Raw genomic sequence first — 57,671 nt, 5'->3', positions numbered from 1 at the left:
TTGATGGTTGTCCCGATTGGATGATCTTTTGACACTATGATATTACCGCCAAAAGAAATTTTTGTTTCATCGCCGGTAAATCCTTGCATAAAGTGGCATGAGTAACCTCCATAATCGGCCTGACTGGTAAAACTACTCATCATGCCGATGATAAATATACTCGCCAATAATAATTTTAAGCCCTTAACCATAATTCATTTCCATAATAGGTAAAAATATCAGACATATGATCAATAGTTGTTATTCACAGGTGGCATCCAGCATGTACAGACCTGATTCTGGTGTTGTTTCCGGGAGCTGATAATTAATCCGGCATTCCTGAGTATCTTTATAACCCCATTTCACCCATATCTGACCGGATTCAGGAATACCACTCATATAGGCCTGTCCATCATTACTGACAATAGTACTGCTGGGTTCATCTGACTCATTTTGCTGGACTAATGTGGCTGTAGCGCCAAATGGAACTTCTTTTCCTTTGTGAGAAAGATTCAGCAAAACGCGATAACCAATGCGGGTCTGGAAATCGGCCAGTGTCAGAGCACCTTGAGTGGGGACAATAGTTTGTGTGCTGATATCGATATCAACATTATCTCCCATTGAATAGGTATCCAAAGAGATACGATTTTTGCGATAACTGCTGGCATACGGAACAATCGCATAACCTCTCCGGTCAGTTGCAATCCCAGTCTGATTCTGGACTTTAATGCCTTTAGCGCCATTGGCTCGGACTAACACTAATGTATCCCCCAATGATTGAGAGAAAGTGATACCGTAGGGATGTGCGACGACTCCACCATTGAGGCTGTAATTTAACTGTTTGGATTGTCTGTTATAGTTATAACCCACGCCAACCTGACCATAAGCACCTTTATATTCTGTAGTAAGGTTTCCACCAATACCTGTGTTACGGTTATCGTAATTTTGCTGAATACTGTAAGCCAGATTGTTATCTTCCAGTGCTGTTCCACTTAAGCTGACCTGATGAGATGTTTCTCCTTTTTTATTACTAGTCAGGTTATAGCTGGCCCAGCTATTTTTCAGCCAGCGATCAAGAGGGATTTGTACGCTGAGCGATACAATCTGATCTTTATGATTCGTTCCGGGCAAACTACTATAGGAGTAATTCAGGGTGTAATTGACAGAATTGTAGCTATTACTGTAACCGGCACTGATATTCCTTTCATAGCCTTTCTGTGACCAGTAATCCTGCTGAAATGCAGATAAATAAACACCGCCTAAATCACCTAAAGATTGGTTAACATGCATTTGCAGTTTACTGCGTTTGTTGGTGTTGTAGCGATTCTTACTTGTAATATTAAATTCATTAACTTCTTTGAAATCATAGAAATCGTGGGTCGAATAACGATAACCGGCTATCGTTAAACTAGTGCCAGTCAGGGTAAGATCTTTTGCATATTGAAACCGATATGATTGCCCGGAAGCACGGGTATCTGAAGTTAATTCTGATTTGGCATGTGTTACATCAAAAGAAAATGACCCCCAATCATAGAGGCTGTAACCGGTTCCCAAAGCAACAGACTGGTAATTTTTTGAGAAAATTGTTCCACCGTATAGCGTGACATTATTGGAAAGCCCGTAACTGGCTGTACCCTGCACAAAATAAGGTGTTTTACTATGTTGAGCAGATGAACGGTATTTTCCGAATGCCAGAGAATGGCGCAGACTCTTTTCCCGCAACATAACCGGTACAGCCGAAAAAGGTTGTACAGAACGATGTTCCTTTCCGTCGGCTTCTTTGACGATAACTTCTAAATTGCCACTGGCAGTTGTGGGGTACAGATCATTGATAATAAAAGGGCCGGGAGGAACATAGGTTTCGTAGATAATGTAACCATTCTGCTTAATAGACACCTGAGCATTACTTTGCGCAATCCCCCGTATCGTTGGAGCAAAACCTCTCAGGCTATCAGGCAGCATATTATCATCTGAGACCAGCTGCATACCGCGAAACTGAAAACCGTCAAAAATAGGTGAGGGGGTATAACTATCACCCAAAGTCAATTGGCTTTTTAGAGAGTGAATATCACGTTGTAGATAAGTATTCAGGCTTTTCCATTGATTGCTCTGGCTACTGTAAGTGGCGTAATTTCGCAAACGCCAGGCATCCCAGTTGGCACCACTTCTGAGATTAAGAAAACTATTATTGCTTGAACCTGATTGACCATTCAGCCAATTAGTTGAACCACTATAACTATAATTAACTTGTAAGGAGGTCAATCCCTGCTGCCATAAATGAGGTGGCACATAATCTCTGACTTTGTTATGCAGGGAAGCTTGAGGAATACTGATATCCAGACGCTGCTTGTTAAAATCGAAAGAAGATGATGCAGAATCGATATACTGACTAAGATCGGTGATTACCGTTTCTGCTGATAACGCCGCTAAAGCTGGGAACAAACCGACATTGACTCCCATCTCTTTTAGCTGTTTTAGCGTAATTTTGGGAGATAACTTATTATTGACCAGAACGAACTCAACATTACCGGTATCTATTTTTTCTCTGTTTAGATAAGTATCGACCCAATAGCGACCCGGAGGTTGTTGATCGTCCTGCATAAAGATTGACAGATCAATATCTTCAGGAAAGCCGGAAAGTGTTTCCAGTGCATTGATATTGAAATAGTCATCTCCGTAAACCTTATCGGAAAGCAAAAGCCATATTGTTGCCAATATACATAAGAGTGCTTTCATTGGTTTGAAAAATAACACCAAATTATCAGAAATATTGTATTGAAGACAATGGCGGCTGTTATCCATAATCATTTTCTAGTCCTGATAGATTGTATGAAAATTATACTCAAAAAATATGCTTTTCTTCTGGTGTTATTCCGCCAAAATCATTAATGGTTTTCCAAGAAACATACTTGATATTTTTAATAGGAATATCCCAACTATGCTGACCAAAAGGAGGGAGCATACCGGCTGTCTGGATCTCATGGTTTTTTGAAGCATTTCCAATGCCAAGATAAGCAAAAGAAACATAGTATGGTGTAGGGTTCTCGGCTGTCAGCTTGTTGCCTTCAACCTTGAATTTCAGTGCCTTATAGGCGATAGAAGCATCTTCTGCCAGTTGGGCAGGGCGGTAAAATATTTTAAAGCGTGATCTTACAGTGATTTGTAACTGATTTTCTTCAGATTTTACGGTTGCTGGAATAGATTTAACATTTAGCCAGAATAAGGATTCTCTGTCAGTGGGTAAATTATCTCCGGTTTTTATAATCCGTAATACGGTCTCATTTCCGGCGGTTAATTTAAAAAGTGGGGGAGTAACAATAAACGGTGTCTTAGTCTCATCATTCTCTCCCTGAACCCAGGATTGAATAAGATAAGAAATATCTGTTTCCGGATTATTGATAGAGATGGATGCCTCTTTTCTGTCGCCGTTATAAACAACACGAGTGCCACCGATAACGACACCGGCAAAAGAAGTATTAATGCTGAATGTGCAGATGATAATAAAAATCAAAATACGAAAATATTTCAAAATAGGCACTCCAATAATATTATTTATTATGGTTATATATTAATTAATGTAATTGGTTTGCTATTACCATTCACTGGTTATAGTGAATGGTAATAGTTATTAATTAGATACTCTTGTTCTATATATTATTAGTTATAATCGATGGTGAAGTTAGCTATTGCATTACCAGTACCCGGAGTCACTGTCGCTTTAGTTGCAACATACCTAGCAACAAACTCCAGCTCAGCACCATTATTTTTGATGTCTTTTTGAGAAGAGGATCTCGCCATGGGAATTGGAGTGTTACTATTCGGTTCATAAATGCCAATAGCAATACCATCAGCAGCTCCAGGGGCTGTATTTTCTAGCGCTAAAAGATTTTTATTAATATTATCAGACTGTCCATCAAATTTAACACTAGCATGCTTATTAGCGTCTGGACACTTAGTAAGTTTAATACTGAAATGTGTTGCAGCTGCGGTACTACCGATTCCGTTAAATGAGGTAGTGCTAATTTCTCCCATATTTACGGTCTGATTTTTGGTATTTTGAGTAATTTCACATGAAGAAGAGATTATTTTTCCTTTAAATTTGATTTGTCCATCTTCGGCATGTGCCATAGGCATAAATACAGAAGAAATGAATAAGGATGAAATAATTAACTTGGTTTTCATTTTTAATATATCCCATCCCTGGTGTATGAATACAACAGGGATATAGCTGATTTAATTAACATTAAAGCCGTACAAATATAATACAGCAAATGAGTAGTCTAAGTTGATATCTGAAAGACGGTACAAGAAGATACCAAAGTTCTCTATCCGACAGATATTGCAAAGCATATAGTAGCGATCAATTACCAAAGATCAAAATAATAACTCGACAAAGCACAATATTCGAAACATTACTCTGCCAACTTTCTATTAATAGAATTGTAATTCAGAAAATAGAATATTTTTCAATCGTGAATGTATTTTTATTCTGTCTTATAAGATTAACTATTAATTTCGGGAAATCTCAGAAAATAAATATGAAGATAAAAGTGCTTATTTTTGTGGTTTTATATTTTTCCTATATATTTAACTAAATATTATTTATTTGTGACGCAAGTCCCAAAATTAGCATTAATGCCTGATATTTGACATTAGTCAGAGACTTAATCCATTTTTTTTCAAAAAACCAAGACTTAAAGCCAACTCAAGTTAACTAGCTGTTAATAATAACTGGTATGACATGATTTGTGTGATGAATACTTCAAAAAAGAGCACAACAAAGAAACTAAATAAATATTTATGTATAGATTATTTTATCCTCAATTAAAGACGTTATTAGTTACAACATACTTAAAAAGAAATCTAAAACAACACTCATCAATACCGAGTACAAAAAGCTTAATAACACTTTCTTACAAAAAATGGAGTAGGGGAAAACAGAAAGAGATATTTTAAGGATTGTAGGAGGGAGAGAACAACTTCTCTCCCTATCTTTAGCAAAGGGTCTAACTTAGAAAATACACTGTAAGTATTAGTGCATCAGTAACCATGTAGAAGGAATTGTAGTCAATAATAGAATAGCAATTGCAGATTTTTCTAATTTATTCAGTCTACTACTATCATCCATTTGCTTGCGTGCATATAGAAAAACAAGTAATCCTGGTGCATATAGGATGACTGAAAGCAGTAAATGCATTAAGCCAGAGGCATAAAGCAGCCATAAACCATACATGCAGGCACCTGTAGCAATAAATAGTAAGGCACGGTTACTGCGTTCAAAAGCAACTTTTGCTAAAAATGCACCGACTAAAAAGTAAGGTACAAGAACCATTTCTGATGCGATAGAAAGTAGGGTGTTGTAATCGCTTCCGCTTAACCAGATTAAAATCAGAGCAACCTGAACAGCGCCATTTGTGATCCACAATGAAGATGCTGGTGCTTTTTTATCATTTTGCTTGCTAAATATTTTAGGAAATGAGTTATGTAAAGAAGCAATGAAAGGGACTTCAGCCGCCATGATTGTCCAGCTTAGGTAAGCACCACAGACAGACACAATTAAACCGGCAACAATAATGAATTGGCCAGCCGAACCAATTAATCCTACCATCAGATTTGCCATAGAAGGATTACGTATTGCAGCCAATTCTGGTCTGGTAACCAGACCCAGAGAGAGTAGGGTAACCAGCACATAAACGCCTAACGCTGAAATCACAGCCAGTAGGGTTGCAATTCCAATATCTTTACGTCTTTTAGCTCTACCTGAAACAACAACCGCACCTTCAACTCCAATGAAAACCCAGAGAGTGATCAGCATGGTATTTTTGACTTGTTCCCAGACAGGAACTCCCATCTCAATACCAGTAAAATCGAATGTAAATACATCCATTTTAAAGGCAATGACGGCCAGAATGATGAATATCCCTAAAGGTAATAGTTTGGCCATTGTCGCTAATTTATTGACACCAGCAGCTGTTTGCACACCTCTGAGTACAAGCCAATGAACGAACCAAAGTAAAACAGATTCACCGATCAACGCTTGCCAGGTATTTCCGTCACCCAAAATCACAGAATGTTCTGTGTCAGTAAAAAAGCTTAATGCCGCAAAGACAATGACTAAGTAAGAAACATTAGCGATGATTGCGCAAAACCAATATCCCCATGCAGAGCAGAACCCGACTAACTCACCAAAACCTTCTCTGGCATAGGTAAAAATTCCGCCATCCAAATCAGGACGCAAACGAGATAATAAAAGTAAAGAAATGGCTAAAAAGAGAATGCCTATGCCTGTGATCCCCCAACCTATCATTAAGGCAGCGGGGCTTCCTGCGTTTGCCATATTTTGTGGCAAGCTGAATACGCCCGCTCCAACCATTGAACTGAAAACTAATGCGGTTAGAGAAGTAAGGCCTAATTTTTTTTCCAAAGATACGTTCCTAAAAGTCAGATAAAATCAACACGATTAGCCAGAACACTTATTCTGAATATCGAACACATATTGGACATTTATTGCATCCATGCGATGGAATGCAGAAATATTCAGTGGTTAAATCTAAAAACAGGGGGATTTTACGGAGTGAAAGGGCTGTATGCAATGGAAAATTATGCAAAAAAACACAAAATTTATGCATAAAAATCTTCATTTCCTAATGAAATAAACAAAAATAGTTTTCCGCCGTTTAATATTCATCGGATTGTCAGTCATATAGAAGTGATACGGTTAACAGAGGCAATTTTTAAGGTGACAGGGATATGTTTTCAAAAGCCAGATTAATGCTCATATAATAAACATTATTAATAAGATAGAATTTATTTTACGTTTAATAAACAAGTGATAAACATTTTGGGGAATTGTTTAACTAAAAGTCAGATAATGAATTTTATAGGTATTACAAAAAAGAGATATATATACAATGGATTTCAATATGCGTCTCGGCGACAAGGGAACTCATCCCGGGAGCATAGATAACCGTATATTGATAAAAACGGTGACTGGGCTGAGTGAGGGTAGCCAACAACGAGGCATCTGGAAAAACGGAATGTATATAACGTAATAACAGAAGAGGGAGAATAAAAGAAGTATACATCGTTAATGCATACTTCTTCGGTGAGGTTGTTATTTAAACAGGTCGGCGCTGATGGTAACGTTTCCACCATTAGACTGCCACTCACGGGTAACATGGTAATATTTTGCCCCTTTTTCTGCGGCACGCTTAGCAACCTGATAAGACACTTCAGGTGCAGTAGTGTAATAACCGGAGAAAGTAATAGAGTCAAAAGGTACCATTTGAGCGGCAGAGGCTTTATTCAGTTCTTCTATTTTTGTTCCGTTCGGTAAGGTTACAGTGTAACGCCCACCTTTTGATGACTGGGTTTCAAAAAAACGGCCCACGATATTGCTCGTTGATGTTGATGAAGCAATTCCCGGGATTTCTACTTTTTCAGCAGCTTCTCCACCTTGTTCTAAAGCCTGACGTCCTGCTTCAGAATCGGCCGGGATCACCGCTTTACTAGATTGAACCTGACGTTTTGGTGCATCTTCTTTATAGACATAAGCGGTGACAACTTGATTGCCCCCATTGTTTGGTGCAATATCACGGGCAATAAAGAAGGACGCAGCATTTTTCTTTTTGGCTGCTTTGGCGAGCGCTTCTTTCAGATCGGGGTCAGTCGGGAAATAACCGCTCACGGTTACTGTATCGAAAGGTTCCAGAATGATAGCTTCAGTTTTAGGCAGTTCTTTGATTCCCCGATAAATACGATATTGAGTCGTCTTATCTACTTTTTCTGCATCCTTATGATATAAATCAGCAACCACACGTAAATTACCGCTTCCATTAAAATCATCCAGACTTTGAATATAGAAACTATCAGCGCCTTTTTTATCAGCCTGACGGGAAACAGCATCTGCTGCTTCATAGATCGCATTAAAACGCCCGGTTACTGTAATTCGTTCAAAGGGTTTAATCTCAGCAGCTTTCTCTGGTGTTAATTCTTTCGCTGCATTTGCCGTGGTAATTGTCGTTAAGGAGAACATCGCTGTTGCGATGATCGAGGTTTTCAGCTTCATAAAAAATCCTTTCGCCTGCGCATTAAAATATTTATAACGTGCTGAACATTGTTCTTTATCACATAGATTGCAATTATTGCATGTAACAATGTTAATTGTCGCAAAAATTTATTCTATCTAAATAACTGCTTACCTATTTTTGGTAGATGCCGCTGATAATTTTAATAAAAATAGCGATTTATATAAAAATCATCATGGCTTACATTAAGGGTTGTTTTGCTTTCTACAAAAACCATTATCTACGATGTTGTATTTACTAAAGGATATTGTTTCACTTGTTATCATTTGATGCTTTGTTGATAAATCTCATTGATAGGTTTTACTAATAGTAGTAATAACAACAATCGAATCGTTAAATTAGCTTCAGCAGGTAATAATCAGCAATATTTCATTCTTAGAGAAGGAAACATTATGCATATTGGTGTACCAAAAGAACGATACCCCAATGAAGCTCGAGTTGCTGCCACACCGTCAACTGTAGAGCAATTACTGAAATTGGGATTTAATGTAGTCGTTGAGTCGGGAGCAGGGCATTTAGCCAGTTTTGATGACAATGCTTACCAAAAAGCAGGTGCTGTGATTGCAGAAAATCATGAAGTCTGGCAATCCGATATTATTTTTAAAATCAACGCGCCGGAAGAGAGCGAAATTACCTTAATGAAGGAAGGTGCTACGCTACTCAGTTTTATCTGGCCAGCACAAAACCCTCAACTAATGGATAAGTTATCAGAACGCAGTATTACCGTTCTGGCAATGGACTCAGTCCCGAGAATTTCCCGCGCTCAGTCACTGGATGCGTTAAGTTCAATGGCGAATATTGCTGGTTATCGTGCCATTGTTGAAGCTGCTCATGAGTTTGGTCGTTTTTTCACTGGCCAAATTACAGCTGCCGGTAAAGTGGCACCCGCTAAAGTTATGATCATTGGTGCCGGTGTTGCAGGTCTTGCCGCCATTGGAGCAGCCGGTAGTCTTGGTGCTGTGGTTCGTGCTTTCGATACTCGTCCTGAGGTTAAGGAACAAGTACAAAGCATGGGCGCTGAATTTCTTGAATTGAATTTTAAAGAAGAAGCCGGTAGCGGAGACGGTTATGCAAAAGTGATGTCAGAAGCCTTTATCAAGGCGGAGATGGAACTTTTTTCTGCTCAGGCAAAAGAAGTGGATATTATCGTTACAACCGCATTAATTCCGGGGAAACCAGCACCAAAACTGATTACCAAAGAAATGGTTGAATCGATGAAAGCAGGCAGCGTTATTGTCGATTTGGCCGCACAAAATGGCGGAAACTGTGAACTGACACAAGCCGATAAACTTGTTGTGACAGATAATGGTGTCAAAATCATTGGTTATACTGATTTACCCAGCCGTTTACCTACTCAGTCATCACAGCTGTACAGCACCAATCTCGTTAATCTGATGAAACTGCTGTGCAAAGAGAAAAACGGTGAGATTGTTATTGACTTCGACGATGTTGTTATCCGTGGCGTTACCGTTATTAAAGATGGTGAGATCACATGGCCAGCGCCGCCAATTCAGGTCTCAGCGCAACCTCCCAAACCTGAACCTGTCAGAAAAGAAGATAAACCGGTTGAAAAGCCTAAATCACCGTGGCTGAAATATGGATTACTGGCGCTGGTGATCGTTCTTTTTGGCTGGCTGGCCAATGTTGCGCCAAAAGAGTTTTTATCCCACTTTACCGTCTTTGCTCTGTCTTGCGTGGTTGGGTACTACGTTGTCTGGAATGTCAGTCATTCATTACATACTCCACTTATGTCAGTGACCAATGCTATCTCTGGGATCATTGTTGTCGGAGCGGTGTTACAAATAGGTGAAGGTGGTTGGGTCAGTTTCTTTTCTTTCATCGCAGTGCTGATTGCCAGTATCAATATCTTTGGTGGTTTTACTGTTACGCAACGTATGCTGAAAATGTTTCGGAAAGGGTAAGGGGTAACTTATGTCGAACGGAGTAGTCACTGCGGCATACATTGTTGCTGCTATCTTATTTATTTTCAGTCTTGCCGGGCTTTCACGTCATGAAAGCTCGAGACGAGGTAATATCTTTGGCATCATCGGGATGGCGATAGCTCTGATAGCGACTATCTTGGGGCCTGATACAGGGAAAGTGGGCTGGCTTATTCTGGCGATGATTATTGGTGCAGTTATTGGTATTCGTCTCGCTAAGAAAGTAGAGATGACCGAAATGCCGGAATTAGTTGCTATTTTACATAGCTTTGTTGGTCTGGCGGCTGTTCTGGTGGGTTTCAACAGTTTTATGGCTCATGATATTTTTGCTGAAGCCATTATGGAAAACATTCATCTGACAGAAGTTTTCCTTGGGATCTTTATTGGTGCAATAACCTTCACTGGTTCAGTTGTGGCATTTGGCAAATTACGCGGAAAAATTTCCTCAAAGCCGCTAATGCTGCCTCATCGCCATAAACTTAATCTGGCCGCGTTAGTTGTCTCTTTTGTACTGATGGTTATCTTTATCAAAACGGAGAGTGAAGGTTTACAAATTTTTGTCATGCTAGCCATGACTGCGATTGCTTTAGCATTTGGCTGGCATCTGGTCGCCTCTATTGGCGGGGCAGATATGCCGGTTGTGATTTCCATGCTGAACTCATATTCAGGCTGGGCCGCTGCTGCCGCTGGTTTTATGCTGAGTAATGATCTGTTGATAGTAACAGGTGCTTTAGTCGGCTCATCAGGGGCAATCCTTTCTTATATTATGTGTAAAGCGATGAACCGTTCCTTTATTAGCGTTATTGCTGGTGGTTTTGGTAGTGATGGCGTCTCAATGGGCGACGATCAGGAAATGGGGGAGTATCGCGAAACAACCGCAGAAGAGGTCGCTGAACTGTTGAGGAATTCCACTTCAGTCATTATTACACCGGGGTATGGTATGGCTGTCGCTCAGGCACAATATCCGGTACATGACATCACAGCAAAACTGAGAGAAAAAGGGATCAATGTTCGTTTTGGTATTCATCCAGTGGCAGGGCGCTTGCCGGGTCATATGAATGTATTATTGGCAGAAGCCAAAGTACCCTATGATATCGTTTTAGAAATGGACGAAATCAATGATGATTTTACTGAAACAGATACTGTTCTGGTTATTGGTGCCAATGACACAGTTAATCCGGCTGCACAGGAAGATCCAAACAGCCCGATTGCGGGAATGCCTGTATTGGAAGTCTGGAAAGCGCAAAATGCGATTGTTTTCAAGCGTTCGATGAATACCGGTTATGCTGGCGTACAAAATCCACTTTTCTTTAAAGAGAATACACAGATGTTATTTGGTGACGCAAAAGCAAGTGTTGATGCAATCTTACGCGCACTATAAACATAAATACCCATAAATTAAAAAAAGAGCCTTGAATGATCATTCAAGGCTCTTTTTTTAATTCCTAAAATGACTCTCTAATTATGCTCTGACTTTTAATTGATCATGTGAAGGCGAGAACCTTTTCTATTTATTAGGATAGTGTAATTTAATTATATTTTGTGGTGAAAAATTTCACCATAAAAATGGTTGTGGGTGAACCATGAAAAGTTCATGAATGTTATTGTATCAGGCCGGAAAAAAGAGCGAATAAGTAATTTTTATCACTAAAATATTCAGAATAAAATCTAAATTAACAAAGGGATGAGTAAATAACAATCAAAAACATCCTCATGGATGAGGTTTGTTTTCCATTTTTCATTATCATATTTGATATAGGTTTTATAATTGTTTATCTATTAAAAAATATTATGCTTTCATTTTGTTTTTGATAACCAAGTCAAACAATAAATTTGATGGATTTTAATGATGGTATGTTAAGATGAACATCAATCGATCCTTAATTATTAATTGAGTGCCATGAAAAAAATACAACAAAACAATCTAAACCTTAAAAACATAAAAGTAACAACCTCGCTCCATTTAAATCCGCAAGAAAAATAGCCTTATAATATTTGTTAAAGCTCATATTAAAAATATAAGGTCATTTATCCTTCTGAAAAAATAATTAAAACAAACTCATTTGATGGATTAATCTTTTATATAAAAAGATTAATAAAATATGTTTTAAATTATTTCATATAAAAGGTGACATATGAAGAATGCCGCTCAAATTGTGGATGAGGCTTTAAATCAAGGGATTACTCTGTTTGTGGCTGATAACCGATTACAATATGAAACCAGCCGAGATAATATCCCGGAGGAATTATTAAATGAGTGGAAATACTATAGGCAAGATTTGATCGATTTCCTGCAACAACTCAATGCAAAAGAAGAAACACAAACATATCAATTGCAGGATATTCAACGAAATCGCAATGCTGAGCATTATCCACTTTCATTTGCTCAGCAACGTTTGTGGTTTATCGATCAACTTACTGATGGCAGTCCTCAATACAACTGCCCCGGCTATCTGAGATTACGGGAAAAGCTCAATGTAAATGCCTTTAAGGCGGCGGTAAAAACATTACTCGAACGTCATGAAGCATTACGCACCTGCTTTAAGGTTATAGATAACGAACCACGGCAGGTTTTGGTGACTTCCTATGATTTACCTATCATTCAGCATGATTTGACGATGCTCTCTGAAAATGAGAAAGAACACCATATTCAACAACTCAGCAAAGAAGAGGATAACCAGGTTTTTAATCTTAGTGCTGATCTAATGTTACGTATTCAGCTAATAAAACGAGCTGAAAATGATTATGTCGTTCTCTATACCATTCACCATATTGCCTGTGATAGCTGGTCAATAGAAATCTTTATCCATGAACTTATCACATTATATAAGGCTTACTCTCAGGGAATGACCAACCCGTTACCAGAACTAAAAATCCAATATAGTGATTATGCTCAGTGGCAACGAAACTGGTTGCAAGGGGATATTCTGGAAAAACAACTGGATTACTGGAGTAACCAGTTATCAGGTATTTCTCCGTTGCACCGTTTTCCACTGGATAATCCACGGCCAGAACAACAGGGTTTCAAAGGGCTTCTTAAAGAACAACATATCTCAAAAGATCTGGCGCAGGAGATCAAAGCGTTATGTCACCAACATGAAGTCACATTATTTATGTTTCTGGAGACGGCTTTTGCTGTCTTACTGAGCCGTTACAGTAATGAAAAAGATATTCTGGTCGGAACGCCACTTGCAGGAAGAACTCATCATGACATTGAACCTCTGATTGGTTTTTTTGTTAACTCACTGGTAATCAGAACCGATTTATCCGGCCAGCCTACATTCAGTGAATTATTAAAGCGAAATAGCCGCACTATTATCGATGCTTATGAACATCAGGATCTGCCATTTCAAATGTTGGTAGAGAAAATCAGTCCGGGAAGGAATCTAAATTATAACCCTGTGTTCCAAATTGCGTTTACGCTGGAAAATACCCAGCGGGATAGGACATTGGTGCGGGATAATAATATTGAGACCGAAGAACGTCTACTTTTGAAAACCCGGTTTGATTTAGAAATTCATATTTATGAAGAAGAGGGTGGCGGGTTATCCCTTTTATGGGTTTATGACAGTAGTCTGTTTAACGATATTACGCTTGAAAGATTGCTTGCCAGTTATGAAACGCTGCTTACTAATATTGTCAGCGTGATGAAACCACGTACCGGCTCAGAACTGATATATAAAGAACCTTCCGTTCATGATATTCCACTGCTAGCTGAAGCTGAAATACATACTTTATCCCAATGGAATGGGAGACAGGAATATAATCAGAATAGTGGCTGTTTTCATGAGTTATTTGAGAAACAAGCTGCCCGATATCCTGAAAAAACCGCCGTTGCTTTTGGCAGTGATTCATTGAGTTATCAGGAACTGAACCAACAGGCTAACCAGCTGGCACACTATCTGATAGCACAAAAGATTAAACCAGAAACATTAGTTGCACTCTGTATTCCCCGTTCAATACGCGCATTAGTTGCACTGCTGGGCGTCATTAAAGCGGGTGGTGCATATGTACCGTTAGATCCTGGTTATCCGGTATCCCGTCTCCAATATATGCTGGAACACAGCGAAGCAGAATTCATTCTGACAGAAACGAGTCTGATAGAAAAACTCCCGATTAGTCAGCAGAAAGTTGTCTGTTTGGATGCCGAGGCAATACAGGCACAATTGCAGCAAATGCCTATCGACAATATTACTGAACGCCCATTCCCGCTGACGGAAAATAATCTGGCTTACGTTATTTATACATCCGGCTCTACCGGAAAACCGAAAGGCGTTATGTTGGAGCATAAAGGATGGGTCAATCTGGCACTGTCACAAGCGGAATTATTTGGTGTTGATACGCATAGCCGGGGATTACAGTTCGCGTCATGGAGCTTTGATGCCATGATCTTAGAAATATCTATGACACTGGCGTATGGCGCAACACTTTACTTAATTTCAGAAGCCCAGCAGCATTCTCCTGAATGTCTGGACGAAATCGTTGAAACACACCAAATCACCCATGCTGTATTACCTCCGGCTTTACTGCCTTACCTGAACTTTAACAAATGGTGTTCTGTTTCAACCTTGCTTTTAGCGGGAGAAGCTGTACCTCCACAACTCTCTGTTCACTGGTCACAGAATAGGAAGCTGTTTAACGTATATGGCCCGACAGAGTGTACAGCCATCGTGACTTCAAGCTTATTAACCGATGAAAAAATTACAATCGGGAAACCGTTGCCGAATATTCTTATGCGTATCCTTGATCCATCAGGTAATCAGGTGCCTATTGGTGTTGCGGGAGAATTATGTATTGGTGGTGCTCAACTGGCACGCGGCTATTTGAACGCACCTGAAATGGACGCAATTAAATTTATTCAATATTGCAATGAACAAACGGATGAATCCCAGCCTCAACGTTTATACCGAACGGGAGATTTAGTCCGTTGGTTATCTGATGGCAATATCGAATTTATCGGTCGGATTGACTCTCAGGTCAAGATAAGAGGATTCAGGATTGAGTTAGGAGAAATTGAAACCGCACTGAATGGACATGAAGCTTTAAGTAGTGCTGTAGTTATTACATATGGAGAAGACAAAGATAAAAGGTTGGTTGCCTATGTTTGCCCGACTATCAGCTGGCTGGAAGAAAGAGGCTTGCAATTTGATACCGAAGATATCTCCCAATACTCAGTGATTAAAGCTGAACTTTCAAAATTACTCGAATCTGCACTAAAAAAACAATTACCCGAATATATGGTTCCCAGCCTTTATATTCCTCTAGAACAAATGCCACTGACACTCAATAACAAAGTGGATAAAAAAGCGTTGCCAGCGCCGAATAGCAGTGATTTTCACCAACAAGTTTATGTCGCACCAAGAAATGAAATAGAGAAAAAAATTGGCCAATTATGGGAAGAAGTGCTGGGTATCAGTCAGCCCGGTATTCATGACAACTTTTTTATTCTGGGCGGTCATTCCCTCCAGGCAACTCGCCTTATCAGTTCAATACGCAATGAACTGGATATTGAAATACCACTAAGCAGTGTCTTTGAACATCCGACACTTGAGCGGTTATCACAGATCATCGAGATCCACCTTGTTAAAGAAAAGAGAAAACATTTCCAGACTGAGCAAGAAACAACACAAAAACTATTGGAAGGTCATATATGAAAAATGCAGCTAAGATTGTGAATGAAGCTTTAAATCAAGGGATTACTCTATTTGTTAGCGATAATAAACTAAAATATAAAACCAATCGCGATAGTATTCCTCCTGAATTATTTGAAGAATGGAAACAGCATAAACAAGAGCTCATTAATTTTCTGACTCAGCTTGAATCAGAAGAAGAATCGGATAATCACCGATTACAGGATATACCTCGTTATGAGCGTGCTGAACATTATCCACTTTCATTTGCTCAACAGCGTTTGTGGTTAATTGACCAGCTCACTGAAGGTAGCCCTCAGTATAACTGTTCTGGCGATTTCAGATTACGTGAATCAATCGATATTAAAGCCTTTGAAATGGCAGTAGGAGCATTGCTAAAACGCCATGAATCCTTGCGTACTCATTTTAAAATAATTGATAACGAACCACGTCAAGTGATTTCAGATTCTTATGATTTGCCCATTACACACTACGATCTGACCGGACTCTCACAAACCGAGCAAGAATATCGGGTTAAACAACTCGGTGAAAATGAATGGAAGCAACCTGTTAACCTCAGTACAGACCTGATGCTACGTCTTCGCTTACTAAAATTGGCAGAAGATGATTATATAATTCTCTATACGATCCACCATATTGCCTGTGATGGTTGGTCACTTGGGATCTTTCTTCATGAGATTCTCTCGCTATATCGGGCATATTGCCGGGGTGAAGAAAACCCTCTGCCACCATTAAATGTCCAATATACTGATTACGCTCGTTGGCAAAGAGAATGGCTGCAAGGCGATATACTGGAAAAACAACTTACTTATTGGCAAAACCAATTATCTGGTGCGACGTTAGTTCACCACTTTCCACTGGATAATCCTCGACCAGAAAAACAGAATCTTGAAGGATTTTTACATCCACAGCGTATTTCAAAGAGCTTGACTCAGGAAATCAGGGCACTGTGCGCAAAACAGGGCGTGACATTATTTATGTTTTTGGAAACGGCATTTGCCGTACTGTTGAGTCGCTACAGTAATGAGAAGGATATTCTGGTTGGCATGCCACTGGCCGGGCGCAGACACCGGGATACAGAGTCCCTGATTGGTTTTTTCGTCAATTCAATGGTAATCAGGACGGATTTATCTGGTCAGCTGACATTCAGTGAACTGTTAAAACAGAATAGCCGTACTATTCTGGATGCCTATGCAAATCAGGATCTGCCTTTTGAAATGCTGGTGGAAAAACTTAGCCCGGAACGAAACTTAAATCATAACCCTATTTTCCAGATTATGTTTGCTGTGCAGAATAACCAGCGCAATACAACACTGGATCAAGGCAGTGTGATTGAAGATGGTGAGCGCTCGCTTCTGACAACCCGATTTGATTTGGAAGTCCATATATATGAAGAAGAAAGTGAAGGTGAGCTATCAATTCAGTGGATCGCGGATACCAGCCTATTCAATATAGCTACCCTTGACAGACTACTAGCCAATTACGAAACGTTGTTGACTAACATTGTTAATGTGATGAAGCATCATACCGGTAACAGCGAACCATCAGTCCATGATATTCCATTACTGGCAGACTCTGAACGAAACACCTTACTTCATGAGTGGGGCGAGCCACAGGTTCCTTATCCAACCGGAAAATGTTTCCACGAACTCTTCGAAGAGCAGGTATCAATACACCCTGAAAAGAATGCATTGATCTTTGGTACTGATTCCCTGAGTTATCAGTCGTTAAATGAGCAGTCCAATCAATTAGCACACTACTTGATTCAGCAGGGTATTAAACCGGATACGTTAGTTGCGCTTTGTGTACCAAGATCATTACAGGCGGTTGTAGCACTGCTGGGGATTCTTAAAGCGGGTGGGGCTTATGTACCTTTAGACCCTAGCTATCCGAAAGCCCGTCTCCAATACATGTTAGAGCACAGTGAAGTTGAATTTATCCTGACTGAAACGCAAGAAGTAGAAAAACTGCCTATCACGCAGCAGAAAGTCATTTGTTTAGATACTGATACGATACAATTGCAATTACAACAAATGCCTAGGGTTAATATCACCGAGAATGAGCGGCCATATCCACTGACAGAAAATAATCTGGCTTATGTCATCTATACTTCTGGCTCAACCGGCAAACCGAAAGGCGTTATGCTGGAGCATAAAGGGTGGGTTAATCTGGCTTTCTCACAGGATGTTTTATTTGACGTTAACTCAAATATTCATGTATTGCAGTTCGCCTCCTGGAGTTTTGACGCCATGATTTTGGAAATGTCTATGACATTAGCCTATGGCTCAACACTGTATCTTATTTCTGAAACTCAGCGGCGTTCCCCTGAATTGTTGGATGAAATTGTTGAAAAACATCAGATAACCCATGCAGTCTTGCCACCTGCATTGCTTCCTCATCTTAATTTTGATAAATGGCATTCTGTTTCAACACTACTTCTGGCCGGTGAAGCGGTGCTACCGCAAATCGCTGTTCAATGGTCACAGAATAGACAATTGTTCAATGTGTATGGCCCGACAGAATGTACTTCTATCGTTACTACGGCTTTATTAACTGATGAACGCATTACTATTGGAAAACCTTTACCTAACGTAGTCATGCGTATTCTTGATCCAGAAGGTAATCTGGTTCCTATGGGAGTTATCGGAGAGTTGCATATCGGTGGTGTTCAATTGGCACGGGGTTATCGCAACTCACCGGAAATCACAGCAAAACAATTTATTCGCGATCCATTCAGCTCGCATTCAACGAATGAGCGGGAAAACAGACTGTATCGTACTGGCGATTTAGTTCGCTGGACACACGATGGTCAATTGGAATTTATCGGTCGCATTGACTCTCAGGTTAAAATTCGTAGTCATCGTATAGAGTTAGGTGAAATAGAATCTGTTTTGAGTAAGCATAACGCCTTAAGTAGTGCTGTTGTGATCGCTTATGGTCAGGATGAAGATAAAAAACTCATTGCATATGTTTGCCCAAGCACAGAGTGGTTAGGTGAAAAAGCCATTGAATTTAACGCACACAGTGTTAATAACTGGACAGAAATTTTTGATGAGCAATACCGTCAACCCATAATGGATAGTACCCAGAAAGAAGATATAAGTGAGGTAGTGACAGCAGAAAGTGATTTCGGTGGCTGGATGAACAGTTACACTGAACAGCCAATTGCCGTTGAACAAATGGAAGAATGGTTAGCTGACATAATGAAGCGGATTGACTCCCTGAATCCTCACCGTTTACTGGAAATTGGCTGTGGCAGTGGATTATTGTTGTACCGCTATGCTAAACAGTGTGAATCAGTAGTTGCTACCGATATATCGGCTGAGGTTTTAAATCGTCACCAGCATATCCTGCAACAGCGTGGCTGGTCACATGTGGAACTCAGAAGAGGGGATGCGCTCAATTCAGGAACACTACATGCGGGCGAATTTGATTCTGTCGTAATTAACTCCGTTGTCCAGTATTTCCCTAATGTTCAGTATCTGGAAAAAATGCTTGAGCAAATAATACCTGCATTGACATCAGGAGGAAAAATACTGCTGGGCGATATCCGCAACTTAGATCTCTTAACCGCCCACGCTACAGCAATAGAACAAAGTCGTCTCAATGGACAACGTATTCAGGTGGGTTCGCTGGCAAACCGTATCCAACGGCGTTTACAGCAGGAACCGGAATTTTTACTCAGCCCAACTTATTTTGCCCAATTGCCGGAACGTTACCCAGAAATCAGCCGGGTTGATATTCTGGTGAAGCGGGGTGTGGGTGACAATGAAATGATGCGTTATCGCTATGACGTCATATTACATAAAAGAGATGAAAATACAGGATCTCTCTGTGAACGTTCAATAACTTGGCACAATTTTGATTCTTTGGAAAACCTGAAAAACAGACTACAGGCAGGAACAGAAGAGACATTTGGTATTTCAGGTATTCCTAATGCCAGAGTTAAAGATGAGTTTGTGTTGGCAGAAGGGCTGCGCCACTGGTCGGCTAACCAGATAATCACACCTCCGGAAAATGCCAGCAGCTTTTCTCCACAAGCATTAAAACAGATTCAGGAACTCGAATCCTTACTGCAATATGCTGAACAATGCGGTTATCAGTGTGGCGTTACATGGTCACAACAGCAACCTGATTTACTGGATATTATTTTCAGCCGTGGCGAATTACCTCCTGTGCTGGCGCGTACTGACTACAATCAGGTACATCTGGCGAATTATCCGCAAATCTCTGCCATTAATGGCGAACTTTCAGAATTACTGGAATCGACCCTGAAACAGCAATTGCCAGAGTATATGGTTCCCAGCCTCTATATTCCTCTGGAACGAATGCCACTTTCGTTAAATAACAAAGTGGATAAAAAAGCGCTGCCAGTCCCAAATGAAGATGATTTACGCCGGCAAACCTATGTCGCTCCAAGAAGTGAAATAGAAATTAAAATCAGCCAGTTGTGGAGAAAATTACTTAACGTTAATCAAGTCGGCATTTATGACAATTTCTTCACTCTCGGAGGTCACTCACTTCAGGCAACTCGTTTTATTAGTTCGATACGCAACGATTTAGGAATAGAAGTACCATTAAGAAGTGTGTTTGAACATCCGACACTTGAGCAATTATCGCAAATTATCACTATTCATCTGCTCAAAGAAAAAAGAAAACATTTTCAGGCAGAGCAAGATTCATCTCAGGAATTTTTAAGAGGTGAAATATGATAGAAGCAGCGCAGATTGTGGATGAGGCGTTAGAGCAGGGGATTACTCTATTTGTTGTTAACAATAGGTTACAATATGAAACCAGTTGTGACAGCATTCCCACTGAATTGCTCAATAAGTGGAAACAACATAAACAAGAGTTGATTGATTTTCTTAATCAGCTTGATTCAGAAGAACAAACCAAAATACACCTTGTTCGGGATGAGATTCGCAACAATGATAAGCACGAAATATCTAATGGAAAAATGCCTATTTCTTATAGTCAGAAAATGTTTTGGTATTTTGTTGAAGAAAAATTATTGGAGGATTGTCTCCACGTACCAATTGCTCTACTAATGGAGGGAGAGCTGGATCACAGTGTTTTGGAAAAAAGTTTAAATACCATTTTAGAGCGACATGAAAGTTTACGTTTTAAATTTTATAAGGAAGATGAACAGATCTTCATACAGCCTGATAACAGCATGAAAATAAACCTTCAAGTTATCGAAGAGTTTTCAAAAGGAATGGCGAAGGAAAAAATTGGTATTGAAGTTAATAAACTTTGGCAAACTAAATTAAGAATGCCTTTTGATGTTTACAATGGTCCACTAATCAGGACATTCTTACTGCCTATATCAGAAAAAATAACGGTATTATTGATTGATCTCCATCATATTATTTCCGATGGATGGTCTGTCAATATCATTATGAATGAGTTTAAACAATTATATACAGCTTATTCACGTGGACAAAAAAATCCGTTAGCACCAATTGCCATGCAATACTCTGGTTATATTTATGATTCACAACAAAGTCATACTACTGAGGCAGTTAAAAAACAGATTGAATTTTGGCATAAACAATTTTCAGATGTTATTGCTGAACGCGAGTTTCCAATTTCCTTCAGCAAACATGTGGCGACAAAATATCGGTCTCATACCCGTTTAATTAAAATTCCCGATTCACTAAATAAAGTTGCTTTACAATATTGTGAAGATCATAATATTACGCCATATATGTTGTTTATGGCGTTGTTTCATACTTGTCTTTTTATGCATTACGGGGAGTCTAAACATATTACTTCTTCACCAAAAGCTGATCGTCCTCGCATAGAAATGTATCAAACAATAGGATTATTTTTGGATGACCTTATGGTCAAGTCGACCATAAGTAAAGAAATGAGTCTGCAAGAAATTATCAATCAGATCAGTCAATATACTTATAGTGCCATAGATAATTCAAGTGCCCACATTTCTTCTTTAATTGACTCTATAGGTGAAAAAATAATAGATAATATTTTTAATGTTGTGTTCAATTATATAGATATTAAAAATTTATATGATTTTATTGATATATCTAAGGATGGAAAATTATCATTGCCAAATCTTGATGTTGAATTGATAGAAGTTGAAGTGATTCCTTTTGAATCACTTGGGATGAATTTCTTATATGCACCTCAATATATCCAGTGTTGTCTATATTACAACCCGGAATTATATACAGAAGAGACGATTGATAGCCTGTCTACATATTATGAACGCCTGCTCAATGTCATCGTATCTGGTCAGGAAAAAGAGAGTATCAGTCAGTTTTATGGATAAAATCCTATCGTGAACGATGAGAGACAAGTGGCTTCAGGGATGAAGCCTATCATCGCGATGAAATCCGAATTCTGTTCGGTGTGTTGCCTTTCATTGAAATAATGTTATTTTCTACGACCTTTTAAAAAGTAAGACATTAGATTGGTGTGCAGATATGTATGAGGAACTTAGCCCAAAGGGGAAGGCAAAATATAATCAAATTCTTGATGCAGTTCAGGTCGTTATTTGCCGGGATGGTATTTATGAGTGTAACCATCGGGCGGTGGCATCAGAAGCAGGGGTTCCGCTTGGAACAACAACGTATTATTTTAAAACACTGGATGATATGTTAAGTGCGGCTCTAGGGAAATATTTTAATAATTTTAGTGAGTTGTCACATGGCTGGTTTCAACAGTCTCTATTTGAAGACCCGGCCGAAAATCTGACCGAGTTCATCTCATGGACATTCGCAGACTATTCTCGCTTAAAGTCAGAATATGAGCTTTACGTTGCGGCTATCTCCCGGCCATCTTTAAGGCCACTTGCCGTTAACTGGATGCAGGCAACAAAAGACATCATTTCTCAATACATCACTAACGATGAATCAAAAGCCAAAGCGCTCACCGCTGTTCTGGATGCTTTCTTCCTCCAGTCTCTATTAACCGGAGATATTAATTTCAGTAAAAAAGAGTACATCAGGCCATTTATCAGCAAAATTTTGTCAGATTGAGTACGTATCTGCTCAATAAATTTCAGGATACGCAGCGACGGGCAGGGAAGCAATAAATTCATCGGAAAGGCATTGACTCCACCAATAAAGTATCCTTCGTTTATAACGCTACTGTACGTGAGTTTTTATCTTCCACGGTGTTCAGCTCGGTTGTGTGTATAGTTGTACTTATGTACAATTATCGTTTTCGTGCAGCACAAGAGAAGATTAGATAAGGTTATGAGTAGATTTGAGCAAAATAAAATACCGGCATTTGCCCTGTTTTTGCTGGCATTAATGACTGCTTTTGATGTCATGGCAATTGATATGTACTTGCCGGCATTTAATGCAATAAAAGAAAGTTTAAATACAGATCTTGTTAAGGTAGAAACTTCATTATCCCTGTTTTTAGTCGGGTTAGCTATCGGGCAGGGGATGTTGGGGCCGGTGATTGATCACTATGGCCGAAGAACGCCTTTATTATTAGGTATTCTGATTTTTTCACTGGCATCTTTATTAACATCGACTACTGATGACATTGTGCTTTTCAATATAGGCAGGATTGTTCAAGGGTTATCAGGCGCTGTGACGTTAGTCGTCCCACGGGCAATCATATCTGATACATGCGATGCACATACTTCGGCACGGCTCTTTACTATTTTGATGCAAATCGTTGTTATAGGCCCAATAATTGCTCCACCATTGGGTAGTATCCTGCTTTCTGTTTTTGGTTGGAGAGCAATATTCCTGATGTTATTTGCTTTATCGTTTTTTACGCTTATTGCGGCATATCGTTTTATTCCGGAATCTTTGCCGAAAGAGAGCAGGCAAACAGGCAGTCTATCAAAGCAACTATATTCGTATATTAAAGTGACGAAAAATTCCTATTTTCTGATGAATGTATTGTCTTCAAGTTTTGTTATGGGGACATTGTTTGCTTATATAAATTCATCAGCATTTATTTTTCTGAATCACTTTGGGTTCACGCCTAAAGTATACAGTTATTTCTTTGCAGCCAATGCGGTTGGTATGGTCTTCTTTGGTTTCATCAATATGAAATTGCTGAAATTCTATAAAGCTGCTGTTGTACTGAAATGGTCTCTACTGGCGAACCTGTTTTTTGTCATGCTATTGTTGATTTCGGTAACGGCGGGGCTGACATCAATATATTTCGTCATCCCACTGCTATTTATGTCAGTCGCAACACTTAGCTTATTATTCGGTAATGGTATATCCGTTACGATGAACAGCGTTTCAGCGGCTGAAACAGGAACTGCATCTGCTGTTCTGGGTATGATTCAGTATCTGTTTGGTGGATGCGCCGGCTTATTAGTGGGTTTATTAAGCACTGGGACACTATCAGGGGTTGCCCTCACTATGTTCATTTGTTCTGCTGGCGCATTAGCCACATATCATATGGCAAAAGAACCGCAGGACGAAAATGATGCCTCAGAGGTTTTGGTGAAGTAATTTGCCAACGATAATGCTCTATTATCTCTAATAATAAGAGTTGGCTAATGTTTTATGCATAGCCAACTTTTAAAATATCGAGAAAGGTCATATTTACTACTTTAAACGAAATTGTGATTAATTATCAGAATTCAAAATATTAGATTTCAACACCATATTAACGAAATTATCCCGCAGGCAATCCTTAATCTCCGGAGCCCAAGCAATGCCTATCTGCCATCGAGTATGTATTCCTTCCAAAGCCACAAGTTTCACATCACTGGGCAAAATATGGCTAACACCCGCTGGCAGTAAAGCAACACCACTTCCGGCAGCAACCAGCGCCAGTAAAGTCTGAATATCGTCGGCCGCATATACAGTACTGGCGCAAAGTTTGTTCTCTCTGAGAAAATTGGTTATCTGTGCCGTCAGCCCTTGCCCTCGATGAGGAGAAATTTGAAGAAGTTGATATGTATCAAGTACCCTCTGAATATTTGTTGGGTCTACTTGAAGAGTATTAGTTACTGCAAGAACTAATCTTTCCTCCAACAATGGTTCGGCATTCAGTTTCTTCGGTACCGGTAAACGGACAAACCCAGCCTGAAGTTGTCCATTGAGTAACATCCTGTATTGTTCATCGGAAGAGATATCGTTCAAGGAAACTTCAATATCAGTAAAAAGTTTGCGAAAAGCAGTGACCTTAACTGGAGCAAGTTGAAATGCCGATACACCAAATCCCAAAACCAGTTTACCTACGTTTCCTTTCTCTACACGGCTCACAAACTCCCGGAAATCATCGTGTTGTTTTAGTAATTCACAAGCTCTGGAGAAAATTAACTGCCCGCTGTTCGTCAATCTGGCACCCTGACGGCCGCGTTTAAACAACGTCAGGCCGATAAGATGTTCCAGTGTTTGAATCTGCTTTGTCAGAGCTGGTTGTGTAAGGCAAAGCACTTCTGCTGCGGAGCGATATTGTCCTTGTCTGGCCAGAATGACGAACGCACGTAATAGTTTTATATCCATTCCAGTTAGTTATCAAATTCGGAAAAATTGTGATTATACAGTGCATTGTCATCTCTGATGAAATACTCGTCAATTTTTATCTGAGGAGATGTTTTGATGAAACAAAGTATTCAGGTCGCTACCGTTCAATTCTGTCATCGGGCTAATGATAAACAGTATAACTTATCGATTATGGAGGCGTTCATTCATCAAGCCGGGGAGCAGGGCATCAAAATACTGGCTTTTCCTGAAATGTGCATTACCGGTTATTGGCATATCCCTGATCTGACTGGGGAAGAAGTGACATCGCTGGCTGAGCGGATTGATAAAAGTCCATCTCTGGCGCGTATTATTTTACTGGCAAAACAGTATGAAATGGCGATTGGCGCAGGGCTTATTGAACGGGGAGAAGATAAAAAGATTTATAATGCGTACGCGGTATGTATGCCGGATGGTCAGATCCATGTTCATCGTAAGCTCCATGCTTTTGAACACCCAGATTTTGTTAGCGGAAATAACTTTACTGTATTTGATACGCCGTGGGGAGTCAGAGTAGGGATTCTTATCTGTTGGGATAATAATTTAGTTGAAAATGTACGTGCAACAGCGCTTCTTGGTGCCGAGATCCTGATGGCACCACACCAGACAGGAGGTACTAATTCTCGTAGCCCTTATGGAATGAAACCAATTCCGCTTTCTCTCTGGGAAAACAGGTACAACAATCCAGACGCTCTGGAGGCTGCATTTCGTGGTGAACATGGGCGCGGCTGGTTAATGCGCTGGTTGCCTGCACGAGCGCATGATAATGGCTTATTTATTTTGTTCAGTAATGGCGTTGGATTGGATAATGGAGAAATCCGTACAGGTAATGCGATGGTTATCGATCCTTATGGCCGTGTTATTAAAGAAACTACTTCTTTTGAAAATATCATGATAAGTGTCAGCCTTGATTTGGAATTGCTGACTATGTCCACAGGAAGGCGCTGGATACATGGGCGTAGGCCTGAGCTTTATCATATTTTGTCTGAGCATCAAGGTTATGAACGTGATGCACAGAACGCAAGATTTTCGACGGATATTCCTTGTTTGCAACAGGTTAATAGAAATAGGATTTAGAGTAACTCATGATTTTTAAATAGTGTTTTGTATTCTTCTTTAATTTCATGAGCAGAAAAATAATAGTCATTAAGCGTTTTCATATATGCCTGTGATAATAACTAAAAGGTATTCATATTCCTTCTATACTCACTGAATACCTATCTTCTTTCCAATCTCTTATTTATTGATTTAATTATATAAAATCACACAGCTATCACCGAGTTAACATTTTCATAACTATTTGGAATTTTCTCTATTTTTTTCCACTAAACTCTAATACGGATAATTATCTAAAAGCAAAAGCGTTTTAATTAGACACGGATTATAAGAACTGAATTGTATTTGTTTCCGTTTCGTGAATGTGATCTGCTCGACGGTGCGAAGCAGTAAGGGTTCTGGTGTGGAGGGTTGTGCTACGGAATTGAGGAATATCTGGAGCTGAAATACCTGTGTATCGATGTGAGCCATTGACCACCGTGAAACTAACCTACCCCGGTGGTCACACCAGCGGGAGATAAAGGAGGATGTATGTCTTCTGATAATACCAGTATTTCTTCGGTACTTGTCTCTGAAGAGGAGACACTTGCACCCGGTAAGTCACTGAGTTTTCTCGAAGGGGTAGCGATGATAGTCGGCACGAATATTGGTGCTGGTTTGTTGTCCATCGCTTACGCTTCAAGAAAAGCCGGCTTTTTGCCGCTGATGTTCTGGCTGGTGCTGGTGGGTGTACTGACCACCATTACTATGCTGTATGTTGCCGAATCTACTCTACGAACCCGCGCTCACTTACAACTTAGCGGGCTGGCAAGACGCTATGTCAGTGGTCTGGGTGCTTGGGTGATGTTTTTTTCAGTGTGTATCAACAGCGTTGGTGCGCTGACTGCCTATATGAGCGGCAGTGGAAAACTGTTGCAATCGCTGCTGGGTATCTCACCGACACTAGGTAGTCTACTGTTCTTCGTACCGGCTGCGGGAGTGCTGTATCTCGGACTGAAAGCAATTGGTCGTGGTGAAAAATTTATCAGTATTGGCATGTTGGTCATGCTATTAACGTTAGTAGTGGCAACGTTGCTGAAAGATACCACCCAGATGCGCTATCTGCTGGATGGTGACTGGCTTTTTATGGTGCCGTTATTCAATGTTGTGGTGTTTAGTTTTTCGGCACAGTACATCGTGCCGGAAATGGCGCGTGGCTTTGCCGATAAACCAGAACAACTACCGAAAGCGATTATTATTGGCATGGCGGTGATCTTTGTGTTGCTGGCGATGGTACCGATGTCTGTGATCGCACTTAACGGTTTAGATAATATCTCTGAGGTAGTGACGATTTCTTGGGGACAAGCGTTGGGAGAGTGGGCGTTCTTCTCTACTAACTTGTTTGCATTGTGTGCAATTTTAACTTCTTATTGGGGATTAGGTGGCAGTTTCCTGACGAATATCTTCGATAAGTTCCGACTGGGTAATGACGAACAACCATTACGTCGTTTCGGTGTACTGTTGTTGGTTGCTGTACCTCCGTTTGTGCTGGCTTACAGTGGACTCGTATCATTTGTTAATGCTCTGTATTTCGCCGGTGTATTCAGTGGCGTGATTCTGTCAATCATGCCGATATTGATCTTACGTGGTGCGCGGAAATACGGCGATCATACTCCATGCTGGCAATGCAGCTGGATTACGCATCCATTTCTACAAATCAGCATTGTGTTGTTGTATTTGGCTAGCGCAGTGTATGCCATTGTTTCATTGTTCGGTTATCTGCCAGCAGGCTGGTAATTCACCTTCTTTATCCTACCTCAAATTCCTTACAAAAAAGAGTTAGCTACCAGTAGCTAACTCCCCATCTCAAAAATAGATTGTCAAAACTAATAACGCAGAACTGTTCACCTTACGTTCACATCACCTTGCTGTTCAGATGAGACCACATAAATTCACTGATCATTGCATTCTGGAATGCCGTCTGCTTTTTATCGGCCGCAGCGCTGTGTCCTCCCTCGGTATTTTCATAAAAATATACCTGCTGGTAACCCATCTTTTGCATACGTGCTGCCATTTTACGGGCATGCGACGGATGGACTCTGTCGTCACTGGTTGCGGTGTAGAACAGTACGGGCGGGTAGGTTACCTGTTCCTTAATATTGTGATACGGCGAGAAAGTTTTGATATATGCCCATTGATCCGGCTGGCTCGGATCGCCGTATTCGGCAATCCATGAGGCACCCGCGGAAAGTTGGCTATAACGTTGCATGTCTAACAAAGGCACACCACAGACTATACAACCGAACAATTGCGGATACAGCGTCAGCATATTGCCGACCAATAAACCACCATTGCTACGGCCACGGGCTGCAAGATGTTTTGATGATGTGACTTTTCGTGCAATCAGATCTTGCGCTACCGCCGCGAAATCTTCATAGGCACGGTGGCGATTTTGCATGAGTGCAGCCTGATGCCAAGCCGGGCCATATTCACCACCACCACGGATATTGGCGACAACATAAACACCCCCACGCTCCAGCCAAGTTGGTCCTTCTGTGCCTATATAGTTTGGCAGTAGCGATATTTCAAAGCCCCCGTAACCGTTCAGCAGTGTCGGATTGCTGCCGTTCAGTTTCAGACCTTTAGCTGAGATCTGGAAATAGGGCACACGGGTTCCGTCTTTGGAGCGGGCGAAATGTTGGCTGACCTGATAGTTGTCAGCATCAAAATCCTTCGGTCCCTGTTTCAATAGTTCCGCTTCACTGCCGTCAAGGTTGCCTATATACAGCGAGGCCGGATGCAGGAAATTATTGATAGTCAGGAAGTAATCATTGGTTTCCTCATCAATACCGGTGGCGGAAATATTGCTCATGCTACCCGGATTGCCCAGAGGTTGCCGTTGCCAGCTATTACCCTGCGGCGTTAATACTTCAAGCCGGTTTACGACATTATCCATAATGCTGAGGATAAGGTGATCGCGCGTACTACTGTAGCCACTCAGCGCTGTCTGCTCATTGGGCGTGAAAAGCACCTGTAACTCACGCTTACCTGCCAAATAATCGTCGAAGTTCGCTGCCAGCAAAGCACCGGACGGATAGCGTTTCCCTCCCACATCCCAGTCTTTACTCGGTCTTATCAAAAGCCATTCACGGTGGCTATTAATTTCTGCGTCTTCAGGGATATCAATCCTGACTTTCTGATTCTGTTTTGTCAGTAAGAAATATTCACGACGATAAAAATCCAGACTACGGCCTACATAATCACGCTCAAAGCCGGGAGTGCGCTCACGATAGGCGAATACCGCCATATCTTCCGGCTTGGCTTCATACAGTGTTTCGGCTGCACTCAATGGTGTACCACGCTGCCAGCGTTTAGCGATTCGCGCATAGCCGGACTGAGTCATTGAACCGGGACCAAAATCAGTAGCGATAAACACGGTGTCTTTATCAATCCACGACACTCTGCTTTTGGCTACGGGGACATTGAATCCATTCTCAACGAATCGCTTATTCTCCAGATCAAATTCACGGATTTCGACAGCGTCTCCTCCGTCCGGTGACAGTTTCATCAGGCAATAGCGATATTCTGGTGCCAGAGGCTGTAAACCGTGGTAGAGCCAATCCGTACCTTCTGCCTTACCCAGTGCGTCAATATCTAGCACAGTTTCCCATGCCGGTTTGGTCTTACGGTACTCTTGCAGTGTGGTGCGCCGGAGCAGGCCGCGAGGGTTAGCCTGATCCTGCCAGAAATTATAGTAGTAATCGCCATGCTTATTGACCCACGGGATCCGAGTGTCTTTATTAAGGATATTCAGTACCTGCTGTTCTAACTTACGGAAGTTATCCCCCTGAGTATAACGCGCGATGGTGCGTTGGTTTTCCTGCTTTACCCACCGTTGCGCGGTCTCACCCTGTAGATCTTCCAGCCACAGAAATTCATCGCTGGTGACTGCTCCGTTGTCTGCGCCTATCGCCAGACGAATACTGCCGGGTAGTGCCGCCATTGCGAAGACTCCTCCTGCGGTTTGCGCACAGATTTTAATAAACTTACGTCGATTAGTAACTGGCAAAATCAAGCTCCTTCTAATAGTGAAAAATAAAATAAGCGTTATTTCCAACATATATTCCAGCGTAGGAAAATCAGGAAACATTTTCCTTACGTGAATAAATAGGGCTTTCAGGCAGCATTATATCTCTAATGTTAACGTTATTTTATTCTTATATTGATTTTTATAATGTTAAAACACTGAGGATTTCTAGATATCGTCGCCAGAACAGCGATTTATATTGTTTGTTTTTTCGCCTCGATGAGTCTTTGTTATATTCTGTCAAGTGATTATCTATATCATTTTTTATTATCATGACTGTATATTTTAGGTGTTAATATCAACAAGGGGTCATGTTCAAAATGTTTTTTATTAATATAAAATAATATACCGAGAATTATTTTATAATTGTGATCGTTTCATTTTGGCACTAAATTTACTCATGATTTAAATCATTGACTAAATTTGGTAATGACAAAATAGAATTTTGTTATTTTTTAACTATCTGATTTCAAATGAAATAGTTTATTTTTGATATTAATTATAAATGTGAAAAATACAGCAATGACTTGCCAAGGGTTCCTGTCGATATATTCAATCAATTCATTTTTATTTAGTTGTCTAAGTAAGCGTCTATTAATAAAAATTGCGGTAGATCAAAGACGTTTATCTAAGAACAGGGAAAAAATGAAATAAATTATCCCAATTTATTAAGCGAGCTGTTTATTCCGTCGTGACGGGGATAACTTTTGCCTGATTTTTGGTTGGCAGATTATTAACCGGAATAGAAAAAACTAATACCTGAGAGAAAATGTTTCCTGAGTATCTTTCGACACTCGGTATGCCCGTTGTTATTTTCCCAGAAAAATAAAAACAATTGCGATAGTCACTGAACGTAAATAAGAAATTTAAAAACAACAGATATAACAGTTTTCAAATATCCAATAGATTCGTTGAGGTAGTAAAAAAATGAAAGACAGCATGACCAGCAAGAATAATATTCTTGAAGCTGGGGTAGTGGATATGTCGTCAAAAAAAATGAGTGATGACATATTTACAGGAAAGTTTAATGGCTTATCTGAGACTGAATATTCTCTGTTGCCGGAAATTTGCAACTCCACGGAAACCCCGTATCCTGACCATTTATGTATTCATCAGTTATTTGAACAACAGGCTGAAAAAACGCCAACTGCTATAGCATTAATTGCCGGCAATCAAATACTGAATTATACGGAGCTGAATGCTCAGGCTAACAAGTTAGCGACTCAACTGATTGAACAGGGTATTTGTCCGGGTGATCATGTCGCGATTCTGTTGGAGCGTTCAATTGAATTGGTGGTAGCTCAGTTAGCTATTATTAAGTCTGGTGCCGTTTATGTTCCTATTGATCCCAATGTACCGGATGAACGGAAAAACTGGCTGATAAACGATTGTTCCGCCAAATTACTGTTGACTGATATGCAAATGGTGATCCCACCTGAATTAGTTATTCCACGGCTCAGTCTTACTCTCGCAACAGAACCTATTGGAAAAGAAGAATATCGCAATCCTGATTTACGGGGGACCAGTACCGGGCCAGCGTATATCATGTATACCTCTGGTTCGACGGGTCTACCGAAAGGCGTCATTGTGCCGCACCGGGCTGTTGTCCGGCTGGTGATTAATAATGGTTATGCTGATATTAAATCTGATGACCGCATTGCTTTTGCCGCTAATCCGGCTTTCGATGCCAGTACTTTTGAAGTCTGGGCACCGCTGCTCAACGGAGCTGCGCTGGTGGTTATCGATCATACTACGTTGCTGACGCCACGGGATTTTGTTCAGGCGTTACAGGCACATAGTATTACCATTCTATGGATGAGCGTCGGGCTGTTTAACCGGCTGGCTGACGAGTTATCCCCAGTGCTGCCTCAGCTTAAGTTATTGCTGGTTGGGGGAGATGTCCTCGACCCGCATATTATTGCTCAGGTGCTGCGTAAAAATCCGCCACAAAAATTATTGAATGCTTATGGGCCAAGTGAGGGAACCACCTTTACGACGACTTACCATATTCAGGAAGTATCGGGAATAACCGCTATTCCTATTGGTCGGCCCATTGCCAACACTCGCGTTTATTTGCTGGACTCGGATGGGCAACCGACAGCACCGGGAATGACGGGTGAAATTTATATCGGGGGTGATGGCGTAGCCTGTGGTTATTTCAATCGCCCGGAATTGAACGCTGAGCGCTTTCTCATCGATCCGTTTAGTGAGAAAGCAAATGCTCGCATGTACCGAACCGGAGATCTGGCTCGTTATCTGCCGGATGGCAATTTGGAGTTTCTTGGGCGTAATGACCAACAGGTTAAAATCCGTGGTTTCCGGATTGAACCGGGGGAAATTGAAACCCGGCTGGTGGAATATCCGGCGATACGTGAAGCCGTCGTGTTGGCTTCAGGAGAGGGGCAGGACAAACAACTTATTGCCTATGTGTTGACTCAAGATAATCACGGGTTAGCGACTCGCCTGCGTGAACACCTGAGTACACGGTTACCGGATTATATGGTGCCGGCAGCCTTTGTTCGTCTGGATGAGTTTCCACTGACGCCGAATGGCAAATTGGATCGTCGGGCATTACCGACTCCGGGAGAAGACGACTTCGCCCGCCAGATCTATGAAGCTCCTCAGGGAGAAATGGAGACGGTACTGGCGACTCTTTGGCGTGAATTACTGGGTATACAGCGAATTAGCCGACACGACAGTTTCTTTGCTCTTGGCGGTCATTCATTGCTTGGTGTACGGATGATTGAACGCCTGCACAGTCTGGGGTTAACACTGGCTGCCAGTAATTTATTCCAGCGTCCGGTTCTGTCAGAACTGGCTCAGACTTTGGAGCAACATCAGGCGGTAGTGATACCACCGAATACGATTATTCCGGCGACCACGATGCTCACTCCGGCAATGTTGCCACTGATTGATCTGAACCAGTCTGAGATTGACCTCATTGTTGAGCAAGTACCGGGCGGGATTGCGAATATTCAGGATATTTATGCCCTGTCACCATTACAGGACGGTATTCTATTCCATCATTTGCTGGCAAAAGAAGGTGACCCGTATTTGCTGGCGTATCCGATGATTTTTTCTGACCGTACGCTGCTTGATCGCTATCTGGCGGCCGTACAAAAGGTGGTTGATCGCCATGATATCCTGCGAACCGCTTTTGTCTGGCAGGGATTGTCTACACCTGCACAGGTAGTCTGGCGTCATGGGCCTTTATCGGTCACTGAATTGACTTTGTCCTCAGCGGATGGCCCAGTCAATGAGCAATTGGCCCATTGTTTTGATCCACGCCGGTATCGCTTTGAACTGAATCAGGCGCCATTGTTGCGCTTTGTCGTTTCACAAGAGAGCGATGGTCGCTGGCATGTATTGCAGTTACAGCATCACCTGATTGGCGACCATACGACAATGGAAGTCATGCACCGCGAAGTGCAGGTTTTTCTTGCCGGTCAGGGTGATAATTTGCCGGTACCGGTACCATTTCGTAATCTGGTGGCACAAGCCAGATTGAACCGCAATCAGACAGAACATACCCGTTTCTTTACCGACATGCTGGCTGATGTCGATGAGCCAACGCTGCCATTTGGCTTAACCGAGATACATCGTGATGGTTCGCAGGTAACCCAATCACACCGGATGCTGTCGCCGGAATTAAATCATCGTCTCCGTCAGCAGGCAAAGCGTCTGGGCGTGAGTGTGGCGACCTTGTGCCATTTGGCTTGGGCACAGGTACTAGCGCGCACCAGCGGGCAGAGCAAAGTGGTATTTGGCACTGTACTGTTCGGACGCATGGCGGCGGGGGAAGGGGCTGATAATGGTATGGGGTTGTTTATCAATACCTTACCACTGCGGCTGGACATCGATGATACATCGGTACATAACAGTATACGGTTGGCACAATCCCGTCTGGCTCGGTTACTGGATTATGAACATGCCTCACTGGCGCAGGCTCAACGTTGTAGTGGCATCGCTGGTGGTACGCCACTGTTCAGTGCATTGTTGAACTATCGGCATAATGATCAACCGATTATTCCGCATGAGGTCTTACCGGGGATTGAATTTTTAGGGGAACAGGAGCGGACTAACTATCCACTTGTACTGTCAGTAGAGGATGGCGGTTCTACACTGGGGCTGACGGCGCAGGTAGTACAGCCGTTTGAGCCGGATCGGATATGTGGTTATATGCAACAGGCGCTGGAAAGTCTGGCAGAAGCGTTGGAACGGGCACCGGAAACACCGGTACGGGCACTGAATATTTTGCCTGAAACGGAACGTACATTGTTGCTGGAAGACTGGAACGCAACTGAAACAGTCTATCCTGATCAGTTATGTATTCATCAGTTATTTGAACAGCAGGTCGGAAAAACACCGGATGCTACCGCGTTGGTATATGAAGGGCAGACACTTAGCTATGCGGAATTGAATGCTCATGCCAACCGATTAGCCCATCAACTGATTGCATTAGGAATGGCACCGGAACAACGGGTGGCGATCTGCATGGCTAGCTCTCTGGTGCGAGTGGTGAGCTTGCTGGCAGTACTGAAAGCGGGGGGCGTTTATGTTCCACTCGATCCCGCTTATCCGGGTGAACGTTTGACACATATCCTGAATGATGCAGCTCCCTCAATCCTATTAACGGATGAAACCGGACGCATTGCGTTAGGTGAAGAAACGCTTATCGGGCTGACTTTGCTTGAACCAAGTATCTTACCCGATGCTTTACCCAATCAACCAGACAATAACCCACAGATATTGGCGCTAACCTCACACCATCTGGCCTGTGTGATTTACACCTCCGGTTCAACTGGTATGCCCAAAGGGGTGATGGTTGAACATCGAGGGTTGGTCAATCTTATTCAGGATAAAATCAGCCAGTTTGGGATTCATTCCGGTAGCAGGGTATTGCAATTTGCTTCATTTGGTTTTGATGCCAGTGTCTGGGAAACCATGATGGTGTTGAGTAGTGGCGCTAATCTGGTTATTCCGGCTGATAGAGTTCGTCAGGATCCTCAGCGCCTCTGGCATTTTCTGGAAGAACAATCGGTAACGCACTCTTGTCTGACTCCGGCTCTGTTACGTGACGGTACGGATTTACCCGTACTAACGATGAATCCGACCCTAATATTAGGGGGTGAAGCCCCCATTCCAACACTCCTCCAGTCATTGAGCCGTCAGGCAACCGTGTTTAATGCTTATGGCCCGACAGAAATTACCGTATGTGCCAGTCATTGGCGTTGTCCGTTAAATTATACTGATACATTGGCACCTATCGGGCGTCCGACAGCGAATACCCGTTTTTATCTGCTGGACGATAATGGCCAACCCGTGCCATTAGGTGCAGTGGGAGAGTTATATATTGGCGGTGACGGTGTAACGCGTGGTTATCTCAATCGCCCTGATCTGACTGACGAACGTTTTCTGGCAGATCCATTTACTCACGTTGTTGATGCGCGTATGTACCGCACGGGTGATTTGGCTCGTTATTTACCCGATGGCAATCTGGTCTTTATTGGCCGCAATGATCAACAGGTGAAAATCCGTGGTTTCCGGATTGAACCGGGTGAGATTGAAGCCCGGTTAACAGAATATCCGGCGGTACGTGAAGCGTGGGTACTGGCACAGGGGGACGGGCAGGAAAAACGCCTGATCGCTTATGTTGTGACAGAAGATGTTGAGGCAGATGGTGTTGAGGCAGAAAATGATAACGGATTAGCTATCCGTCTACGTGAACATCTGAGTGCTATTCTGCCTGATTATATGGTGCCGGCAGCTTTTGTTCGTCTGGATGCTTTCCCGCTGACACCGAACGGTAAATTGGATCGACAGGCATTGCCAGTACCGGAACAGAGCGCATTTGCCCGTCAGATTTATGTAGCACCACAAGGGGAAACAGAAACTACACTGGCGGCTATCTGGAGTGAATTATTAGGCATTGAGCAGATCAGCCGATATGACAACTTTTTTGCATTAGGTGGTCATTCACTGCTGGCCGTACGGGTGATGAATCGCCTTGCGGCTTTCGGTGTTGAACTGCCGTTGGCAGCCTTATTTACCTCACCGTCACTGATAGCCTTTGCGGAGAAAATCAGTACGCAGCGTAATGAAGAAAGGGATAACATATCTGACATTATCCCCGTCCCCCGTGGTCATAATAATAGTCCTTTACCGTTGTCATTTGCTCAGCAGCGTTTATGGTTTCTGGCGCAGTTTGATGGCGTCAGTGATACCTATCATATTCCGCTGGCACTGTACTTGCGGGGTCAGCTTAATATTACCGCATGGCAACAGGCTTTGAACCGTCTGTTTGCCCGCCATGAAGCACTGCGTTCCGTCTTCATTACGGTTAACGGTCAGCCTCAGATTGAACTGTTGCCAGCGGCACTGACTCTGCCGATGAAACAATATGACCTGCGTAATCTGCCTGACGTAGATAAGCAGCTTAAAATTTTGTGCACACAGGAAGCAGAAACAGCATTTGATCTTACTCGTGGCCCTTTAATCCGTTGTGCACTCATACAGCGGGCTGATGAGGATTATGTTTTCTTACTGACTCAGCATCACATTGTGTCTGATGGTTGGTCGTTAGAAATATTGAAATCAGAGCTGAGTGCTCTTTATTCGGCTTGTGTGAAGGATCAGCCTGACCCATTACCTCCTTTAGTTATTCAATATCCTGATTATGCCGCTTGGCAACGTAAAGTATTCTCTGATGAAAAAATGCGGGCGCACAGTGACTACTGGCGTAGTAAGCTGGCTGATGCGCCGATATTACTGGAATTACCGACAGATCGCCCCCGTCCTTCACGACAATCATTCAGTGGCGGTCGGATACCTGTAAAGATTGATGCTACGTTGGTACAGGAACTGAAACAGCTGGGGCAGCAACATGACAGCACACTATTCATGATATTGCTGACGGCTTGGGCGGCATTATTGTCGCGTCTGTCCGGGCAGGATGATCTGGTGATTGGCATACCGAGTGCCAACCGCAATCGGCGGGAAATCGAGCCACTGATCGGTTTTTTTGTCAATACACTGGCATTGCGTATTGATTTATCCAGTACGGATGCATTCGGCACATTAGACATGGAGACGCTACTTCGGCGTGTGCGGCAGACGACACTGAGCGCACAAGAGCATCAGGATCTGCCTTTTGAGCAAGTGGTTGAACTCGTACAACCGCCACGCAGACCAGAACATACTCCGCTATTTCAGGTTATGTTTGCCTGGCAGGAGAATGATACGCAAGAGTGGCAACTACCGGGCCTGGAGGTGACTCCCGTTGTACAGGGATACGATATCGCTAAATTCGATCTACAACTGGAACTGACGGAAAAGGCGGGAGAGGTTGTTGGGGAGCTGAATTATTCTTCTGCCTTATTTGATTCTGAAACCATTGAAAGGCAGGTCGGCTATTTACAGACCTTATTACGGGCAATGGTAAACTGTCCTCAACAATCCATCACTACCGTGGATATTTTATCACCTGCCGAGCGGGCACTATTGCTGGAAACCTGGAATGCGCCCGTAGCGCCATATCCTGAACAGTTGTGCATCCATCAGATGTTTGAACAACAGGTAGAAAAAACTCCGGACGCCATTGCGGTAAGGTATGAAAACCAGACTGTGAGTTATGCTGAATTGAATGCCCGATCTAACCGATTAGCGCATCAATTAATGGCATTAGGTGTCATTCCAGATCAGCCTGTAGCGATTTGTGTGACACGTTCACCAGAGAGAATAGTGAGCTTGTTGGCGGTGTTGAAAGCGGGCGGGGCTTATGTGCCATTGGATCCGGCCTATCCGGGTGAGCGTTTGGCTTATCTGCTCACTGATGCTGCACCCACTATTTTGCTGGCGGATGATACTGGTCGGTCGGCGCTGGGTGAAGAAGCACTGAAAGTACTGACTGTACTCGATCCAAATACTCAGGCCCACCAGCCTGACAACAATCCGAGTGTCCCTGAACTGACCTCTAAGCACTTGGCGTATGTGATCTATACCTCTGGCTCCACGGGTAAACCGAAAGGGGTGATGATTGAGCATCAGGGGGTGGTTAACCTGACGCTGGAACAAAGTACCCGGCTTAATATCAGTGCAACCAGTCGGGTATTGCAGTTTGCTTCATTTGGTTTTGATGCCAGTGTCTGGGAAATCATGATGGCGCTGAGCAGTGGGGCTATGCTGATTATTCCGACAGAAACTATCCGGCAGGATGCTCATCGTCTCTGGCATTATCTGGAAGAGCAATCGGTCACGCACGCGTGTTTGACTCCGGCTATGTTTCATGATGGTGCTGGTTTGCCGGAAATAGCCATAAAACCCACATTAATCTTCGCAGGAGAAACACCGGCTTCTGCCTTATTTAAGGCATTATGCGGCCGGGCTAATTTGTTCAATGCGTATGGCCCGACAGAAATCACCGTCGGTGCCACCATCTGGAACTGTCCGTCAGATTATGCGGGGAGATTCATTCCTATCGGCAAACCAACCGTTAACAAACGCATTTATTTGTTGGACAAATATGGCCAGCCAGTACCGCAGGGTGCGGTAGGTGAGTTATATATCAGCGGAGTCGGTGTGGCCCGTGGTTATCTCAATCGCCCTGATTTGACCGCCGAACGTTTCTTACCGGATCCGTTTAGTGATGATGCCGATGCTCGTATGTATCGTTCAGGGGATTTAGTCCGTTATCTACCGGATGGCAATCTGGTCTTTGTTGGCCGCAATGACCAACAGGTGAAAATTCGTGGATTCCGGATTGAGCCGGGAGAAATTGAGGCGCATTTGACCGAATATCCGGCAGTCAGTGAAGCATTGGTACTGGCTCTGGGGGAGGGTCAGGATAAGCGTCTGGTTGCTTATATAGTGACAAATAAAGCCTATATCGCGGCAAATAAAACGAGTCACGAACTGGCCACCAGCCTACGTGAACATTTGGGGACTATCTTACCTGATTATATGGTGCCGGCGGCTTTTGTGCGTCTGGATGCCTTCCCGCTGACCCCTAATGGTAAATTGGATCGGCAGGCGTTACCGGCTCCCGATCAACATGCTTTTGCTCGTCAGGTTTATGAAGCCCCGCAAGGGGAAGCGGAACGTGCGCTTGCCACTATCTGGAGCGAGTTACTGGAGGTTGAACAAATAAGCCGGCATGACAGTTTCTTTGCGTTGGGTGGCCACTCTTTGCTCGCTGTACGGATGATTGAACGCTTACGGAATAGGGGGCTGGGCTTATCGATTCAAACATTATTCGAATCACCGACACTCTGCATTTTAGCTCAGTCACTGGCGCAACATTGTGAAATCACAATACCTGAAAACAGCATTACACCCGATACGATGACGCTGACGCCGGAGATGCTGCCGCTGATTGATCTGACTCAGCCAGAGATTGACTGCATAGTTGAACAAGTACCGGGTGGGATTGCCAATATTCAGGATATCTATGCGTTGTCGCCGCTACAGGATGGCATTCTGTTCCACCATTTGCTGGCAAAAGAGGGCGATCCTTACCTCCTGATAACCCAACAGGCTTTTGCGGATCGGTCTTTGCTGAACCGTTATCTGAGTGCCGTTCAACAAGTCGTTGACCGCCATGATATTCTGCGTACTGCTTTTATTTGGGAAGGGTTATCCGTTCCGGCTCAGGTCGTTTGTCGTCAGGTGTCTTTATTCATCACAGAGCTGACACTCGATCCGGCTGACGGGCCGATCAGTGACCAATTAGCTCAACGCTTTGATCCGCGCCAGCACCGTATTGACCTGAATAAAGCGCCATTGCTGCGTTTTGTCATTGCTCAGAATACCGATGGCCGCTGGATCCTGCTGCAACTGCTGCATCATCTGATTGGTGATCATACCACGCTGGAGGTGATGAACAGTGAAGTACAGGCGTATCTGGCCGGGCGGGGAGACAGCCTGCCGGCTTCGACACCTTTCCGTCATTTAGTGGCGCAGGCCCGGCTAGGAACCAGCCAGCCGGAGCATACCCGTTTCTTTACCGATATGCTGAAAGCAGTGGATGAACCAACGTTGCCGTTCGGATGGGCGGAGGTTCATCATGACGGCTCGAAAGTGGCGGAATCACATAGAATGCTAACATCTGCGCTGAATCGCCGTTTGCGTCATCAGGCCCGGCGTTTGGGGGTCAGCGTGGCTGCACTTTGCCATCTGGCTTGGGCGCAGGTGCTGTCGCGCACAAGCGGCCAGAAGAAAGTGGTGTTCGGCACGGTATTATTCGGACGCATGGCTGCGGGAGAAGGTGCTGATAATGGCATGGGGCTGTTCATTAATACCTTACCATTACGTTTGGATATGGACGAAACCTCTGTGTTGGAGAGTGTGCAGATCGCCCATGCACGATTGGCGGGATTATTAGCACATGAACATGCTTCACTGGCACTGGCGCAGCGTTGTAGTGGCGTCGCCAGTGGAACACCGCTGTTTAACGCGCTGCTGAATTATCGACATAATACACAACCAGTCATGCCGGATGAATCCACCAGCGGAATTGAGTTTCTTGATGCTCAGGAACGGACTAATTACCCGTTTGTGTTGTCAGTAGAAGATGGTGGTTCTGATTTAGGGCTGACTGCTCAGGTAGTGCAGCCATTTGATTCGGAAAAACTGTGTGATTATATGCAACAGGCGTTGGAAAGCCTGACTGAAGCGCTTGAGCAGGCACCGGAAACGCCGGTACAGATGTTGGACATCCTGCCGGAGTCAGAACGTAATTTGCTGCTGCAAACATGGAACAAGACAGAAGCCGCATACCCTGACCAGCTATGTATCCATCAATTGTTTGAGCAACAGGTTGAGAGCGCTCCGGACGCTACCGCGTTAGTGTATGAAGATCAATCTGTTAGCTACGCAGAATTGAATGTTCGATCTAACCGGCTGGCCCACCAGCTTATCGAACTGGGCATTGTACCGGATCAACGGGTAGCGATTTGCATGGCAAATACACCTGCGCGGATAGTTGGTTTATTGGCAGTATTAAAAGCGGGTGGCGCTTACGTACCATTGGATCCGGCTTATGCGGGCGAGCGCCTGAAGCATATTTTGTGCGATGCTGAACCCGCTATCTTACTGGCTGATAATACCGGACGTTCAGCGCTATCAGTTCAAGAACAGATATCGGTTCAAGCACAAGACGAGCAACCCACGCAAATGCTTTCGCAGTTAATTGTACTTGACCCGAATTCATTACCCGAACAACTGGATAGCAATCTACAAAATAACCCGCAAATTGCTGCATTAACCTCTGGTCATCTGGCGTATGTGATCTACACCTCTGGCTCTACGGGTAAGCCAAAAGGGGTCATGGTCGAACATCAAGGGGTCGTCAACCTGATTCGGGATAAAATCAGCCAGTTTGGTATTCACTCCCAGAGCCGGATGTTGCAATTCGCTTCATTTGGTTTCGATGCCAGTGTCTGGGAAATTATGATGGCATTGGGAAGCGGCGCCAGTCTGGTTCTTCCGGACAATACCGTTCGTCAGGATCCGTGTCGTCTCTGGCATTATCTGGAAGAACAGGCAATCACTCACGCTTGTCTGACACCGGCTTTGCTGCGGGACGGCGCTGATTTACCGGCATTAACGATAAAACCGACTGTCATTTTAGGCGGTGAAGCCCCCGGTCCGTTACTTATCCGGGCATTAAGCAGTCAGGCAACCGTATTTAATGCCTATGGCCCGACAGAAATAACCATTTGCGCGACCGCTTGGCACTGTCTGCCAGACTATCAGGGAGAGCAAATCCCTATCGGACGCCCAACTGCTAACACCCGGATTTATCTGTTGGATACCTGCCACCAGCCAGTTCCTTTGGGAGCGATAGGTGAGTTGTATATTGGCGGTGACGGTGTCACGCGTGGCTACCTCAATCGTCCTGAATTGACGGCTGAACACTTCATGACAGATCCATTTAGCAATAAACCGAATGCGCGTATGTACCGAACCGGCGATCTGGTTCGTTACCTGCCGGACGGGAATCTGGTCTTTGTTGGTCGTAACGATCAACAGATTAAAATCCGTGGATTCCGGATTGAGCCGGGGGAAATTGAAGCCCGGCTGACCGAACACGCCGCAGTACGGGAAGCATTAGTTCTGGCACTGGGCCATGAACAGGATAAACGGCTGGTGGCTTATGTGGTGGCAGAAGAGAATGATGGGCTGGTTAGCCTTCTGCGTGAACATTTGAGCTCGTTATTGCCTGATTATATGGTGCCCTCAGCCTTTGTACGTCTAGAGGCTTTCCCATTGACTCCTAACGGTAAACTGGATCGCCGGGCATTACCGATGCCGGGAGAAGACGCATTTGCGCGTCAGGTTTACGCACAGCCACAGGGAGAAACAGAAATCGCCCTTGCTGCTATCTGGCGTGATTTACTGGGCGTTGAGCAAATCAGCCGACATGACAGCTTCTTCGCGTTGGGTGGGCATTCATTGCTCGCGGTGCGTATGGTCGAGCGTTTGCGTAGTCTGGGCTTAACGCTGGCAGTACGTGATTTATTCCAATCTCCTGTGCTGTCTGAACTGGCGCAAACTCTGACGAAAAATCAGGGTGAAGGTGTACCAGCCAATGTGATTACACCGGAAACGGCAGCGTTAACACCGGCAATGTTACCGTTAATTGATCTCACTCAGCCAGAGATTGATCACATCGTCGAACAGATACCGGGTGGGATTGCTAATATTCAGGATATCTATGCGTTGTCGCCGCTACAGGATGGCATTCTGTTCCACCATTTGCTGGCAAAAGAAGGCGATCCGTATTTACTGGCTGGTCAGATGGCTTTTGCGAACCGGACTTTGCTGGACCGTTATCTGAATGCCGTTCAACAAGTAATTAATCGGCATGATATCTTACGCACTGCTTTTATCTGGGAAGGGCTATCCGTTCCGGCTCAGGTGGTTTGCCGTCAGGCACAATTGTCAGTGACTGAATTGGCTCTCGCTCCCGTGGATGGGCCAGTCAGTGAACAGTTATATCAACGTTTTGACCCTCGCCACTACCGTCTTGATTTGGGGCAAGCACCATTGCTACGTTTTGTTGTGGCACAAGAAACGGATGGTCGCTGGATTGTATTGCAACTGATGCATCATCTGATTGGTGACCATACTGCATTGGATGTCATGAGTCATGAAGTGCAGGCCTATCTTGATGGGCAAGAAAACAGTCTGCCCGTCCCGCCACCTTTCCGTAATCTGGTCGCTCAGGCTCGATTAGGAGTCAGTCAGGAGCAGCATGTTCGTTTCTTTACTGACATGCTGGCTGAGGTGAATGAACCAACGTTGCCCTTCGGATTAACAGAAGTTCACCATGATGGTTCGCAAATCTCAGAATTTCACCGGATGCTGACCGCAGAATTGAATAACCGTTTACGCAATCAGGCCCGCAGACAGGGTGTTAGTCTGGCCGCCTTGTGTCATTTAGCATGGGCGCAGGTGCTGGCGCGTACCAGTGGGCAGGAAAAAGTCGTATTCGGTACAGTGCTGTTCGGGCGCATGGCCGCCGGTGAAGGTGCCGACAATGGCATGGGGCTGTTTATCAATACCTTACCGCTGCGACTGGATATGGATAACACTTCGGTACAAGATAGCGTACAGGTGGCACATCGCTGGCTGGCAGGGTTGTTGGCACATGAACATGCGTCATTGGCACTGGCCCAGCGTTGCAGCGGAGTGCAAGGCGGAACTCCATTATTCAGCACCTTGCTGAACTACCGCCATAACGCATTGCCGGTGACTTCGAATGAAATCATGGACGGTGTTGAATTCCTTGGGGCACAGGAACGAACGAACTATCCGTTTACACTGTCAGTGGAAGATTTTGGCGAAGCGTTGGGATTAACGGCACAAATTGTCCGGCCATTTGATCCAGAACGGGTATGTCGTTACATGCAACGGGCGCTGGAAAGTTTGGTCGAGGCGCTAGAACAGGCCCCAGAAACGCCAGTGCGGATGTTGGAAATTCTCCCAGAATCAGAACGGAATTTGTTGCTGCAAACATGGAACGCGACTGAAGCCCCATACCCTGACCAACTATGTATTCATCAACTGTTTGAGCAACAAGCCGAAAATACACCGAACGCTGTCGCCGTGGTACATGAAGGACAAACACTTAGCTATGCGGCATTAAATAGTCTCGCTAACCGGCTGGCTCACCAATTAATTGCACTGGGTGTACAACCTGATCAACGGGTGGTGGTTTGTATGAGTCGTTCACCATCACGGATAGCAGGGCTATTAGCCGTATTGAAAGCAGGTGGAACATATGTGCCACTGGACCCTTCTTATCCGGGGGATCGTCTGGTTTATATGCTGAATGATGCCGCTCCGCGGGTGGTATTGGCAGATAATACTGGTCGGTCAGTATTGGGTGAGGAGGCCATCGCGGATTTAACGATAGTTAACCCGGATGATAGCCGGTCAGACCGACCGGATCATAATCCACAGGTTTCGGCGTTAACATCACAGCATCTTGCTTATGTCATTTACACTTCCGGTTCTACGGGAATGCCGAAAGGCGTGATGGTTGAACATCGAGGATTTGTTAACCTTATTCGGGATAAAATCAGCCAGTTCGATATTCATTCTCATAGCCGGATGTTGCAATTCGCTTCCTTTGGCTTCGATGCCAGTGTCTGGGAAATTATGATGGCTTTGTGTGGTGGCGCTACTCTGGATATTCCTGCTGAAACAGTTCGTCAGGACCCGCATCTCTTTTGGCGTTATCTGGAAGAGCAATCGATAACTCACGCCTGTCTGACACCAGCACTGCTACGGGATGGGGCTGATTTACCGGAGATAAATATCAGACCAACCTTAATATTGGGTGGTGAAGCTCCCAGCCCCGCGTTAATCCAGCAATTGCGTGACCGGGCAACCGTATTCAATGCCTATGGCCCAACAGAAATCACAGTATGCGCTACCGTCTGGCGTTGCCCTTCAGACTATCAAGATGGATTTATTCCTATCGGGCGCCCGACAGCGAACACCCGGATTTATCTGCTGGATAATGATGGACAGCCAGTACCATTGGGAGTAATGGGGGAGATATATATTGGCGGTGACGGTGTAACGCGCGGCTACCTCAATCGCCCTGACTTGACGGCTGAACGCTTTCTGGTTGACCCGTTTAATCAGGCACCGGATGCACGGATGTACCGAACCGGCGATTTAGCCCGTTATTTACCTGATGGTAATCTGGTGTTTATTGGTCGTAATGACCAACAGGTTAAAATACGCGGATTCCGGATTGAACCGGGTGAAATCGAAGCCCGGCTGACAGCGTACCCGACAGTGCGTGAAGCTATCGTATTGGCACTGGGCGAAGGGCAGAATAAACGGCTGGTGGCCTATGTGGTGGCAAATAAAGATAACGAGCTGGTTAATCCTCTACGGGAATATTTGAGCACGTTATTACCTGATTATATGGTACCCGCAGCCTTTGTACGTTTGGATGCTTTCCCGCTGACTCCTAATGGTAAGCTGGATCGCAGGGCGCTACCTGAACCTGATCAGAACGCCTTTGCTCATCAAACCTATGAAGCACCACGAGGAGAAGTTGAGATAACATTGGCAGCTATCTGGTGTGAATTGCTGGGGATTGAGAAAATAGGCCGGCATGACAATTTCTTTGCATTGGGAGGGCATTCATTGCTCGCCATGCGGATGATAAGCCTTGCTGCGGACCGTGGTTTGATGTGTACATTGAATAACCTCTTCCAATTCCCTGTGCTGGCTGAACTGGTATCAAAAATGACATTAGATCCACTGTCTCAACCGCAAAGCAGCGCGATACCTGTGCGATCATCCGGAATGGAGCCACCACTATTCTTTGTACCCAGCGGTATGAATGACTACTCCTATGTTTTTGGGTTGTCACAATATATTCAGTCCGACTATCCGATCTATGTATTACCCTGGCCTTCCATCAATGAAGAGCAGGTGTCAACTATTGAAGCGTTAGCCGACAAAATGATTACCTTTATGAAATCGGTTCAACCGGAAGGTCGATATCGGATCTATGGCTACTCTTCTGGTGGTGTATTAGCTTATGCCATTGCTCAACAACTTTTGAACACCGGTGAGACTGTTGATTTTCTGGGGCTGATTGATACACCAGCCCCTCACTGCTTTAAACAGCAAGTCATTCAGCCAAAACTCCAGTTTCTTGCTGAACTGGCAAAACAATCGGGTGGGGAGCATGAAGAGAAAATTGCAACATTGCATCAGAAAATGGATCAATTAGGTTTGGTTCAATTTATTGCCGCAGCACAGAAATTAGAGCTATATCCGGCAAATCTTCGTCCTGACTTGATCGCAAGGCGTTGGGAACAGATGGGGAATTATGTGCAAATGATCAAAGCATATGAACCAGAAGTATTAGAGATAATGCTCCACCAATTCTACGCAACAGAGCCTTACCCGCTGATTCCTTTCGTTACGGAAACTCTATTACCTTCTTTAAGTATAGAGCCATCGTTAGGCTGGGAGCAGGTTGTACCTGACTCTTTGCTTCAGTTAACGCCTGTACCGGGCGATCATTTCAGCCTGATGGAGGACAATGCCAATAAAGTTATTTTGGCTAAAAGCTTAAGCAGGGCGCTGGAAATGAATTGTGAAGTGGAGGCGGTGTAATCTCGGTATATTGCAGAGAGAGTAAATAATTACCAATCAAAGCCACCTGTACATCAGGTGGCTGATTATTTAATGATGAGACGAACGGTAAATATTGCTTTTTCCCATTCATACCGGGTTTTATTTTTTTTCTGCTGTATTTCCTATTACTTTTATTTAACGTATAAATCAACGGATTGAATACGCGTTCCTCATCTTTTATATAATCATCCTGTAAATTAGATTAAGTGTGGCGACTGATATTGAATATTAAAAAAGATAATAATCGACATAGTGTGTTTATGCTATAAATATCTGAGCGTTATCAGATGGTAATAAATAATGAACTGAAATATACAATGATAATCTGCCAAACAACATTCCAATCAACATAAAAGAGGATTGATATGTTAACTTTTAATGAACGCGTTAATATAGGGATCGATATAGTTAAAAAACAATATGCTCATTATGATCCTTCTTTTTTGACAATACACATGACCGGAACCTCTGACCCGGAACTATATAATAAACTTATATGTGATGTTAGCGAATTAAAATCAATGAAACTAGTATTTAGACTTAACAATCTTAGACCCTATGATCCCGGTGCTGCGTGGATTGATGAAATTTCACCGGGAAAATTTGCAGAGCCACAAGTTGCTGAGATGGTAGATGTGGTATATACAAACCTTGATTGGCCTTTTAATGTAACTTTAGAAGAAGCATTTCAATTAAAACTGGAGCATGGTTATACATCACCATTTTGGTTCGTTCATGTTCGGAAATTACTCGTTCCTAAGCACACAATACTAACAAAATCATGCTTTATTTTTTACCAAAATGACGAAACAAAAATTTATGTAAATGCGTTGACCAAAGAAGTTAAAAAAGCACTTCACTAAGGTTTATTTCTCAGATAGGGTACTGTCGCGTAAATGTGATAGTACCCTGAACAGTTAAATATTATGGTGCCCGCGGATATTCACTCAAATAAAATATACTACGATACATTGTATAATAAGTGATAATATACATAGGGAAAGTTATGATTAACCCTAGGAATAGAGGTAGAGCGGATATAAAAATGATAACCCCCATTAATACGAAAAATAGAAATCCCCCGACTAAATTTTTCTTTACAGCCTTCAAACTCATTAATAATGCCTCACTAAGTCTCACATTATTAATGATAATTAATGCCGGAGCGAAGTAAGTTGATGCCTGAGTAATGAGGATTAAAATTAAAAAAACAAATAGCGCCCACCACATGGAAACGGAAAGAGAATATGTTAAAATATTCACATATTGTGGGAATAAAAGCAGGTTTAGCATATTATCGCCCCCAATAAGGACGGCGATTCCGACGCTAAGGGCATAGATACATACATAAAACACGCCAATAGCAATCAGTGGGCCTAATTTTTCTTTAAAGCCATAAAAGAGTATGCCTATTCTCAAATCACCCGTGGTTCTCTGTTTTTCAGCCGCAGCGTTGATGCCGGCAATCAATATAAAATTAACTAAACTGAGTAATAAATTAACAAATGGAATATACATCAGTATGCTAAAGATGATGAGATAGATGAATGTAATCAGTATCCATCTTGATGGTTTTTCTTTGAATATTCTCCATGCATCACCGATCCATGTTATTGCAGCTCCCGCGCCTACGGATTGCGCTTCACGAATGAAAACCTCTTTTTCTTTGACAAGGGAAATATTTTCATTTTCAGAGTTTAAATTAATATCTTGCTTATCCATTTTTCTCACTTAATTTTATTAAATGATAATTAACAAATTATAGCAGGGGTGAAATGTTATGCCATGAAATGCAATGTTATTTGATATGATTAAGTTAATGCAACAGGATTATTTTAGTTATTCGTAATGGTGAAATTGAGATTTAAACTTATTAGATGAGATTAATCTTATTTTGGCTATTATTTTAAATCGGGAATGTAATGTTAAAATAGTTTACACACTCCGATTATGATGTATTGATAGATTTTTCCAGCCATGTACTGATAGTTTTTACTAAATTAGCAGGCTGTTCAAGTGGCAGCATATGGCCGGCGTTTTCGATAATACATAATGTAGAACCGTGAAATTCATGTTGCAACGATTCCGCATCTGCCAGCGTTCTCAGTTCATCGCAGTCTGAAGCGATGATTAATACGGGATAATTATGAATATCAGATAAATAATTAGGATTATCGCGTTGTAACTTCAACTGGTGAATAAATACATCTGGTCCTAGACGTAGACTCATAGTGCGGATATGTTCAATAACATGTCTATTATTTTTATTATTGGCATAAAGTGATGCCTGAATAGTGGAGAGACTGAGGCCACCAAAGAACCCATTTTTTACTATTTCTGCTGTGCGGAGTTTTATTGTTTTTTGACTATCACTGTCTGGTAAATTTGAAGTGGCAATGAGCACTAAGGCTTCGATCCTTTCTGGCACTAAACTGGCAATCCAACGAGCCACGTACCCCCCTAAAGAAAACCCCACCAGAACAAATCGGTCTGGTGACATTGCAATATTATGAAGGGCAATTTCTCGGAGATCTTTCCCCAGAGAAATGTCACCATAGACGATATTACCCAACACAGATAATGCAGGTTCCATCTCTTGCCATAATGTTTTGTCAGTCATAAATCCCGGAACTAAAAATAGATTCATGCTTTTTCCTTGTGTGATAGTGAAAGTATCGACGCTGAGGTTAGGATTACGTAGCCGTTGAACGTTTTTTGGCAGTTTAAAACATAATTGGCTCTTCAAAACCTATGATGAAAATCAGGCAGAGATGAAAAAATATGTGCTGGATTATCTGCACTATTACAATTTAACGAGATTACACATGGTTAATCATGGTTTAATTTCTGTGGAATATGAAATGGCCTTCATAAAAATGTCCAATTTTTCTTGAGCAGAACATCTGAAAACGCGCAATTTTAATCAGCGGTCTCTAAATTAGGCTTTTACCGAGTGAGAATGCGGATAACCATATTAACAAATTTACCATAGGGTGGGTGTAGCAGATCGGTCAGTGACGGATCGTATTTGCGCAAAATAGGCATGGCCTTGGAGAAAGTTTTAAACCCTTCATAGCCATGATATTGACCCATACCGCTTGGGCCTACGCCACCGAAGGGTAAACCGGTACAGGCAAATTGATACAGCGTGTCATTGATGCAGATATTACCTGCGACGATGTGCGATAAAGCTGTCTCAATGTACTTGTTATTTCGACTAAAACAATAAAAGGCTAATGGGCGCTCATGGTTTGCAATATAGCGGATTGCTTCATCATAAGAACGGTAAGTTTTGATTGGTATCAGAGGGCCAAAAATTTCTTCCTGCATAATGGCGCTATCATCATCAGGGTTCAGAACTAGCGTAGGAGCAAAAATACGCTGCTTCAATGCTTGTTCTTGATCAGTGAGATTCATAAGTGGAATGGTTTGATGGCCACGGGTGATCGCGTCTTCAAGTAATTTGATAAGACGCTGATACTGGTTATCATTGATAATACTTGTGTAATCTGGAAAGTTGTTGGGTTGGGGATAGCGTTGCGATACTTGTTTCTTAGCCTCTGCGATAAACGGTTCAATGATGTTTTCCGGTAATAAAATGTAATCTGGTGCTATACAGGTTTGCCCTGAATTGAAAAGCTTACCTGTTATAATTCGGGCAGCCGCCTTTTTCAGATCGGCATCGGGAGCAATCAGTGCCGGAGATTTTCCACCAAGCTCCAGCGTAACAGGGGTAAGATTTTGTGCGGCAGCTGCCATGACCTTTTTACCATTCGCCTTGGAACCCGTGAATAACAGGTGATCAAAGGGGAGGGCAGAAAAATCGACTGCAATATCTGCTCCGCCTTGTGCAATACTGACGCGGTTTTCAGGAAAAATTTTACCGAGTAATTTTTCTAAATAGGCATTGGTGTGCGGTGTATGTTCGGAAGGCTTGATAAAAACATGATTACCTGCAGCAATCGCGGCTATTAATGGTGTGAGAACTAAATTCACCGGATAGTTCCACGGAGCCATGATACCAACAACGCCAAGGGGCACATAGCGTATTTCAGCCTTCGCCGGCCATAATTGCCACCCAGCCTTGTATCTTTTAGATTTTGTCCATTTTTTAAGAGAACGCAGGCAAAGATCAATCTCATTCAACACAATTACCGCTTCCGCCATTATGCTCTCATACCTAGAACGATGACCGAAATCACCGGAAATTGCTTCTACCATTTCAGTCAGACTGGCTTTAAAGTTTTCGCGGAGGCAGATCAAATCATCACGGCGTTGTTTCTCATCAGGTCGATTTTGTTCCCATGCCTGACGCAGAGCATTAAATTGAGTGTTGATGAGTGTTGTCATTGATTTTGCCTTATCACTGAGCGGGCAAAACACCATTGAGCAATATAATAAGTGCTGAGTACTAATAACGGGTTTAATGGCGTTTCGAAGTAAAAACGACTATATGCGAGCAGACTATCACTGGTAGCAAAAAAAATGCCGCCAATCGCCGCTGTATTTGCGGCATGTTGTGCTAAAGGCATTGGATTTTTAAATGGATAGATAATAGCTCTATTAATCGCTAACCCAGCCATGAAAGCCAAGATCGTAGCATAAATAGCAACAGGAGCTCTCATGTCATCAGGCAGATTATTTAATAGCCCGATAAATATTAATAATGCGATTATTATAAATATGATAAAAACCGCCAATATAATGAAAACCGTACGAATAATGACAAATTTTGAATGGAAAGAGTGATTTTTAATATCAGAAATAGAAATGCTATCGCAACATAGCGCATAAATATAAGCGCAATGAGTGAGTAGAAAGCAAAATAAACCAACCAAAAAATAGTCTTGCGGTAACATCAAAAAAAAGTCACCCCCTGCGGCAAATGCAAGCCCGAAAGCAATAGCATTGCGGTAACGAATTGAAACAGGCGTGCGGATCAACAGAATCCAAAAAACTAACAGAGCTGTAGCAGTGGGCTTAGTTAGATAATGGAGCCACATCCATGATGAATTTACAGATGAACTGAGTAAAGCACCAGCGATGGCACTGACTGAAAGGAGTGTATAGAGCAAACCTATTCTGTAATGAAAATGATGCCGAAGAGAGCAATGATTTGATAGCATATGCCTCGTCCCACTGTTTCTTTCTTACTTATTTACAGTATAAGAAAATTTTTATCTGTACTAACAATTAATTTTTACCATTGTCAGATGGTATATGAATATATCCAGAATATTTCATAGAGCGTAAACAAGTAAATAATTATTCTTACCTCACGTTAGTTAATTTAATTAACGCACGTTTCTCTAATCTAATACCTTTAGGCAATGCTCAATATTGTGAAAATACTACAGTTTCTGTTTTATTATTCTTGTTTTTTACGCAAATTTCTCTTTGCACCATTATTTTAAATTTAACAAGAGCATTGACCCATTAGTTGAATTAATGATAATGTTTTTTACCAATCGTTCCAGAAAGGGGATTTTATATCTTATGAGACCAAAAGAATTCGATCTTGATGTAATAGCTAGAGCGGCAATGCATGTTTTTTGGCTACGGGGATATGCGGGGACAAGTATTCAGGATCTCGTTGAAGGTACAGGGCTTGGTCGAGGGAGTTTGTACAATACTTTTGGTAGTAAGCATGGACTCTATGAATTTTCCCTACGGCATTATTATGAAATGACTGCTAGTAATGTTGAACTTCTTGCTAAGGAGGGTTCGGTAAAGGATTTGATTCAGCAATTACTCATGAAGATAGTCTTGGAAGAACTAAATGATACTGAAAACTTAGGGTGTATGGTGGCAAATGCTTCTTTGGAAATGGCCCGACATGACAATTGTATTGCTGATCTAGTCGCTATGAATTTGAGTAGGATGGAACGCGCACTGAGTACACTGATTCTTCGTGGCCAAGCGATAGGAGAAATCGATCCAACCAAAAAACCTATCGCTTTGGCCCGATTTATTGTCAGCATAATTCAAGGAATTAGAGTTGTCAGTAAAGGCGCTTCTCGAACGGATCACTCTGAAAGACTCATTGATATCGTTGAAGTTGCAATGAGCGCAATCGCAAAGTAATTATTTTGTAAAACAAAAAATTTTGCAAAGTTTTGGAATGATAAGTCAAAAATATGTATTTGTTTTTAAAAATATATTTTTTTAAAAGTGCACCTGATTTAAGCAGGTGAAATAAATATCTCATATACAAAAGGATAAAATTATGTCTCAAGTAGTACAAAAATGCGTTAAAAAAATTACGGTACTTGGTGTAGGTATTATGGGAGCAGCTATTGCCGGGAATTTACAAAAGAATGGTTTTAGCGTCAGCGTATGGAACCGCACTTATGAGAAAGCAAAGGCCTTAACAGAATTTGGGATATCAGTATATGAACAAGTAGAAGATGCCGTTGATGATGCAGATATCATATTAACCATGCTTAAAGATGGAAATGCAGTATTAGAATCTATGAATCTTGCACTACCTAGTTTATCTAAAGACACAATATGGATTCAGGCCAGTACAGTTGGTATTGCAGCGAATGAACGACTTGAAGCCTTCGCTGTTGAAAATGGCCTTAAGTATTATGATGCGCCAGTTCAGGGCACTAAAGGTCCAGCAGAACAAGGTAAATTAATTATTATTGCTTCTGGATCACTACTTGATCGTGATTTTGTTCAGCCCGTGTTTGATGTTATTGGTCAACGTACAGTGTGGGTTTCAGAACAAAGTGGTGTGAGTAGTAAGCTTAAACTTGCTTTAAATAGCTGGGTTTTTGCTTTAACAAATGGGATCGCCGAAAGTTTATCTATTGCAGAAGCTATGGGAGTAAATCCATCACTTGTTATTGATGTGCTCAAAGATGGCCCCATGGATAATATGTTCTTCCAGATTAAGTCTGCTGCAATAATGTCTGGAAATTATGAGACTAGCTTTTCTTTGGATAATGCGATAAAGGATGCAGAGTTAGTTATTGATGCTTCTAAACGAGCTGATGTGAAAGTTGATGGCGTTGAAGCTGGACTCAAGCGCTTCAAACGAGCACAAAAAGTGGGCTATGGTCATAAAGATATGATCGCAACTTATTTTGCCAAGTAATTATTACTCTACGTAAGACATACAAGTAATGATAAAAGAGTCTGATAAGAGGAAATAATGAAAAATTCACTTGGCTATCATGTACCGACAAAGATTTTGGGTAATGCAGAAAGGATTCCCATACTCAAACTTCTGGCTTTCACCTTAACGGGTTTTATCACGATTATGACTGAAATAATGCCTGCAGGGTTGTTACCACAAATCAGCCATAACCTTCAAATTTCTGAGTCCCTTGCCGGACAGCTGATTTCTGTATATGCGCTGGGCTCGGTAATTGCTGCGATACCTATTGTTGCTGCCACTCGTAGCTGGTCGAGAAAACCGCTATTTTTGTTGGCAATTGGTGGGTTGCTTATATTCAACTCTCTTACAGCACTATCTTCCAGTTATGCGGTTATATTGGTATCACGTTTAATTGCTGGGATGTCGGCCGGAATTATTTGGGGAGTGCTTGCGGGATATGCTAGATATATGGTGCCAGAACGCCTTCAGGGTAGGGCATTGGCTATCGTAGGAGTGGGGCAACCTATTGCCCTTTGCTTCGGAGTTCCTCTGGGTACATGGTTAGGAGATCTACTTGATTGGCGGGGCGTGTTTTGGGTTATGTCAGCACTTACATTAATATTATTAGGTTGGGTGAGTACAGCGCTCCCAAAATTTTCAGGTCAAAAATCCAATAGACAGCAGTCAGTGAGGGAAATATTCTTTCTTCCCGGTATTCGTCCGGTATTGTGGGTTATCTTTTTGTGGATACTGGCGCATAATATTTTTTATACATTTAGTTATCCCTATCTGGCGTCAGTTGGTCTCGGAAATCGTGTAGACATGGTTTTGCTATTGTTTGGTATTTCATCAATCTTGGGAATTTGGATCACCGGTGTTTGGGTCGATAAAGCACTACGATTACTGACAATGCTTAGTCTGACTGGTTTCGCTTGTGCCGCTATTTTCCTTATTGCAGGAAGTAATCACGTCTGGATAGCTCTTTTAGGTATTATGCTGTGGGGCATAACTTTTGGCGGTGCTCCAACATTATTACAGACAGCAATCGCTGATGTTGCTGGTGATGGTGCAGATGTTGCCCAATCGATGTTGGTAACTGTTTTTAATCTTGCTGTTGCTAGTGGAGGATTAATCGGAGGAGGATTACTTCAACAGATAGGACCTTCATCATTTTCAGTCACTATGTTTGCCTTGGCAATATTGAGTATTTTAGTCGTTTTTCAGGCTAAGTCTTATGGATTTAAACCCGGCCCTCGGGGTTAAGACTAACACTATATTAACATTAGGAAAATGAACGTAAATTGTGGACTAACTTAGGCGGTGTCGTTCTCCATTATATCTGAAATAACGGCGGTGCTCTGTATACTTAAAGCATCGCCGGACTAGATATTTAACTGAGTGAATACTGGGATTGGCTACTATCCCTTGGAGATAGATATTTGGCTAATAAAAAACATCAAAGCCAAAGTTAAACACGATTTCCTAACATCGAAACGAGGTTATCTACAAGACCTTCTGCCAGTTTGATCGAATCTGCCAGTCTATAGTCTGCAAATTCGTCATACTCAATGGCGGCTTCATGAACATCAGTCACACCAATGTACGCAAAAGCAGTGCGTACTGATGTTTCTACGTGATTATGACTAGCGAGGCGACCATCCTGCTGATACCCATAATCACCACGCGAGGAAAGAATCACCAAACGTTTTCCTGAATTTGCTAACAGTGGCCAATAAGGTTCGCCACTTCGGTTCCGATCAAATCCGAATGTACGTCCTACTCGCACGATATTGTCAATATATGCCTTGAATTGTGCGGGAGGCCCAAAGTTATACATCGGGATGCCAGCTACAATGAGATCAGCACATAACACTTCGTCGATCAATACATCACTCATTCGAAGTTCTTCTTTCATCCAGTCCTCACGGGCATGCTCTGGAGTGAAAGCTGCATGTATCCATTTACCAGTGACTGGCGGTGGTGCTTTTTGACCCACATCTCGGTAAAGCACTTTCGTTTCGGGATGTAAGCTCAGCCATTGTTGTACGAAACGAGCGCTCAAGCGACGAGTATGCGATCCGTGAGAAGTTTTGTCAGAACGTCCATCGCGTGCACTTGCATCAATGTGTAATAGTGTGGTCATGTGAGTTTAAGCCTTTACAAATGATATTTATTCAAGTATCACTAGTTTCCACTCAATTGTAATGGCTGACAAACGATCTATTTTCAACTAATAGATGATATAATATCACTTATATATGATTAGACGACTCCCTTCTCTGACATCACTTCGTGCCTTTGAAGCCGCAGCGCGTTTGCGGAGTTTCAAAAGGGCAGCTGAGGAATTATCTGTCACTGCGACGGCGATAAGCCACCGAATTCGGGTCTTGGAAGAGTATCTCGAATGTTCTTTATTCTTACGCAAAGTACGAGCGGTTGAATTAACACCAAATGGACTTACACTATTTACTGCGGTGCATAGTGGTTTCGAAACTATCTCTACAGCTATTAAACATATACAAAAACCGCGTCGGCAATCAGTCATGTTATCTACGACACCTGCATTTGCCACCAAATGGCTTATCCCTCGACTATCATTGTTTCAGGAGGCACATCCTGACATTGATCTACATATTCATACATCCAACACGCCTGTAGATCTCAATTCCGGTACAGTAGATTTGGCGATTAGGTATGGTTTTGGTCAGCACGCAGGTGCAGTCGGTACATTGCTTCTTGAGGATCATTTTGCACCTGTCGCTAACCCAACACTCCTTAAGACAATAAATCAAGATATTTCACAATGGCCTTTAATTCATTTCGATTGGCATCGTACTTTACCGATAGATCTAACATGGAGTGCTTGGGCTCAAGCTACTGGGCTTAAATCATCTGATTTGTCCACCGGTATTCGGTATTACGAGGAAAGTCATGCTATACAAGCAACTATCGCAGGTCAGGGAGTGGGATTGTTGAGCTTATTATTAATCGAGGAAGAACTAAGGCTAGGGGTATTGCAGATTGTTGCCGAACCTTCTCTAAAGGGGATGGCTTACCATATTCTTAAAAGCAATCAGGATCCAGCATCCGAGGCTGCTACTATTGTGGAAGATTGGTTATTATGCATCGCTCATCAGACTCGATGAATATTATGAAATAGCAGAATTGGGCCATGTATTCAAGGCGTTGTTCTTCATCTAAAATGCCTATTTTGCGAGATAGCCAGTATGGCCACAGTAGAAGTAAAATGTCGATTTTGTCACCAGACGAAGGACATTAAAAAATAGGGTATTGGCAAAGGCGGGCACCAACATTATCGTTGTTTATCCTGTCATCGTACTTTTCAGCTCGATTATTTTTATCGCGCTTATCAAGCCGGAATAAAAGAACAAGTCGTTGATCTGGTCATGAACAACGCTGGCATTCGTAATGCTACCCGGACGCTACATATCAGCATCAATGCTGTTGTCCGCACGTTAAAAAACTCTAGCCACAATGCGTAACGACACTCCCGTTGGATAAAGTCGAAGTTCAGCTCATTTGTGAAGTTGACGAAATGGGGTCATTTATCGGAAATAAAAAATGTCAACGCTGGTTGTGGTATGCCTGAGAGCCTCGTCTGAGGCGTATCATTGCTCATACATTT

General features: G+C 42.6%; 28 protein-coding genes and 2 pseudogenes (2 of these 30 running past the window's edge). 17 read left to right on the top strand and 13 right to left on the bottom strand.

Annotation, left to right across the window (positions count from 1 at the left end):
- The 6 genes from AAC855_RS04960 to ydgH form a co-directional block, all read right to left on the bottom strand.
- Positions 1 to 191, bottom strand: the 5' portion of a protein-coding gene (locus AAC855_RS04960) for a fimbrial protein (RefSeq protein WP_340608517.1). The gene continues 832 nt to the left of window position 1, outside the view; 191 of the gene's 1,023 nt are visible here — the first part of the coding sequence; its start codon is at positions 189 to 191; its stop codon lies off the left edge, out of view.
- 49 nt (positions 192 to 240) lie between these two features.
- The gene (locus AAC855_RS04955; protein ID WP_340608516.1) at positions 241 to 2,787 is read right to left on the bottom strand and encodes a fimbria/pilus outer membrane usher protein; all 2,547 of its coding nucleotides are present in this window, start codon (positions 2,785 to 2,787) and stop codon (positions 241 to 243) included.
- Positions 2,788 to 2,821: 34 nt separating this feature from the next.
- Positions 2,822 to 3,508, bottom strand: coding sequence for a fimbrial biogenesis chaperone (locus AAC855_RS04950; protein WP_340608515.1), 687 nt, complete (start codon positions 3,506 to 3,508; stop codon positions 2,822 to 2,824).
- Positions 3,509 to 3,636: 128 nt separating this feature from the next.
- The gene (locus AAC855_RS04945; RefSeq protein ID WP_340608514.1) at positions 3,637 to 4,161 is read right to left on the bottom strand and encodes a fimbrial protein; all 525 of its coding nucleotides are present in this window, start codon (positions 4,159 to 4,161) and stop codon (positions 3,637 to 3,639) included.
- Positions 4,162 to 5,011: 850 nt separating this feature from the next.
- Positions 5,012 to 6,403 carry a basic amino acid/polyamine antiporter gene (locus AAC855_RS04940; RefSeq protein WP_340608513.1) on the bottom strand — a complete coding sequence of 464 codons (1,392 nt, stop codon included), beginning with the start codon at positions 6,401 to 6,403 and terminating at the stop codon, positions 5,012 to 5,014.
- Positions 6,404 to 7,093: 690 nt separating this feature from the next.
- Entirely contained in the window at positions 7,094 to 8,047 is a 954-nt protein-coding gene (ydgH, locus tag AAC855_RS04935; RefSeq protein WP_340608512.1) for a DUF1471 family protein YdgH, read from the bottom strand.
- 411 nt (positions 8,048 to 8,458) lie between these two features.
- Here ydgH and pntA point away from each other — a divergent pair, with 411 nt between their 5' ends.
- From pntA to AAC855_RS04900, 7 genes are all read left to right on the top strand, one after another.
- Positions 8,459 to 9,988: a Re/Si-specific NAD(P)(+) transhydrogenase subunit alpha gene (gene pntA, locus AAC855_RS04930; protein ID WP_340608511.1), complete on the top strand. Its 1,530-nt coding sequence runs from the start codon at positions 8,459 to 8,461 to the stop codon at positions 9,986 to 9,988.
- Between the two features lie 10 nt (positions 9,989 to 9,998).
- Complete coding sequence (gene pntB, locus AAC855_RS04925) at positions 9,999 to 11,387, top strand: Re/Si-specific NAD(P)(+) transhydrogenase subunit beta (RefSeq protein WP_340608510.1); 1,389 nt, start codon at positions 9,999 to 10,001, stop codon at positions 11,385 to 11,387.
- A gap of 754 nt (positions 11,388 to 12,141) precedes the next feature.
- A complete protein-coding gene (locus tag AAC855_RS04920; protein ID WP_340608509.1) occupies positions 12,142 to 15,660 on the top strand; it encodes a non-ribosomal peptide synthetase in 3,519 nt (1,172 codons plus the stop codon).
- Positions 15,657 to 20,369 carry an amino acid adenylation domain-containing protein gene (locus tag AAC855_RS04915; protein ID WP_340608508.1) on the top strand — a complete coding sequence of 1,571 codons (4,713 nt, stop codon included), beginning with the start codon at positions 15,657 to 15,659 and terminating at the stop codon, positions 20,367 to 20,369. Before AAC855_RS04920 ends, AAC855_RS04915 begins: the two co-directional genes overlap by 4 nt.
- Positions 20,366 to 21,949 (top strand): condensation domain-containing protein, encoded by a 1,584-nt coding sequence (locus AAC855_RS04910; protein ID WP_340608507.1) that lies wholly within the window; start codon positions 20,366 to 20,368, stop codon positions 21,947 to 21,949. Before AAC855_RS04915 ends, AAC855_RS04910 begins: the two co-directional genes overlap by 4 nt.
- A 154-nt stretch (positions 21,950 to 22,103) precedes the next feature.
- Positions 22,104 to 22,658 carry a TetR/AcrR family transcriptional regulator gene (locus AAC855_RS04905; protein WP_340608506.1) on the top strand — a complete coding sequence of 185 codons (555 nt, stop codon included), beginning with the start codon at positions 22,104 to 22,106 and terminating at the stop codon, positions 22,656 to 22,658.
- Positions 22,659 to 22,877: 219 nt separating this feature from the next.
- The gene (locus AAC855_RS04900; RefSeq protein WP_340608505.1) at positions 22,878 to 24,107 is read left to right on the top strand and encodes a multidrug effflux MFS transporter; all 1,230 of its coding nucleotides are present in this window, start codon (positions 22,878 to 22,880) and stop codon (positions 24,105 to 24,107) included.
- A 117-nt stretch (positions 24,108 to 24,224) separates the two neighbouring features.
- Here the strand turns inward: AAC855_RS04900 and AAC855_RS04895 are convergent, their stop codons facing one another.
- The gene (locus AAC855_RS04895) at positions 24,225 to 25,109 is read right to left on the bottom strand and encodes a LysR family transcriptional regulator (protein ID WP_340608504.1); all 885 of its coding nucleotides are present in this window, start codon (positions 25,107 to 25,109) and stop codon (positions 24,225 to 24,227) included.
- Between the two features lie 96 nt (positions 25,110 to 25,205).
- Between AAC855_RS04895 and AAC855_RS04890 the strand changes: the two genes are divergently transcribed.
- Both AAC855_RS04890 and AAC855_RS04885 read left to right on the top strand, forming a co-directional pair.
- Positions 25,206 to 26,204: a nitrilase family protein gene (locus AAC855_RS04890; RefSeq protein WP_340608503.1), complete on the top strand. Its 999-nt coding sequence runs from the start codon at positions 25,206 to 25,208 to the stop codon at positions 26,202 to 26,204.
- Between the two features lie 510 nt (positions 26,205 to 26,714).
- Positions 26,715 to 27,959 (top strand): aromatic amino acid transport family protein, encoded by a 1,245-nt coding sequence (locus AAC855_RS04885; RefSeq protein ID WP_340608502.1) that lies wholly within the window; start codon positions 26,715 to 26,717, stop codon positions 27,957 to 27,959.
- A 118-nt stretch (positions 27,960 to 28,077) separates the two neighbouring features.
- On the opposite strand, the gene AAC855_RS04880 is transcribed toward AAC855_RS04885, so the two are convergent.
- Positions 28,078 to 30,165 carry a prolyl oligopeptidase family serine peptidase gene (locus tag AAC855_RS04880; protein WP_340608541.1) on the bottom strand — a complete coding sequence of 696 codons (2,088 nt, stop codon included), beginning with the start codon at positions 30,163 to 30,165 and terminating at the stop codon, positions 28,078 to 28,080.
- 1,059 nt (positions 30,166 to 31,224) lie between these two features.
- Here AAC855_RS04880 and AAC855_RS04875 point away from each other — a divergent pair.
- Both AAC855_RS04875 and AAC855_RS04870 read left to right on the top strand, forming a co-directional pair.
- Entirely contained in the window at positions 31,225 to 46,899 is a 15,675-nt protein-coding gene (locus AAC855_RS04875; RefSeq protein WP_422824353.1) for an amino acid adenylation domain-containing protein, read from the top strand.
- A gap of 386 nt (positions 46,900 to 47,285) precedes the next feature.
- Entirely contained in the window at positions 47,286 to 47,783 is a 498-nt protein-coding gene (locus AAC855_RS04870; RefSeq protein ID WP_340608500.1) for a hypothetical protein, read from the top strand.
- A gap of 61 nt (positions 47,784 to 47,844) precedes the next feature.
- Here AAC855_RS04870 and AAC855_RS04865 read toward each other — a convergent pair whose 3' ends face one another.
- Both AAC855_RS04865 and AAC855_RS04860 read right to left on the bottom strand, forming a co-directional pair.
- Positions 47,845 to 48,642, bottom strand: a complete 798-nt coding sequence (locus AAC855_RS04865; RefSeq protein WP_340608499.1) for a BPSS1780 family membrane protein — start codon at positions 48,640 to 48,642, stop codon at positions 47,845 to 47,847.
- 226 nt (positions 48,643 to 48,868) lie between these two features.
- The gene (locus AAC855_RS04860) at positions 48,869 to 49,567 is read right to left on the bottom strand and encodes an alpha/beta fold hydrolase (RefSeq protein WP_340608498.1); all 699 of its coding nucleotides are present in this window, start codon (positions 49,565 to 49,567) and stop codon (positions 48,869 to 48,871) included.
- Positions 49,568 to 49,643: 76 nt separating this feature from the next.
- On the opposite strand from AAC855_RS04860, the pseudogene AAC855_RS21585 reads away from it, so the two are divergent.
- Positions 49,644 to 49,814, top strand: a pseudogene (locus tag AAC855_RS21585) (IS3 family transposase); the annotation flags it as partial.
- A gap of 52 nt (positions 49,815 to 49,866) precedes the next feature.
- Here the strand turns inward: AAC855_RS21585 and AAC855_RS04855 are convergent.
- On the bottom strand, positions 49,867 to 51,270 hold the full coding sequence (locus tag AAC855_RS04855) for a coniferyl aldehyde dehydrogenase (RefSeq protein ID WP_340608497.1): 1,404 nt from the start codon (positions 51,268 to 51,270) through the stop codon (positions 49,867 to 49,869).
- Positions 51,267 to 52,046, bottom strand: coding sequence for a lysoplasmalogenase (locus tag AAC855_RS04850; protein WP_340608496.1), 780 nt, complete (start codon positions 52,044 to 52,046; stop codon positions 51,267 to 51,269). The genes AAC855_RS04855 and AAC855_RS04850 overlap by 4 nt, the downstream gene beginning before the upstream one ends.
- Positions 52,047 to 52,416: 370 nt before the next feature.
- Here AAC855_RS04850 and AAC855_RS04845 point away from each other — a divergent pair, with 370 nt between their 5' ends.
- The 3 genes from AAC855_RS04845 (at position 52,417) to AAC855_RS04835 (ending at position 55,288) form a co-directional block, all read left to right on the top strand.
- Positions 52,417 to 53,004 carry a TetR/AcrR family transcriptional regulator gene (locus AAC855_RS04845; RefSeq protein WP_340608495.1) on the top strand — a complete coding sequence of 196 codons (588 nt, stop codon included), beginning with the start codon at positions 52,417 to 52,419 and terminating at the stop codon, positions 53,002 to 53,004.
- A gap of 142 nt (positions 53,005 to 53,146) precedes the next feature.
- The gene (locus AAC855_RS04840; protein ID WP_340608494.1) at positions 53,147 to 54,022 is read left to right on the top strand and encodes an NAD(P)-dependent oxidoreductase; all 876 of its coding nucleotides are present in this window, start codon (positions 53,147 to 53,149) and stop codon (positions 54,020 to 54,022) included.
- 57 nt (positions 54,023 to 54,079) lie between these two features.
- Complete coding sequence (locus AAC855_RS04835; protein WP_340608493.1) at positions 54,080 to 55,288, top strand: MFS transporter; 1,209 nt, start codon at positions 54,080 to 54,082, stop codon at positions 55,286 to 55,288.
- A gap of 205 nt (positions 55,289 to 55,493) precedes the next feature.
- On the opposite strand, the gene AAC855_RS04830 is transcribed toward AAC855_RS04835, so the two are convergent.
- A complete protein-coding gene (locus AAC855_RS04830) occupies positions 55,494 to 56,168 on the bottom strand; it encodes an FMN-dependent NADH-azoreductase (RefSeq protein ID WP_340608492.1) in 675 nt (224 codons plus the stop codon).
- A 115-nt stretch (positions 56,169 to 56,283) separates the two neighbouring features.
- Here AAC855_RS04830 and AAC855_RS04825 point away from each other — a divergent pair, with 115 nt between their 5' ends.
- Both AAC855_RS04825 and AAC855_RS04820 read left to right on the top strand, forming a co-directional pair.
- Positions 56,284 to 57,171, top strand: coding sequence for a LysR substrate-binding domain-containing protein (locus AAC855_RS04825; protein ID WP_340608491.1), 888 nt, complete (start codon positions 56,284 to 56,286; stop codon positions 57,169 to 57,171).
- 81 nt (positions 57,172 to 57,252) lie between these two features.
- Positions 57,253 to 57,671 (top strand): annotated as a pseudogene (locus AAC855_RS04820) (IS1 family transposase) (it continues 276 nt past the right edge of the window).

Source organism: Xenorhabdus bharatensis (assembly GCF_037996705.1).
GTDB lineage: Bacteria > Pseudomonadota > Gammaproteobacteria > Enterobacterales > Enterobacteriaceae > Xenorhabdus > Xenorhabdus bharatensis.
The sequence above is the reverse complement of the archived record's forward strand: the minus strand, read 5'-3'. Positions and strand labels throughout refer to the sequence as shown.

Bases quoted from the DNA above. Each gene is read 5' to 3' on its own strand.
- AAC855_RS04855 (WP_340608497.1), bottom strand. From the start codon at position 51,270: ATGACAACACTCATCAACACTCAATTTAATGCTCTGCGTCAGGCATGG.
- AAC855_RS04915 (WP_340608508.1), top strand. From the start codon at position 15,657: ATGAAAAATGCAGCTAAGATTGTGAATGAAGCTTTAAATCAAGGGATT.
- AAC855_RS04845 (WP_340608495.1), top strand. From the start codon at position 52,417: ATGAGACCAAAAGAATTCGATCTTGATGTAATAGCTAGAGCGGCAATG.
- pntA (WP_340608511.1), top strand. From the start codon at position 8,459: ATGCATATTGGTGTACCAAAAGAACGATACCCCAATGAAGCTCGAGTT.
- pntB (WP_340608510.1), top strand. From the start codon at position 9,999: ATGTCGAACGGAGTAGTCACTGCGGCATACATTGTTGCTGCTATCTTA.
- AAC855_RS04865 (WP_340608499.1), bottom strand. From the start codon at position 48,642: ATGGATAAGCAAGATATTAATTTAAACTCTGAAAATGAAAATATTTCC.
- AAC855_RS04955 (WP_340608516.1), bottom strand. From the start codon at position 2,787: ATGATTATGGATAACAGCCGCCATTGTCTTCAATACAATATTTCTGAT.
- AAC855_RS04835 (WP_340608493.1), top strand. From the start codon at position 54,080: ATGAAAAATTCACTTGGCTATCATGTACCGACAAAGATTTTGGGTAAT.
- AAC855_RS04830 (WP_340608492.1), bottom strand. From the start codon at position 56,168: ATGACCACACTATTACACATTGATGCAAGTGCACGCGATGGACGTTCT.
- AAC855_RS04905 (WP_340608506.1), top strand. From the start codon at position 22,104: ATGTATGAGGAACTTAGCCCAAAGGGGAAGGCAAAATATAATCAAATT.
- AAC855_RS04895 (WP_340608504.1), bottom strand. From the start codon at position 25,109: ATGGATATAAAACTATTACGTGCGTTCGTCATTCTGGCCAGACAAGGA.
- AAC855_RS04825 (WP_340608491.1), top strand. From the start codon at position 56,284: ATGATTAGACGACTCCCTTCTCTGACATCACTTCGTGCCTTTGAAGCC.
- AAC855_RS04860 (WP_340608498.1), bottom strand. From the start codon at position 49,567: ATGAATCTATTTTTAGTTCCGGGATTTATGACTGACAAAACATTATGG.
- AAC855_RS04870 (WP_340608500.1), top strand. From the start codon at position 47,286: ATGTTAACTTTTAATGAACGCGTTAATATAGGGATCGATATAGTTAAA.
- AAC855_RS04850 (WP_340608496.1), bottom strand. From the start codon at position 52,046: ATGCTATCAAATCATTGCTCTCTTCGGCATCATTTTCATTACAGAATA.
- AAC855_RS04890 (WP_340608503.1), top strand. From the start codon at position 25,206: ATGAAACAAAGTATTCAGGTCGCTACCGTTCAATTCTGTCATCGGGCT.
- AAC855_RS04885 (WP_340608502.1), top strand. From the start codon at position 26,715: ATGTCTTCTGATAATACCAGTATTTCTTCGGTACTTGTCTCTGAAGAG.
- AAC855_RS04880 (WP_340608541.1), bottom strand. From the start codon at position 30,165: ATGGCGGCACTACCCGGCAGTATTCGTCTGGCGATAGGCGCAGACAAC.
- AAC855_RS04840 (WP_340608494.1), top strand. From the start codon at position 53,147: ATGTCTCAAGTAGTACAAAAATGCGTTAAAAAAATTACGGTACTTGGT.
- AAC855_RS04920 (WP_340608509.1), top strand. From the start codon at position 12,142: ATGAAGAATGCCGCTCAAATTGTGGATGAGGCTTTAAATCAAGGGATT.
- ydgH (WP_340608512.1), bottom strand. From the start codon at position 8,047: ATGAAGCTGAAAACCTCGATCATCGCAACAGCGATGTTCTCCTTAACG.
- AAC855_RS04900 (WP_340608505.1), top strand. From the start codon at position 22,878: ATGAGTAGATTTGAGCAAAATAAAATACCGGCATTTGCCCTGTTTTTG.
- AAC855_RS04910 (WP_340608507.1), top strand. From the start codon at position 20,366: ATGATAGAAGCAGCGCAGATTGTGGATGAGGCGTTAGAGCAGGGGATT.
- AAC855_RS04945 (WP_340608514.1), bottom strand. From the start codon at position 4,161: ATGAAAACCAAGTTAATTATTTCATCCTTATTCATTTCTTCTGTATTT.